Raw genomic sequence first — 56,040 nt, forward strand, 5'->3', positions numbered from 1 at the left:
TGCTGGCCAGGTTGCGCGTGAGCATCGCGGTCGGCCGCAGGTTCGACTCGCCGTTGGAGAACACCGGGAACTCCACCGGAAAGCCGCCGGCTTCCGAGATGCCGCGCTTGACGTGCTCCGCGATCTTGCGGAAGTGCGCGTTGCAGGGCGTGAGTTCGGACCAGGTGTTGCAGATGCCCACGATCGGGCGGCCGTCGAACTCGTGGTCCGGGATGCCCTGGTTCTTCATCCAGCTGCGGTACATGAAGCCGTTCTTGTCGGCCGGGCCGAACCATTGAGCGGAACGTAGTTTCTTGGAAGCATCCGGCATCGAATGGGCCTCGTTGGGAACGGACAGGAAGCGGTCTCAGCGCCGCGGCACCCGCGCGGTGAAGAAGCGCTGCAGCAGGCAGAAGAAGAACAGCAGCGCGCCCACGACGATGCGCGTCCACCAGGAGCTCAGCGAGCCGTCGAAGGCGATCAGGGTCTGGATGATCCCGAGCGTGAGCGCGCCGAACAGCGTGCCGGCCACGTAGCCCACGCCGCCGGTCAGCAGGGTGCCGCCGATCACCACCGCAGCGATGGCATCCAGCTCCAGCCCCATCGCGTGCAGGCCGTAGCCCGAGAGCATGTAGAAGGTGAAGATCACGCCGGCCAGCGCCGAGCAGAAGCCCGACAACGCATACACGCCCACCAGCGTGGAGCGCACCGGCAAGCCCATCAACATGGCCGACTGCTCGCTGCCGCCGATGGCGTAGACGGTGCGGCCGAAGGGCGTGCAGTGCGCGACGAACACCGCCGCCAGCAGCACCGCCAGCGCGATCACGGCGCTCACCGACAGCGAAGCGCCGCCGACCACCGGGATGCGCAGCTGCGACACCGCGGCATAGAACTCGTTGCCGATGCTGATCGAGTCGATGCTGATCAGGTAGCACAGCCCCCGCGCCAGGAACATGCCGGCCAGCGTGACGATGAAGGGCTGCAGCCGGAAGCGCTCGATCAGCACGCCCATCACCCCGCCGAAGGCCGTGCCCATGAGCAACACCAGCGGGAGCACGGCCGCGGGGCTCCAGCCATGCTTTTCCACCAGCGAGGCCGAGACCATGGTGGTCAGCGCGATCACCGAGCCCACCGACAGGTCGATGCCGCCCGAGAGGATGACGAAGGTCATGCCGACCGCCACCACGATGAGGAAGGCGTTGTCGATCAGCAGGTTGAGGAAGACCTGGAGCGAGAAGAAGCCGTCGTAGAGCACCGAGCCCAGCGCGCCCATCGCGACGAAGAGCGAAACGGTGGCGGCCAGCGGCAGGTACTTCGGGTTGTAGCGGGTGCGGCGGCCGGTGCCCGGTGCCGCCGCGTGCGAAGGCGCCTCGCGCTTGTCCATCACCGCGCTCATGGGGCCCCCTCGCTGGGCCGGCGCACCAGCACGCCGATGGTGGCCCGGAACTCCGGCGACTGCAGCAGCATCACCGCGAACACCACCACCGCCTTCACCACCAGGTTGATCTCGGGCGGCACGCCCATCGAGTAGATGGCGTAAGTCAGCGTCTGGATGATCAGTGCGCCGATCACGCTGCCCACCAGGCTGAAGCGCCCACCGGTCAGAGCGGTGCCGCCCAGGGTGACGGCCAGGATCGCGTCCAGCTCGAGCAGCTGGCCGGCGTTGTTGCCGTCCGCGCTCTTCACGTTGGAACTGATCAAGAGGCCCGCGACGCCGGCGCAGGCCCCGCAGAAGGCATAGGCGCCCACGATCAGCCGCCGCGCCTGCACGCCGGCCACGCGGGCCGCCGTGGGGTTGATGCCCACCGCCTGGATGAAGAGGCCCAGGGCGGTCCGCGTGATCGCCAGATACAGCAACACGAACAGCAGCCCCACCACGAACAGCGAGAACGGCAAGCCCAGCAGATAACCGCTACCGAGGAAGAAGAAGGGCTGGTAGTAGAGGGTGATGATCTGCCCGCCGGTGATCAGCTGCGCGATGCCGCGCCCGGCCACCATCAGGATCAGCGTGGCGATGATGGGCTGCATCCCGACGCGAGCCACCAGCAACCCGTTCCACAGTCCGCACACCAGCGCGATGCCGACGGCTGCCGCGATCGCCACCGGCATCGGGAAGCGGCTGACCTCGCCCGAGACCGCGCCGCCGATCATCCAGGCCGCGGTGGCCGCCGCGATGGCGACCACGGCGCCGACGGAGATGTCGATGCCGCGGGTGGCGATCACCAGCGTCATGCCCAGCGACACCAGCACCAGCGGCGCCGCGCGGTTGAGGATGTCGATCAGGCTGCCGTAGAGGTGCCCGTCGCGCCATTCGAGGTGCAGGAAGCCGGGATTGAAGGCCGCGTTGAGCACGAGCAGCAGCACCAGCGTCAGCAGCGGCCAGGCCAGCCGGTGGCGCCATGCCGCGGCGACGAAGCTGGGCGCAGGCGTGTTATTCATGTGTCGCCGCAATCAGTTCGCACACTTCGTCCTCGGAGCTGCCGGCCGGCAGCTCGCCCACCTTGGCACGGTCGCGCAACACCACGATCCGATGGGCCACGCGCACCACCTCGCTCATCTCCGAGGAAATGAAGAGCACCGCCATGCCGGCCTGCGCCAGGCGCACGATCTGCGCCATGATTTCCTGCTTGGCCGCGACGTCGATGCCGCGCGTGGGCTCGTCGAGGATCAGGAGGCGCGGCTCGGTCGCGAGCCAGCGCGCGATGATGGCCTTCTGCTGGTTGCCCCCGGAGAGCTGGCCGATGGGCGTGTCGACGCTGGCGGTCTTGATGTCCAGCGCCTGCACGTAGCGCTCGGCCAGCGCCGCCTGCTCGGCGCGCGAGAGGAAGCGGCGCACACCCCGCCGCGCCTGCAGCGCCAGCGCGATGTTCTCCCGCACCGACAGTTCGGCGACGATGCCATCGGTCTTGCGCTCCTCCGGGCACAGCGCGATGCCGTGGCGGATCGCATCGGCCGGGCTCGCGAAGCGCACCACCTCGCCGTCGATGCGCAGCTGCCCGCGGTCCGGCGCCTCCAGCCCGAAGAGCAGTCGCGCCAGCTCGGTGCGGCCCGCGCCCAGCAGACCCGCCAGGCCCACGATCTCGCCGGCCCGCACGCGCAGGTCCACCGGCTGCAACTGTCCGGCCTGCGCCAGTCCCTGCGCCTCCAGCAGCGCGGGCGCGTCGACGCCGACGGCGGGCAGCCCCGCCGTGCGCCCGGACTGCACCGCCAGTTCGCGGCCCAGCATGGCGGCGATCAGCGCCTGCGGCCCCAGCTCGGCGCAGCGCCACTCGCCCACCCAGGCGCCATTGCGCAGCACGGTGATGCGGTCCGACACCGCATAGACCTGGTTGAGGAAATGGGTCACGAAGACGATCGCCAGGCCCTCGCCGCGCAGCTTGCGCAGCACCTCGAAGAGCTTGCGCACCTCGTCCTCGTCCAGGCTGGAGGTCGGCTCGTCGAGGATCAGCACCTTCGACGAGACCCCCAGCGCCCGCGCGATCGCGACCATCTGCTGCACCGCGACGGGGTAGCTCGACAGCAGCCGCGAGACGTCGATGTCCAGCCCGATCCGTGCCAGCAGCTCGCGCGCGCGACGGTTCACCGCCCGCCAGTCGATGCGCCAGCCCTGCGCCGCGCCGTGCCGCGGATAGCGCCCGGCGAACATGTTCTCGGCCACCGAGAGATTGGGGCAGAGGTTGACCTCCTGGTAGACGGTGCTGATGCCGAGCTTCTGCGCTTCCAGCGGCGAGGCCGGCCGGATCGCCTCGCCGTCGAGCTTCATGCTGCCGCCGCCCGAGGGCAGCGCGCCGGTCAGCACCTTGATGAGGGTGGACTTGCCCGCGCCGTTCTGCCCCATCAGCGCATGGATCTCGCCGGGGTACAGGCGCAGTTGCACGTCGCGCAGCGCATCCACGCCGGCGAACTGCTTGCAAATGCCCGTTAGCTCCAGCACTGGCTGCATGGGGGTCTCCGAGGGTCTCACTTGTTCTTGTTGTACACGTCCACCAGCACCGCCGCCAGCAGCACCAGGCCCTTGATGACCTGCTGGTAGTCGATGCCGATGCCGAGAATGGACATGCCGTTGTTCATCACGCCCATGACGAAGGCGCCGATCACCGCGCCCATGACCCTGCCCACGCCGCCCGAGGCCGAGGCGCCGCCGATGAAGCAGGCGGCGATCACGTCCAGCTCGAAGCCCAGCCCCGCCTTGGGCGTGGCGGTGTTCAGGCGCGCGGCGAACACCAGCCCTGCGAGCGCGGCCAGCACACCCATGTTGACGAAGGCCAGGAAGGTCAGGCGCTGCGTCCGGATGCCGGAGAGCCGGGCTGCCTTCTCGTTGCCGCCCAGCGCATAGATGCGCCGGCCGACGGTGGTGCGGGTGGCGACGAAGTCGTAGGCCACGATCAGCACCGCCATCACGATCAGCACGTTCGGCAGGCCCTTGTACGAGGCCAGCAGCCAGCTGAAGAAGAGAATGATCGCGGCGAAGATGGCGTTCTTCGCCAGGAAGAAGGCGAAGGGCTCCGTCTCCATGCCGTGCCGCGCCAGCTGCGCCCGGCCGCGCAGCTTGAAGAACACGAGCGCCGCGGCCGCCAGCGCGCCGAGCCCGAGCGAGGTCATGCGCAGGCCGTCGGCGGCGAAGACTTCTGGAATGAAGCCCGAGCTCAGGCGCTGGAAGGTCACCGGAAAAGGCCCGACCGACTGCCCCGCCAGCAGCGCCAGCGCCAGCCCCTTGAACACGAGCATGCCGGCCAGCGTGACGATGAAGGAGGGCACGCGGAAGTAGGCGACGAACCAGCCCTGCGCCGCGCCGATCACGCCGCCGGCGACCAGGCAGGCGATGAAGGCAGGCACGAAATGCCAGTCGTACTCCACCATCAGCACCGCGGCCAGCGCACCGATGAAGCCGCAGACCGAGCCCACCGACAGGTCGATGTGGCCCGAGACGATCACCAGCAGCATGCCCAGCGCCATGATCACGATGTAGCTGTTCTGCAGCACCAGGTTGGTGAGGTTGAGCGGCTGCAGCAGCGTGCCGTCGGTCAGCACCTGGAACAGCACCATGATCGCGACCAGCGAGATCAGCATGCCGTATTCGCGCAGGTTGTCCTTCAGGAATCCCGGGTGCATGGCGGCCTGGCCTGCGGGGGCCTCCAGGCCCGGTGCAGCCTCCGCCACCTGCGATTCATTGGCCATGGCCGCCGCCCCCTGCATTCACGATCGCGCGCATGATGCGCTCCTGCGAGGCCTGCGCCGCCGGAAACTCGGCGACGAAGCGGCCTTCGTTCATCACGTAGATCCGGTCGCACATGCCCAGCAGCTCCGGCATCTCCGACGAGATCATCAGGATGCCCTTGCCCTCGCTCGCGAGGCGGTCGACGATGGTGTAGATCTCGTACTTCGCGCCGACGTCGATGCCGCGCGTCGGCTCGTCGAGAATCAGCAGCTCCGGATGGGCGAAGAGCCACTTGCTCAGCACCACCTTCTGCTGGTTGCCGCCCGAGAGGTTGACCACCTGCTGGTAGACGTCCGCGCAGCGAATCCGCAGCGCGCGGCGGTAGTCGTTCGCCACCTGGTACTCGCGGCCCTCGTCGATCACCATGGCGTCCGACACGGCCTCCAGGTTGGCCAGGCTGATGTTGGTGCGGATGTCCTCTTCCAGCACCAGCCCGGCCCCCTTGCGGTCCTCGGTGACGTAGGCGATGCCGTGGTCGATGGCCTTTCGGATGGTGCTGACATCGACTTCCCGGCCGTGCATGCGCACCGTGCCGCTGATGCGCTGGCCGTACGAGCGGCCGAACACGCTCATCGCGAACTCGGTGCGGCCGGCGCCCATCAGGCCCGCGATGCCGACGATCTCGCCGCGGCACACGTGCAGGTCCACGCCCTTGATCTGCTCGCGGTCGGCATGCTGGGCGTGGTGCACACGCCAGTTGCTCACCTCCAGCACCCGCTCGCCGATGCGCGGCGAGCGCTCGGGGTAGCGGTGCGCCATGTCGCGCCCGACCATGCCGCGGATGATGCGGTCCTCGCTGATCGGGGCGGCCCGGCAGTCCAGGGTCTCGACCGTGCCGCCGTCGCGCAGCACGGTGATCGAATCGGCCACCTTGGCGATCTCGCCCAGCTTGTGCGAGATGAGGATCGAGGCGATGCCTTGCGCCTTGAGTTCCAGCAGCAGCGCCAGCAGTGCGTCGCTGTCGCTCTCGTTGAGGCTGGCGGTGGGCTCGTCGAGGATGAGCAGGCGCACCTTCTTCGACAGCGCCTTGGCGATTTCCACCAGCTGTTGCTGGCCCACGCCCAGGTCGGTGACGAGCGTGGTCGGGCGCTGCTTGAGCCCCACCTTGGCCAGCAGCTCGCCGGTGCGGCGCCAGGCCTCGCCCCAGTCGATGATGCCCCGGCGCGCCGTCTCGTTGCCGAGGAAGATGTTCTCGGCGATCGACAGCAGCGGCACGAGTGCCAGCTCCTGGTGGATGATGATGATGCCCAGCGCCTCGCTGTCGGCGATGCCGCGGAAGCGCCGCGTCTCGCCGTCGAAGCGGATCTCGCCGGTGTAGCTGCCTGCGGGGTACACCCCGCTGAGCACCTTCATCAGCGTGGACTTGCCCGCGCCGTTCTCGCCGACCACCGCATGGATCTCGGCCGCGCGCACGGCGAGGTTGACGTCGTCCAGCGCGTTCACGCCGGGGAAGGTCTTGGTGATGGCGCGCATCTCCAGCAGAAAGGCGTTGTCGCTCAATCGGTCTCCTCGGCCGCGGCGGACAAGGCTGCTCGCGCCGCCGCCGCACACGCTCACTTGATCTGGCTTTCCTTGTAGTAGCCGCTGTCGACCAGCACCGTCTTCCAGTTCGAGGCGTCGACGCTGACCGGCTTGAGCAGGTAGGAGGGCACCACCTTCACACCGTTGTCGTAGGTCTTGGTGTCGTTCACCTCCGGCGTCTTGCCGGCCAGCAGGGCATCCACCATCGCGACCGTGACCTTGGCCAGCTCGCGCGTGTCCTTGAACACGGTGGAGGTCTGCTCCTTGCGCAGGATGGACTTCACCGACGGCACCTCCGCGTCCTGGCCCGACACCACCGGCATCGGCTGCTGCGGCGTGCCGTAGCCCACGCCCTTGAGCGAGGACAGGATGCCGATCGACAGGCCGTCGTACGGCGACAGCACGGCGTCCACGCGGTCCTTGCCGTAGTAGGCCGACAGCAGGTTGTCCATGCGTGCCTGCGCCACCGCGCCGTCCCAGCGCAGCGTGCCCACCTTGTCCATGCCCATCTGCTTGCTGCGCACCACCAGCTTGCCGCTGTCGATGTAAGGCTTGAGCACCGACAGCGCGCCGTTGTAGAAGAAGAAGGCGTTGTTGTCGTCGGGCGAGCCGCCGAAGAGTTCGATGTTGAACGGGCCCTTGCCGGACTTCAGATCCAGTGCCTTCTCGATCGACTGGGCCTGCAGCACGCCGACCTGGAAGTTGTCGAAGGTGGCGTAGTAGTCGACGTTCTTCGAGCCTCGGATCAGCCTGTCGTAGGCGATCACCTTGATGCCCTTGTCGGCCGCCTTCTGCAGCACGTCCGACAGCGTGGTGCCATCGATGGCGGCGATCACCAGGACCTTCGATCCCTTGGTCACCATGTTCTCGATCTGCGCGAGCTGGTTGGGGATGTCGTCGTCGGCGTACTGCAGATCGGTCCGGTACCCCTTCTCCTTGAAGTACTTGACCATGTTGGACCCGTCCGCGATCCAGCGCGCCGAGGACTTGGTGGGCATCGAGATGGCGATCAGGCCCTTGTCCTGGGCCTGCGCAGCCGAGGGAAGGCCGATCGCTCCGACGATGGCGAGGGCCGCGACGGCCAGCGCGGAGCGTAGGAAGTTGCGCTTCATCGACAGGACTCCTTCAGTACTTTCTCTTGGGAAATTCCCGTGCCGCGATCTCCATCGGGAAGATGGTCTCTTCCGTCACGATGCGCTTGGGCAAGGCCTTGCCCGCCTTGATGTCCTTGACCGCCGACATGAGCTGCGGTCCCAGCAACGGGCTGCACTCGACCGACACGTTCAGCTTGCCGGCGATCATGGCCTCGAAGGCGCCCTTGACCGCGTCGATCGAAATGATGGTGATGTCCTTGGCCGGCTTGAGGCCCGCCTCCTCGATCGCCTGGATGGCGCCGATCGCCATGTCGTCGTTGTGCGCGTAGAGCACGTTGATCTTCTTGCCCTCGGCCTTGAGGAAGGCCTCCATCACTTCCTTGCCCTTGGCGCGGGTGAAGTCGCCGGTCTGCGAGCGGATGATCTTGAACTTCGGGTCGGCCTTGATGATTTCCTCGAAGCCCTTCTTGCGGTCGATCGCGGGCGCCGAGCCCACCGTGCCCTGCAGCTCGACGATGTTGACCTCGCCCTTCTGGTCCTTCATCTTCTCGACCAGCCAGCGCCCGGCCTTGCGGCCTTCCTCGACGAAGTCGGAGCCCATGAAACTCACGTAGAGCGAGTCGTCCTTGGTGTTGACGGAGCGGTCGGTCAGCACCACCGGGATGTTCGCGGCCTTGGCTTCGCGCAGAACCGTCTCCCAGCCCGACTCCACCACCGGCGAGAAGGCGATCACGTCCACCTTCTGCGCGATGAAGGAGCGGATGGCCTTGATCTGGTTCTCCTGCTTCTGCTGCGCATCGGAGAACTTGAGTTCGATGCCGGCCTCCTTGGCCGCCGACTTGATGGACTCGGTGTTGGCGGTGCGCCATTCGCTCTCGGCGCCGACCTGGCTGAAACCCAGGACGATCTTCTTCTGCGCCAGCGCGGTGGACGGCAGCAGTGCGGCCAGGGTGGCGGCGGCGATGGCGGTGGTCAATGTGCGGCGGGTCAGTGTCATCTGGAGTCTCCTGTTTGATCTGCTTGCATGGGTTGCTCTTCTGGCTCGGTCGAACTCGTTCAGGCCCTCAGGTAGCCGGTCTTCAAGATGCTGTAGAACCCTGCGGCATGGCGCCCCTGCTCGCGCGGGCCATAGCTCGACGCCTTGCGTCCGCCGAAGGGCACGTGGTAGTCGATGCCCGCCGTCGGCAGGTTGACCATGGTCATGCCCACGCGCGCATGGCGGCGGAAGTGCATCGCATGGCGCAGCGAGTTGGTGCAGATGCCGGCGCACAGACCGAAGGGGGTGTCGTTGGCCAGCGCCAGCGCGTGATCGGCGTCGTCCGCGCGCAGCACGCAGGCCACCGGGCCGAAGACCTCCTCGCGGGCGATGCGGTGCGCCGGCTTCGCGAGGAAGAGCGCGGGGCTCAGGTAGTGGCCTTCGCTGGGGCGCTGCAGCTGCTCGCCGCCCCACACGTGCTCGGCGCCCTCCTCGCCGGCCGCCGCGATGGCGTCCAGGTTCTTCTGAAGCTGCCGCCCGTCCGCCACCGGCCCGATGTCCACACCGGGCTCCAGCGCATGGCCGACCTTCAGCGAGGCGATGCGCTGCTTCAGGCGCGCGACGAAGGCATCGTGCACCGGCGCTTCGACGATCAGCCGGCTCGATGCGGTGCAACGCTGACCGGTGGAGAAGTAGGCGCCTTGCACCGCGCAATCCACGGCCAGCTCCAGGTCCGCATCGGCCAGCACCACCAGCGGGTTCTTGCCGCCCATCTCCAGCTGCACCTTGGCGCGGCGCGCGGCGGTGGCGAGCAGCACGCGTTGGCCGTTGGCGGCCGAGCCGGTGAAGCTGACGGCATCCACCAGCGGATGCTCCGCCAGCGCCTGCCCCACCTCGCGTCCGCTGCCCATCACCAGGTTGAAAGTGCCGGCCGGCAGTGCAGCGCGGCTGATGATGTCGGCCAGCGCCCAGCCGCAGGCCGGCACCAGCTCGGACGGCTTGAACACCAGCGCGTTGCCGCAGGCCAGGGCGGGCGCGATCTTCCAGGCCGGGATCGCCAGCGGCAGGTTCCAGGGCGCGATCAAGGCCACCACGCCCACCGGCTCGCGCGACACGTCCACGTGCACGCCGGGGCGCAGCGAGGCGATGCTCTCGCCGCCCACGCGCAGGGCTTCGCCGGCGAAGAACTTGAAAATCTGTCCGGCGCGCGCGGCCTCGGCCACGGCCTCCGGCAGGGTCTTGCCCTCTTCGCGCGCCAGTAGCAGGCCCAGTTCGTCGCGGCGCGCAAGGATCTCGCTGCCGATCTGGTCCAGCGCATCGGCACGGCGTTGCGGGGTGGTCAGGCTCCAGGCCCGCAGCGCATCGGCAGCGGCGCGAACGGCCAGATCGGTCTGGTTGCGGTCGGCCCGTGCGTATTCGGCCACCGTCTCGCGCAAGTCCGAGGGGTTGATGCTCCGCCCGGTGGTCACGCCCGTCTCCCAGCGGCCATTGATGTACTGGCGCACGCTGTGCTGGAACTCGGGGCTGCGCTTCAACGTGGTGATTCCGAAGGATGAGAGTGCGGCGCAGTTTAGGAATCACACCGATATCTTTCCAATCAAGATTTGGATCGAATCGATGCCAGAAACAGGATTGGCAAAAACCCGATGACGAACTACACGCACTGGTTCATCCGCGCGCGGCTGAAGACACGGCAGTTGCTGCTGCTGGTCGCGCTGGCGGAGGAAGGCAACATCCACCGCGCGGCCCAGGTGCTGAACATGACGCAGCCCGCCGCCTCGAAGCTGCTGAAGGACCTGGAGGACGTGCTGGAGGTGCCGCTCTTCGAGCGCCTGCCGCGCGGCATGCGGCCCACGTGGTACGGCGAGAGCATGATCCGACACGCCCGCATGGCGCTGGCCAGCCTGAACGAGGCGCACGACGAACTGACGGCGCTGAAGGCCGGCCGCTTCGGCCAGGTGAGCGTGGGCACCATCACCGCGCCGGGCCTCACGCTGATGCCGACGGCCCTCGCGCTGGTCAAGCGCGACCAGCCGCTGCTGCGCGTGGCGCTGGAGATCGAAACCAGCGCGGTGCTGATGGAGCGCTTCGAGCAGGGCAAGCTGGACATCCTGGTGGCGCGGCTGTCCGCCGAGCACGACAAGGCCAAGCTGCGCTACGAGCCGTTGACGGAGGAACCGGTGTCGGCGCTGGTGCGGCCCGGCCACCCGCTGCTGGCGATGAGCGGCCTCACACTGCGCGACCTGGTGGGTGCGGGCTGGATCGTGCCGCCGGCCGGCAGCGTGCTGCGGCACCGCTTCGAGCTGATGTTCCGCGAGGAAGGGCTCGCGCCGCCGATCAACGTGATCGAAACCTCCGCCCTGCTCTTCATCACGCGCATGCTGCAGCAGAGCGACATGCTGGCGGTGCTGGCGACCGATGTGGCGCGCTACTACGCGGCGCACGGCATGGGCGTGGTGCTGCCGGCGTCGGTGCCCTGCCACATGGATGCCTTCGGCATCATCACCCACACCGACCGGCTGCTGTCGCCGGCGGCGAAGGTGATGCTGCGGGCGCTGAAGGAGGCGAGCCTGGAGGTGTACGGGCGGCGGCTCGAAGTCGAAGCCTGATCAGGCGTTCAGGTCCACCCCGCATCCACCGTGAACTCCTGCGCCGTGCACATGGCGGCATCGTCGGACGCCAGGAACAACACCATGCGCGCGATGTCGTGCGGCTGCAGCCGGTCGGGCAGGCACTGGTTGCGCTCCAGCGCCTTCTCGCCCTCGGCATCGAGCCAGAGGCGGATCTGCCGCTCGGTCATGACCCATCCCGGGGACACCGTGTTGATGCGGATGCGATCGCGCCCCAGCGTCTTGGCCAGGCCGCGCGTGAGTCCGTTGACCGAGGACTTGGCGATCGCGTAGCAGACGTAGCCCTCGCCCTTGCCCTGCCAGCCGGTCGAGCCCAGGTTGACGATCGAGCCTCCGCCCAGGCGCTTCATGCCCGGCACCACCGACTGGATGGCGAAGAGTGCCGGCCGCTCGTTGATCGCGATGCGCTCGTCGTAGTAGGCGGGCGTGACCGATTCGAGCGTGTGGCGGTCGTCGCTCGCGACGTTGTTGACCAGCACGTGGAAGTCGCCGCCGAGCGCGCCCGCCGCATCGGCGATGGCCGCCTGCAGCGCGGCGATGTCGCGCACGTCGCAGGCCCGCCACCACGGCGCCGCATGGCCCGCCTCGGCGATCTTCTCCGCGAGCGCGGCGCTGGCCTCCTGCGCGATGTCGATGAAAGCCACCCGTGCACCCTGTTCGGCGAATGCCGCGACGATCGCGGCCCCGATGCCGCTGCCGCCGCCGGTCACGAAGACGGCCTTGCCGCGCAGGCTCGGATAGGTGGTGAAGGCGGGCGGCGCGTCGGCGCGCGATGCGGTGGCGGTCACGGACGTCTCCTGGAAAGGGCGCGAAGCGCCATTGCAATTTGCGTATCTGTCAATACGAATCTACGCACTTTTGTTTATCAATATGCCTTGCTACGATGCGGCGCGTCAAGGGCCGGCAGCGGCCTGCCCGACTGGATCGGAGACCACCTTGAACCCCTCTTCGAGCATCGCCGTGCCGCGCCTCGCGGGCGCGCCCCGCTGCGTCCTGCCGGCGGCTGCCAGCCTGGGCGAAGGTCTCTTGTGGTCGGTGCGCGAGCAGGCGCTGTACTGGGTCGACATCCTGGAGAAGCGCCTCTACCGATTCGACCCGGCCAGCGGCGCGCAGCGCGAATGGCAGTTCGAGGAGGAGATCTCGGCGCTGGCCGAACGCGCCTCGGCGCCCGGGCTGGCGGTCACGCTGCGCCGCGGCTTCGCCCTCTTCGACCCGGCCGCACCGGACGCCCGCCCGCAGTGGCTGCACCAGCCGGAGCCGGACCAGCCCGCCAACCGCTTCAACGACGGCAAGTGCGATGCGCACGGACGCTTCTGGGCCGGCACGATGGACTTCGACTGCGTGGCCCCGACCGGCTCGCTCTACCGCCTCGACCCCGACGGCCGCTGCAGCCGGCACGACGGCGGCTTCGCGGTGACGAACGGGCCGACCTGGTCGCTCGATGGCCGCACCCTGTACTTCAACGACACGGTGAAAGGCGTGATCCTGGCCTACGACTTCGATCCCGCGCAGGGCACGCTCTCGCACCGCAGGCAATGGCTGCGCTTCGCGCGCGGCGACGGCCTGCCCGACGGCATGACCACCGACGCAGCGGGCCGCATCTGGGTGGCGCACTGGGGCGGGCGTTGCGTGAGCTGCCACGATCCGTCGAGCGGCGAAGAGCTGGCCCGCATCGAGCTGCCCGTGAGCCAGGTGACGAACTGCGCCTTCGGCGGTCCCGAACTGCGCACGCTCTACATCAGTTCGGCAAAGGTCGGCCTCGATGCGGCCCGGCTGGCGACCGAGCCGCTCGCCGGTGGGCTGTTCGCAGTGGACATCGACAGCCCCGGCCTTCCTGCTGCGCTCTTCGCCAGCTGAAATGATGCGCTCGCCAGCCCACTCCGTCGTCTGGCTGCGGCGCGGCGCGCAGCGGCTGGGCCTGGTGCCCACGCTCGGCGGCAGCGTGGCGGCATGGCAGCTGGAACGCGCCGAGGGGGCCTTCGACCTGTGGCGTCCGTGGGATGGCGGCAGCGACCTCTACCGCACGGCCTCCTTTCCCATGGTGCCGTGGTCGAACCGGATCAGCGGCGGCGGCTTCGAGGAGGCCGGCACCTTCCACCCGATGCGTCCCAACCGCGCGGGCGAGCCCTACCCGATCCACGGCGACGGATGGCTGCAGGCGTGGCAGCTGGAACGCCAGGCCGGGGATGCGGCGGCGATGACGCTCGAATCGCGGCATTTCGACGGCAGCCCCTACGCCTACCGCGCGACGCAGCACTTCCGCCTCATCGACGACGGGCTCGAGCAGACGCTCGAGGTGCAGCACCTCGGCACCGAAGCACTGCCGTATGGACTCGGCGTGCACCCCTGGTTCCCGCGCACGGCCGGCACGCGCATCGCGGCACCGGTGCGGGGCGTGTGGCTCAGCGGCAAGGACCCGCTGCCGACCGCGCATACGGAGCGCATCCCGCAGGATTGGGACCTGTCACGCGGCACGCCGGCCTTCGGCAGCTTCGTCGACAACGCCTACACCGGCTGGGGCGGACAGGCGCGCATCGAATGGCCCGGTCAGGGCATGCAGCTGCAGCTGGACATGCCGGACTTCGACGAGGACGGCGGCACAGCCGCGCACTATTGCCTGATGTACCGCCCGGCCGACGGACCGGCCTTCTGCTTCGAGCCGATCACGCAGCCCATCGACGCCTTCCATCTCGAAGGCCGGCCGGGCCTGCGCGTGCTGGCGCAGGGCCAGGCGATGCGGATGCGCATCGCCTGGCGCTTCGCGGAGCTGCCCGGCGCCGCGTGCGGCTGAAGGCGCGGGGGAGCCCACCGCACCGCGCGCCGCCTCCACCGGATGGAGGATGGCGGCCGCCCCGTTGTTGCGGCAGTCTCGCCCGGCCAACGGAGGAGAAAGGGCGACCCATGCGAACCAGGATCAGGGGCGGCGAACTCGGCGGCATCACCAACCTCGCCGTGCTCGCGCCGGTCAAGCCGGGCTTCGTCCCGGGCTTCGAGACCATAACCTATGTGGATCGGCTGCACCGACTGCTCGATGCGCTGAACGAGGCGCGCCAGAACCTGCGGGAGGCGACGCTGTATCCGCCGCCCTTTCCGGATGCCATCGGGCGCTTCGGCATCATCCGCAGCTTCCGCTACGTGGTCGTCCCGCCGGAAAAACACGCCGGCGCCACGGCCGGCCCGGGTGGCTACCGCCTCTCGCTGAACGTGACCTTCGACGGCGGATGGGAGCCCTACATGCGCGTCATCTACCGCGACCTGGGCCCGCTGCTGGACACCCTGTTCTGCCATTGCGACCACTATCCGGGTTCGCGCAGCGCGGACTTCGACACCTACTGCCGATGGGTGCGGGCGAACGAGCAGTCGGCCGGCCTGCTCTATGCCGACACCACGCTCACGCTGAGCGACCAGCAGTACCACGAGCGCATCGAGCGCATCCAGCGCGAGACCGCGAACCCGGCGGAGGCGGACCGGCGCATCGCCGCCTTCGCGGTGGCACCGCTCGAGGCGCAGGTCCGGGACGCCCTCGCGGCAGCGGCACGCGACCCGGGGCCGGCGGTGTCCACCTCGATGCGCGCGCTCAAGGGCCTGTACCGGCTGTCCTCGCTCTTCCCCGGCGACGAGCAGCGGATCCTGCGGTGCTTCACGGGCGAACTGCTGCACGATTTCGCCACGCTGCTGAAGCTGGGCCTCGAGCAGTCGCCGCGCTGGAAGGACATCGCCGACGCGGCGAAGGACGAACTGGCCTGGTTCAAGGAAGCGCTCGCGACCACCGCGGCTTCCCAGCCGGTGCCGCCGAAGAAGGCGCTCGACCCCACGGGCCTGCAGGCCGGCATCGTCGTGGGCGACGACACGATCACGCACGGCTGCCTGGTGCTGATGCAGGTGGTGAGTCCGAAGGCGGCCGGCTGGCTGCAGGCATGGCCGGTCAGCGCCCACGGCGAGGTCCCCACCGGCATCCGCCGCCACCTGGCCTTCAGCCATGCCGGCCTGCGTGCGCTGGGCATCCCGGCCGAGCGCCTCGATGCGCTGCCGCAGGCGTTCATGGACGGCATGGAAGCCCGGGCCGGCCTGCTGGGCGACGTGCGCAGCAACCACCCGGACTACTGGCCCCGTCCCGAACGCTGCAACGAGAAGCTCGAGGTCGACCCGGCCGACCGCGTCGATCTGAACACGGTGCACGTGGTGATGATGCTGCGGCTGTCGGACACGGACCCGGCGCAGGCCGGCGCCGGGCTGCATCCCTTGCTCGCAGCCGAAGTGAAGCAGTTGGACCCGACGACCTGCGGCCTGCAGGTGGTGGCCGTGCAGCCGATGCGCAGCTACCGCGAGGGCAGGATGTCGCGCGAACACTTCGGCTTCCAGGACGGCTTCAGCCAGCCCGGCATCGCGGGCATCAGCCCCGACCTGCTGCAGCGCGACGAGGTCCAGCCGGGCGACCTGTGCCTCGGCTATCCGAGCACCCAGGGCGACGGGGCCTGGGAAGAATCCGACAACCCGCTGCTCTTCAAGGGCAGCTTCCTCGTCGTGCGCAAGCTGCGCCAGCATGTGGACCGGCTGCAGGCGGCTCTGGACAGGCACTTCAGCCAGGCTGGTCTGGCCGGCGAAACGGCGGCAGCGAAGAAAGCGGAGCTGCTGGCCCGCATGATGGGCCGGCACCAGGACGGCACGCCCCTCGCGTCGTCCGGCGGCGGCCCGACACGCAACGACTTCGACTACGCGGGCGACGGCGAAGGCCTGCAGTGCCCCTTTCAATCGCATGCGCGCCGCGTCAACCCGCGCGACGGGCGGCCGGGCATGCCGCGCATCCTGCGCCGGGGCATGTCCTACGGGCCGCGCGGCAGCGATGGCGCGAGCGAGCGCGGCATCGTCTTCATGGCCTACTGCGCCAACATCGCCGAGCAGTTCGAGACGATTCAGCGCTGGATCGCCGGCGGCAACAGCAGCGGCGTGTCGTCGTCGCAGGCCGACCCCTTCCTCGCGGTGCCGCAGCCGGGCGAGAAGAGGACCTTCCGCTACATCGACGCGCACAACCGGGTGGCCCGCGTGGACCTGGGCGACGCGCCCTTCGTCACGCTCGAATGGGGCATGTACCTCTTCGTTCCCACGGTCCAGGCGCTGGGCAGGCTGAAGGACTTCTGCCAGCCGATCACCGCACCCGCGATCACGCCCGAGGCACCCGCTCCCCTGCCGACCGACCGCGAAGGCTGGCGGCGGCTGCTCGAGGACACCGACCGCGAGCGCTCGCCGGCGCGCGCGCTGTGGGCCTACGTGCGCAGCCAGCCGGGCGGCAGGCTGCCCGCGCCGGGCTATGGCGTGCTGATCGGCAAGCAGGAGGGCGCACCGGGCACGCCCGGCGTGCTGGACGTGCTGCAGAACAAGAAGGCGCTCTATTCCGTGCACGGCTACGGCCTCCGGATGCAGAAGTCGATCGGCCACAACCACCTCGGCATGGACAAGAACAGCGGCCATGCGGCCCAGTCGCCGGTGGTCAATGCGGCCATCGATGCCATCGGCGAGCGGGAGGCCTTCGAGGCCACCCTGCCGCTGGTGATGGGCGCACTGGGCAAGGTCCTGCCCTTGCAGCAGCGCCATCCGGACGGCGCCATCCGGGTGTCGGTGGACCTGATCGCGATGGCCGAACACGTGCTGGCCGGCCTCTGTACGAAGTGGGTGGGCCTGCCCGAACCCGACGACGTGCTGACCAAGTCGGGTGGAAGCGCCTTCATGGTCGCCGGCGGCCGCGTGGAAGGCTCGCCCCAGCCTCCGCGCTGCCCGGGCAACCTGCTCTCGGCCTCCCCCTTCGTCTTCACGCCGCATCCCAGGCCGCAGGTGGCCGATGCGGGCCGGACACAGGGCCCGCCCGCCCTTCGCGCTGTTCAGGACTGGCTGCACTCCGGCCGCGCCCTCGGCCCCTTGGCAACGAAGATCAAGAAGGGCCTGACGCAGGCCAAGGGCATGAAAGGCCTGCCGCCGGCCAGGCTCGACGAGATCATCGCCAACAGCATCGCCGGCGTGCTGCTGGGCTTCCCGCCGACCGTGTACGGCAACTTTATGCGCACCATGGACAGCTGGGTCGACGACAAAACGCTGTGGATCTGCCAGCGCCGCCTGGCCGACGTGCGGGTCGAGGGGAACGATTCGTACCTGCGCGCCAGGGAGGCGCTGCGCGGCCCGTTGATGGCCACGATGCGCAAGCGGCCCGTGCCCGAAATGCTCTGGCGCTGCCCGGTGGTGAACGGCAACATCGTCGGCGCCGAGGAAGGCGAAGCGGGCGACGACGAGCGCCTGATCCTCGGGATCGCCTCGGCCCTCACGGACCCCAAGACACCCGACGAGATGATGTTCGGCGGCAGCCGCGACCCGGCCAGCCCCGTCAAGACCGAACACGCCTGCCCCGGCTACGGCATGGGCGTGGGCGTGATGCTGGGCCTGATCGCCGGCCTGCTCGAGGCCGGCACGCTGCGCCCCACCGGCTCGCCGGTGCTGCTGATGCTCACCCCGCGCGCCGACTGGCTTGCTCGCGCAAGCGCACCGCCTCGCCCAGGTGCCACGCCATGAACATCGCATCGAAGGCGGCCGCGGCCTGATCGAGCAGCGCCAACGCCTGTCGCGCATGCCCGTGGTGCAACGCCATCTCGGCCTCGCACAGCTGGGTGACGGCGCGCTCGTGCGCCGAGTCGCGCGCGTCGGCCGTCGCGTAGGCCCTCTCGATGTAGCGGCGCGCGGCATCGGGCCGGGTGGCCGCGGCGTCGCGTGCCAGCGCCCGATAGGTCATGCCGACGCCGAGCAGGTCGCGCTCGCGCGCCCTCCGCAAGGCCAGCGCGGCGTGGTGGCGGCCCTCCTTCCGGCGGCCGACCGCGATCAGGCCCTCCGCCAGCCAGCCGTGATTGAGCGAACGGAACAACCCGCTTTCGCGCGGCGCGAGCCAGTCGGTGGCCTCGACGATGGCCTGCACCGCGCGCGGATCGCGCTCGAGCATCCATGCCGCGTGGGCGCCGATGGCGCGCGCGATCGACAGTTGCGACAGGCTGCGCGTGGCTTCGGCGATGCGCCCTGACTCGCGCGCCGCCTCGCTCGCCTCGGCCCAGCGGCCCTGCCACAGCAGCACGGCGCTGCGCCATCCGTGCGTGGTGGCGGCGATCTCGTGCGTCACGTCGCCGATGCAGGCCAGCGCCTCGTCGAAGCATTCGTAGGCCAGCGCGAACTCGCCGCGGTCGCCCAGCACGTAGGCGCGGCAGACGAGCGAGAAGGCCAGGCCGACGTTCGTGTTGCGGCCGCTGCGATGCCTGCGCTTGACGTCGATGGCCCGGCCCAGCAATTCGAGCGCGGGACCGTAGTTCGCGGCCGTGGCATGGCTTTCGCCCAGGGTCGCGACGATCTGGGTCGCCAGCCGCTGCTCGCCGGCAGCCTCCGCCTCGGCCAGCGCGCGCTCGCCATGGGCGATCGCAGCGCGCGCCTCGCCCAGCGAATAGCTGATGTACGCCAGCCAGTAGCGCGCCCGCGCGACGGTGGCGGGATCGCCGAACTGCTCGGCCAGGTGCAGCGCCCGGCGGGACAGGGCCAGCTCGCTGCGCAGCGGGTCGTAGACGCACACCAGGCCCAGGCGCTGGACGATCGCGACCCAGCGGCGCGCGCCCTCGGCCGAGGGTGGCAGCCGGTCGAGCGCGGCCAGCGCGGCGCGGTACTGCGCGCGGGCGCGGTCGAGCGCCGACGCCGCCAGGGCCTTGTCGCCGGCGAGCTCGGCGTAGTGCGCGGCCTGTTCGGCGTCGCCGCCGGCATCGAAGTGGTAGGCCAGCGCCTCCAGCGCCTCTTCCTGCGCCTCGGCCGCGCTGCGCTGCCGGATGGCCTCCGCGATGCGCCGGTGCAGCCGCTGCCTCGCATGCAGGCCCACGGACTCGTAAATGATGTCGCGCGTGAGGCCGTGCTTGAAACGCAGCGTGCCGGGATGCTCGCCGGGAAAGACGAAGTCCTGCGCCGCCAGGCCCCGCACCGCCGGGCTGTCCACGCCATGGCCGGTGATCGACGACAGCAGCCAGATGGGCAGCACGTTGCCGATCACCGCGGCCACGCGCACCAGCTCGATCTGCGCCGCAGGCAGGCGCTGGACGCGCGACTCGACCAATTGGTCCAGCCAGCCCGCGTCGCGACGCAGCCGATCCGGACGCAGGCCGCTGCCGCCCAGCGCCGCCGAGTGGCACAGCTCCTCGATGAACAGCGGGTTGCCGCCGGCATGGCGGGCGATCTCCGCGGCGACGAAAGGGTCCGCGCCGGGCAGTCGGGTGGCGATGGCCTGGGCCGCCTCGGCCTCGCTCAGCGGCGCGAGCACGATCGTCTGCGCCGCGACGGCGATCACCTCGCCGTGCTCGGCGGGGCGCGTGGACAGCAACAACAGTAGGCGGCGGTCTGTGAGCCGGCGGAGCGCGGCGAGGACCTGCTTCGACGCATCGTCGGCCCAGTGCCAATCGTCGACGAAGACCACCGTGGGTTGCGACTCGGCACGGCGGGCGAGCAGGCGCACGAAGTCCTCGGCCGCCTCCGGCCGCCCGTCGACACCTGCCTCCGATGACAACATCTGGCGAAAGGGCTGCAGCGGCACGGCGCCGAGGTCGCTTTCGCAATAGCCGCGCAACACCTGGCAGCCGCGCGCCATGGCCCGGCGCAAAAAGTGCTCGATCAGCCGCGTCTTGCCCATCCCCGGCGCGGCGGCGATGGCGACCGAGCGGGGCTTGCCACCCATCGCCTCGGCCAGCCGCTGCTCCAACAGCTCGATCTCGGCCGCGCGGCCGATGAAGGGCGACATCCCGCGCCCCGCATGGGCCTCGGCGCCCAGGGCGTCGTCGGCGCGCGCATCGACGGGATGGGCCAGCACGGGCGTGTCACGGCCCTTGACCTGCAGGCGGCGCGGCGCAGCGGTGCGGAAGTAGCGGCGCGCCGGGCCCAGGGCCTCTTCGCTGACAAGGATCTCGTGCGGCTGCGCCGCGTCCGACAGCCGCGCCGCGATGTGCGGCACCGCGCCGAGCAGTTCGAAGCGGCCGCGCTCGATGTCGCCGGCGCCGATCAGCACCAGCCCGGAGTGGATGCCGCTGTGCAGGCTGAGCGTGCGGCCGGCGGGCAGCGCCACGCGCAGGCCGCGCACGCTCCGGTGCAGTTCCAGCGCCGCGTCCACCGCACGGCGCCCGTCGTCTTCGCGGGTCTGCGGATAGCCGAACATCGCCAGCAGCCCATCGCCCTGGACCCGCACCACCACGCCGCCGTGCTTCGGGATCGCTTCCTGGTAGACGTGGCGCAGCGCGGACAGCAATGCCGCATAGTCCTCGGCCTCCATCGCACCGGCCAGCTCGGTGGAATGGGAAAGATCTGCGAACAGCAGGGCGACATAGCGCCGACCGGGTGCGCCCGGCCCCGCGTCAAAGTGCGAGTCGCTCATCGCTAGCTTCGCCTCCAGGCCCGCCCGCCGGCCGCAGGCATGTCAGGGTTGTTCTGACGGCGATGGTAGCGCCGACCCATGGTGGCGTGAATCCTCGTGAACGGGACCGCGCCGGGCTCGTAGAACCGGTGATCGCGCGGCTGGGCGCCGAGGCCATCCACACTCCCAGTCGTATCCACCTCGGCCCGAAGGAGGGCGGTCTAAGGGCCGTTCACGCTGGACGGACTCAGTTGAAGACCACGCGCGTGGCGATCAACACACCATTCACGACCCGCGAGCCCTCGACGCTCACCTTGACGCCGCTGCCCAGGTTCCCGGCCGTGCCGTTCTCGAACACCACGCCCGGCCCGCTGGCATCGATGGGCTGACCCCGCACGCGGAAGCTGGCCGGCGAGCTGAAGTTGCCCACGGTGCCGATGAGGGTGAAGGACACCGGCCCGCCCGTGCCGGGCACGTGGCGGATCTTCAGCTTCGAGGCCTGCAGCACGCCGTTCTGGATGATGCCGGCCACGTCCACCCTGACGCCGTTGCCCACCGATCCGGAAGGCCCGCCGGTGACCTGGGCCGAGGCCGCATTCACCTGCACGTTCAGCACGCGCAGCGAAGCCAGCCCCGCGAAGTCGGTGACGATGCCGGCGATCTGGACCGGTGTGCCGCTCGCCCTCGGCAGCGGGTACCACCATTGCACCTGCGCGGCCTGCAGCCGGCCGGCGGCCACCGCGCTCGCCCGCACGCGCACCAGGGTGCCATCGGCCAGGGGACCGCCGTCCAGGCTGCCCGACAGCACGGCCGCGCCGTAGTCCACACCGATGGCGCCGAGGGTGAAGGTGCGCCGCAGCGTGTCGAGGTTCTGGACCGTGCCCGTGAGGATCGGCGTGGCAGCCGCATGCTGCTCCACGCGGGTCGCGCGCAGCACGCCCGGCGCGCCTGGCAGGCCCCAGACCTGCACGGTGCTGCCGGGCTGGAGCGCGCTCAGGCCCGCGCTGTCACCCCACACCGTGGCCTCGTCCGTGGTGATGGTCGTGCCCAGCACCACGAAGCGGCCCTGCGCCGGGTCGACCGAGGCCAACGGACCCCGCACGTCCGCAGCCGATTCGACGCGCCGCGCGACACCGTTGTTGAAGTCCGCGTCGAGCGGCCCGGTGACCTTCGCGCTCATGCCCAGTTGCAGGGCCGGTGTGTCTTCGATGGTGACGATCGCGGAGTCGGTGTTGTAGCGAACACCGTTGACGATGATGCTGCCCGCGCCATCGACGCCGCCGACGCCGGATGCATCCGCGGTGCTGACGCCGGTGCCGCCCGAGCCCACACCACCGTCGCCCGCGGAGGCCGTGGCGCCACCGCCTGCGCCTGCGCCTGCGCTGCCACCCGCACCGGCCGATCCGCCGCTCGTGCCGCCGGGCCCGCCGCCACCACCGGACAGCAGGCCGCCGCCGTCGGAGGATGCTTCGCCACCCGCGGTGGTGCTGGTGCTGGTGCTGGTGCTGATGCTGGTGCTGGTGCTGGTGCCGCTGCCGCTCCCGATGCCGGTACCCGCCACCGTGCCGCCGGCGCCGACCACGGCGAAACTGCCGCCGCCGCCACCACCACCGCCGCACGAGAGCAGCATTGCGGCCGAAAGCACCAGGAATGCCGTGCGCAGGAATGACGTTCTCATGCTTGTTCGTCCGATCTCGCGGGAGGTGTCGTGGGGGACGCGGGCGTTGCTTGTGCCACATCTTCCGCGTCTTCGTAGTAGGTGTAGACGCCGATCCGGATACGGCCGGAAGCACCGGTATCGGCGGCCTCGTAGGCCCGCGTCAGCTCGCGCGTGAGCTCATGGTGCATCGCGCTCCAGCGCGTGCGCACGAGCTGGTGCACGCGCTCGCAGTCCGCCGCCGTGATGCCGGCGGCGAACACCGAGCGCTCCAAGAGAGGCGGCGCCGTGCCCAGCGTGTTCGCCACACCCGCGAGCAAGTGGTCGCGGGCGTTGTCGCCCAGGAAGGCGAGCATGGTCTTGAGATCCTTCGCCGGAACGAAGCCGGCTGCGTCGAGTTCCACCCGCCCGGCTTGTTCGCTGACCATCTTCAGGCGAACCAGCTCGTCGAGGATGGTGCGATGGTGCACGTTGCCGCGGCTGGCATGCCGGGCCACCGCCTCGAAGGAGGGCCGGTCCTCGTCGGCCACCAGGGGCAGGCTGCGCAGCGCAGGATCGTCGGTCGCCATCTGAAGCCACAGCGTCAGCGTCTTGGCGGCCGCGGAAGTCTCGGTGTGCGGCAGGCTTTCCTCGGCTTCGCGCACCTTGGCCGTGACCACCTTGCGGTTCAGCCCCGTGGTCACGGACAGCTGGCTGATGTTGGGCTCGGTGCCCTTGGCCTTCCACAGCCGCCGCGCCTCGTCGATGAGCAGCTCGCGCAGGATGGCTTCGAAATGCGCGTGCTTCAGGCCGAAGGCGAGCGCGAGGCGCACGACCGGACGGAGCACGCGTGCGCAGGCCTCCAGGACCCACGCCGTGCGTTCCGGCGTTCCTTGCGTGCCGCCGCTTCCCCCGTTGGGGAAGTCCGGCGTGCCTTTCGATCCAGTCAAGTCTCTCGCCATGAAGGCCTGTGTCTTCCTTGTGCCACGGCGTCGTGGCGCGTGTTGCCATTGTGAGGCGTGCCCGCCAAGCCCCCGTCGGATGGACCCTCGCGGACAGGTTCCGGTGCACGCATGCAATTGGACATGCAGACGAGCCAGCGTCTGACAAGCGCGCGCGCCGCTCTATAGGACAAAAGCGCATTAGATGTGAAATTTTCCCAATCCACGAGGAACTCATGCACAGATCTGTCACACGGCACCCCGGGAGGCCTGCAGCAAAAGCGCGCCGAAGCGCCATGGCACGGACCCGCTACGTGCGGGGGCCGTCGCCCGCCTCGCAAGACACGGAAGCTCAACAGAAGCGCAATGCCTGGATGGCAGCCGTGCGCGTGCGCAAGGCGGTACAGGCCCGCATTGTCGAGGCATTCCGCCGGCAACTCGAAGGCGCGGGCCCCGGCCCCTCGGACGAAGACCTGCTGATGTTCGCCCGGCTCGCCGTCGCGGAGCAACGACTCGTACCGCGCGCCGCCTGAGACCCACCGCATCGCTTCTCCCCCCGTTCCAGCCCTTCTCGAAAAGGACAGCCATGACAACAACAAGCATCGGGAACACGCTCTCGTCGCAAGAGCTGGCCTTCGGGAACCTGATCGACATCGCGATGCTGCGCACGGGCGCGGTCTCCGCGGAGGTGTGCGAGGCCTGCAGCACCATCAACCTCGGCGCCTCGCGCTTCTGCAAGGGCTGCAACCACAAGCTGCCGGCCTACTATGTGGCCGAGCTGGACGACAACTCGATCGCCAACCCGGGCACAGGGGTGGTTCGACACGGCTGGGCCCGGGCCTGGGATTTGGCGGCGTTCTGGGTCGTCATCAATTCGCTGGCGGGCGCGACGGTGCTCGTTCCGTGGATCTCCTAGACACGGAGCTCCACCATGCCGCCCCTCGCCAGCCCCGCCGAGAAAATACCCAACCAGCCCGATTGGAGTGATTGGAAACCGCCAGGGCCTGCCATTCCGCCGCACCAGCTGACACGGGTGTGCGGCAACTGCCAGACGCTGAACCGGGACACGGCCAAGTACTGCAGGCGTTGCGCACAGAAGCTTTCCGCGGGCAGGACCCTGCGCGCGGTCGGGGGATCCGATTGGGACGATGAGGACGAGGGCCCGCCAGGGACGGCGGCATCAAAGGCGGGGCTCTCCGCGCAACCGCCTCGCGAAGGCATGGCGGCCCGCCGGGTCCTGGGCATTCCCGTGCCGCCCGGAGTCGATGCCTCGATCGTGTGGCTCCTGCTCGTGCTGGCGGTGCTGCATCTCGCTTTCGTGCTGTGGTACCTGGGCAGGTCGGGCACGCAGGGACCGCCGTTGTCGCTGCCGAGCGCGGGCGTCTGGCAATCGACGCCGACGCCGGAGGGCCCCCCGGTGGCCACCAAGACGCCCGAGCTGCCATCGCCGCGCGCTGCAGCGCCTGCATCACCCCAGGAGCCGGCCGCGGCGCAGGCTGCCACGGCGCCGCTTCCTGCACCCGAGGCCCCCGTCGAAGCCAAGGTCGAACCCACGGAGCCAGCGAAGGTGGAGACCGCGGCAGCGCCGGTCGTGCCCGATGACCCGGCACCGCCCGTCGAATACCGTCCTGCCCCGCCCATGCGTACGCCTGCCCGTCCGATGACGACGGCAAGGGCGCAGGCGCCGGCGGCGGTGCCTGCAGTGCCAAGGCCGATCGAGACGGCCCGGGTCGTCACGCCCGCGCCGGTTGCAACGGCACCGGCACCGCGAGCAATTCACGAGCCTGCGCGCACGAGCGAGCCGCTCGGGACTGCGTCCGCACGGCCGGCCGCCCCCGTGGAGCTTCGACCTCGAGCCGTCACGCCGCCGCAGATCCAGGCTGCGTCGCCGCGACCTGCGGTGCCCACGGGTGGATGCGATCGCTACAACCCGTTCGGCGAAGCCCCTTGCATCTCGCGGCCGACCGCAGCCCAGGTCGCGCAGCCGCCCATGCCAGGCTCGCGAAACGCGAAGGGCCAGGGAGTCCCTGGTGGCAACGTCGGCAAGAACGACCGCTGGGTCTTCGCGGCAGGTGGTGGCGCCGGCGGCGGCGGCGGTAGCGGTGCGGCCGGCGCAGGTGACGGCGGCGGCGCAGGTGGGGGCGGTGCCGGTGCCGGTGCCGGTGCCGGTGCCGGTGCCGGTGCCGGTGCCGGTGGCGGTGGCGCCGGTGGCGGTGGCGCCGGTGGTGGCGGCGCCGGTGGCGGTGGCGCCGGTGGTGGTGGCGCCGGTGGCGGTGGCGCCGGTGGTGGCGGCGCCGGTGGTGGCGGTGCCGGTGGCGGTGGCGCCGGTGGTGGCGGCGCCGGTGGTGGCGGTGCCGGTGGCGGTGGCGCCGGTGGTGGCGGCGCCGGTGGTGGCGGCGCCGGTGGTGGTGGCGCCGGTGGCGGTGGCGCCGGTGGTGGCGGCGCCGGTGGCGGTGGCGCCGGTGGCGGTGGCGGTGGCGCCGGTGGCGGTGGCGCCGGTGGTGGCGGTGCCGGTGGCGGTGGCGGTCCTGGCGGCGGTGGTCCCGGTGGGGGCGGGCCCGGCGGGGGTGGCGGCGGTGGCGGCCCAGGCGGTGGCGGCCCAGGCGGTGGCGGCCCAGGCGGTGGCGGCCCAGGCGGTGGCGGCCCCGGCGGTGGTGGTCCCGGTGGGGGCGGTCCCGGCGGGGGTGGCGGCGGTGGCGGCCCTGGCGGTGGCGGCCCTGGCGGCGGTGGTCCCGGTGGGGGCGGTCCCGGGGGCGGGCCCGGCGGGGGTGGCGGCCCAGGTGGCGGCGGCGGCCCTGGTGGCGGCGGTGGACCCGGGAGGTAGTCACGATGAAATCGCGAACCCTCCGTCGCTCGGCGCACCAGGCCTTCAGCCACAAGGAAGGACTGCTCGGCACGCAGAACGAACACGCACGTTTGCTCCAAGGTCAGCCCTTGCCGGCGGCGCCCCATGGCGCTGCAATGCGCCACGCGCTCGTGAGTCACCTTCAGGCCCGACGCGCACAGCCGTCCTTGATCGACGCGTGGGAGGACGCTTCCCAGCAGGCGGAGGCCGAGGAGCAGCGCCCGCCGTGCCCCGAATGCTTCATCGCGGGCAGCGTCGTCGGCCTCGAGCCAGTCCAGTGCTTTGGCGACCTGGACCAGGTCCGCTGCCCACGCTGCCGAACCGATTTCCTGTTCGCTCGCGAATGACGGCGCGGCCGTCGACCCATGAGCGCTTTTCAAAGCATGTTTCAAGGAACCACGATGGACTCACGCGTGACGATGCTCCAACGAAATCGGCGACTGCTGTTCTGGACAGCTGTTGTCGCCACAATGCTGGCGCTGGCACTGCTCGCAGCGGACCTGGCCTTCCCTCCCGAGGCGCTGACCTACGCCACCGCATCGAACGCGGATCTTTCGGCCTTCCAGATGCGGGACTTCCAACTGTTGATGCTGGTGACCGCGCTGGTGGTCTCGGTGGCGGCGTTTGCAGGCGCCGGCATCGCAGCCTTGGGGGCATGGATGGCCCGCAGGAAGGACAAGGACATGGAGGAGCAGGTGCCCTCCCCGCCCATCCGCCGCCGCAGAAGAAAAGCCGAGCCCGCCCTCGCGCGCGAACCCGCCAACGAAAGGATTGCGGCACTCAGAGCCGTGATCGCGCCCGCGGACCAGGCGCCGGGCGCGAAGGCTTGATGCGTCTGCATCGAGCGCGGGCAAGCGCAGCCCGCTGAGGCGCCCCGTAAAAGAAACGAGAAAGCCGGACACTGCTCGCAGTGCCCGGCTTTCGGTAATTTGGTCCCGCCGCCAGGAATCGAACCTGGATCTCAGCCTTCGGAGGGCCGAATTCTATCCATTGAAATACAGCGAGGCAGGGGCTCCGGCAATTCGCCGAAGCTCGCCATTATCTCCGATCACGCGGCGGTCCTGCAGTTCACCTCGGCCGACCCGCCGCCGCACTCGAAACCCAGGCCCGCGAGGTAGACGCGGAAGACGTGCCGGCCGGCCGCCACCAGGTCGAACAGGCCGGGCTCCAGCAGCCAGTCCTGGATGAGGCCGGAGAAGGCGGCATGCAGGCCGAATGCCGCCGTTTTCACCGGCATCGGCAACGCGATGCCGGCCTGGCTGGCGGCCTGCTGCAAGGCACGGGCGAAGTCGTCCAGGAAGGCGTTGCGGGCGGCGCGATGGCGCTGCAGCACGGCATCCATGTCCTGCGTGTACTCGACTTTGAGCGTGGCGATCTCGAACACGCGGCGCACCTGCGGGTCGCTGACCATCAGGCTCAGCGCCAGCATCATCACCCGCTCGATCGCCGCCAGCGGGTCGGCGCCGTCGCTGCCGGCCTCGCGCTTGGCGGCCTCCAGCGGCAAGGTGACCCGTTCCATCATCGCGTTGAAGAGGTCGGCCTTGTCCTTGAAATGCCAATAGATCGCACCCCGCGTGGCGCCGGCCTGCTGCGCGATCTGCTGGAGCGAGGTCTTCGAAACGCCCTGCGTCTGGAACAGCAGCTCGGCAGCATCGAGCAGGCGATGCCGCGTCGCGAGCGCTTCTTCCTTGGTACGACGGACCACGCCAACCCTCCTTGAATTTCCATGCATGTCAGGGGTTGTCACTATACATGCATGAATGTATGTACACTTGGCCCCCTCCCGATGGTCAGATTCGCCGTGGTGCTACGCGCACCGCGGGCGCGCCTCCATTCCCGTTTTCGCTTCAAAGGATTCGCATGCCTCTCCTGCATGTCTCGCGCCCCACTTTGTCGTTCTTGCCGCGCCGCCCCGTCCTGGCCGCCGTCGCCGCCGCCGCGGTGCTGGCACTCGCAGGCTGCGGCAAGAGTGAAGCCCCGGCCGGCGGGGCGCCGGGCGCAGGCGCGGGCGGCGGCGCGCCGCCGCCGCCCGAAGTCGGCGTGGTGGTGGCAACGCCTCGCGACGTCGGCATGGTGACCGAGTTGCCGGGCCGGCTCGAAGCCTCCCGCGTGGCGGAAGTGCGGGCCCGGGCGGCCGGCATCCTGCAGAAGCGCCTGTTCCGCGAGGGCAGCGACGTGAAGGCCGGACAACTCCTGTTCAACATCGATCCCGCGCCCTACCTGGCCGCCGCCCAGAGCGCGCAGGCCAGCCTGGCGCGCGCCGAGGCGAACGCGGTCCAGGCCCGGGCGCTGGCAGAACGCTACAAGCCGCTGGTGGAAGCCAATGCGGTGAGCAAGCAGGAATACCTGAACGCCGTGGCCGCCGCCAAGACGGCCGAAGCGGACATCGCCGTGGGCCGCGCCTCGGTGCAGACGGCCAAGATCAACCTGGGCTACGCCAGCGTGACCGCCCCCATCGCCGGCCGCATCGGCCGCGCGCTGGTGACCGAGGGCGCGTTGGTGGGCCAGGGCGACGCGACGCCGCTGGCGGTGATCCAGCAGATCGATCCGATGTACGTGAACTTCACGCAATCGGCCAACGAGGTGCTCAAGCTGCGCCGCGCCATGGAGGGCGGCCAGTTCAAGCGTGCCAGCGGAACCGATGCGGCGAGTGTGCGCGTGGTGCTGGAAGGCGGCAGCGAATACGCGCTGCCGGGCAAGCTTCTGTTCTCGGATCTCACGGTGGACTCGACCACCGGGCAGGTCACGCTGCGTGCCGAAGTGCCCAACCCGAAGGGCGAGTTGCTGCCCGGCCTGTACGTGCGCGTGAAGGTGGAGCAGGCGCAGGCCACCAACGCGATCACGGTGCCGCAGCAGGCGGTCACGCGCACCCAGCAGGGCGACACGCTCACGGTGGTCGATGCCGAGGGCAAGATGCACAAGCGCACGGTGAAGATCAGCGCGGCGCAGGACAACCAGTGGATCGTGCTCGAAGGCCTGAAGGCCGGCGAACAAGTCATGGTCGACGGCTTCCAGAAGCTGATGATGATGCCGCCGGGCTCCCCGGTGAAGGCGGTGCCCTGGAAGCCGCCGGCACCGGCCACCGCCGTGCCCACCGCGCCCGCCCCGGCCCCCGCCGCCGCTGCCTCGGCTCCGGCCGCGAAGCCCTGAGGAGCGCGCCCGCATGGCAAAGTTCTTCATCGACCGGCCCATCTTCGCGTGGGTGATCGCGCTGTTCATCATCGTGCTGGGGGCGGTGTCCATCACCCAATTGCCGATCGCGCAGTACCCGCCGGTGGCGCCGCCGGCGATCGTGATCAACACAGCCTACCCCGGCGCTTCCGCGCAGACGCTGGAAGACAGCGTGCTGTCGGTCATCGAGCGCGAGATGAACGGCTCTCCCGGCCTCATCTACATGGAGTCGGTGGCGCAGGCGGACGGCACCGGCACCATCACCATCACCTTCGAGACCGGCACCAACCCCGACCTCGCGCAGGTGGACGTGCAGAACCGCCTGTCGCGCGCCACGCCGCGGCTGCCGGCCGCGGTGACGCAGCAGGGCGTGCGCGTGGACAAGTCGCGCAACAACTTCCTGTTGTTCACGATGCTGTCGTCCACCAACCCGGCGATCGACACCACGGCCCTGGGCGACTACGCCTCGCGCAACGTGGTGCCCGAGCTGCAGCGCGTGGCGGGCATCGGCCAGGCCCAGCTGTTCGGCACCGAGCGGGCCATGCGCGTCTGGATCGACCCGGCCAAGCTGCGGGGCTACAACCTGTCGGCAGCCGAGGTCAACGCGGCCATCCGCGCGCAGAACGCGCAAGTGTCCTCCGGCACCATCGGCGACCTGCCGAACGTGCCGGGCCAGGCCATCGCCGCCACGGTGGTGGTCAATGGCCAACTCACGAGCCCCGCACAGTTCGGCGAGATCGTGCTGCGCGCCAACACCGACGGCTCCACGGTGCGCCTCAAGGACGTCGCGCGCATCGAGCTGGGCGGCCAGAGCTACGCCACCTCGGCGCGGCTGAACGGCCAGCAGGCGGTGGGCATCGGCGTGCAGCTCGCCCCGAGCGGCAACGCGCTGCAGTCGGCCAAGGCGATCCGCGCCAAGATGAGCGAGCTGGAGCGCTTTTTCCCGCAGGGCGTGTCGTGGACCATCCCCTACGACAGCTCGCGCTTCGTGAACATCTCCATCACCGAGGTGGTGAAGACGCTGTTCGAAGCGGTGGCGCTGGTGTTCCTGGTGATGTTCCTGTTCCTGCAGAACTGGCGCTACACCCTGATCCCGACCGTCGTGGTGCCGATCGCGCTGCTGGGCACCTTCGCCACCCTGCTGGCACTGGGCTTCTCGATCAATGTGCTGACCATGTTCGGCATGGTTCTGGTGATCGGCATCGTGGTGGACGACGCCATCGTCGTGGTGGAAAACGTCGAGCGCATCATGAGCGAGGAAGGCCTGCCGCCGCTGGAGGCCACGCGCAAGGCGATGCGGCAGATTTCCGGCGCCATCGTCGGCGTGACCGTGGTGCTGATCTCGGTGTTCGTGCCGCTGGCCTTCTTTGCCGGCTCCACCGGCAACATCTACCGCCAGTTCTCGGCGGTGATGGTCGCCTCGATCGCCTTCTCGGCCTTCATGGCGCTGTCGCTCACGCCGGCGCTGTGCGCCACGCTGCTCAAGCCGGTGGAAGCCGGCCATCACCACGAAAAGCGGGGTTTCTTCGGCTGGTTCAACCGCAGCTTTTCCCGCACGGCCAAGGGCTATGAAAGCATCGTGGCGCGCATCCTCAAGCGCGCGGCGCGTTACCTGGTGATCTACGCCGCGATCATCGGCGCGGTGTTCGTCGTGTACCGCCAGTTGCCCACCTCCTTCCTGCCGCAGGAAGACCAGGGCTACATCATCGTCAACGTGCAGTTGCCCCCGGGCGCGACGCAGGAACGGATGCTGTCGGTGATGCAGGACGTGGAGGGCTACATCCTCAAGCAGCCCGAGGTGGAAAGCATGGTCGGCGTGCTGGGCTTCAGCTTCTCCGGCCAGGGACAGAACGCAGGCCTCGCCTTCGTCACGCTGAAGCCGTGGGAAGAGCGCCACGACCCGGCCCACTCGGCCGAAGCGGTCGCCGGGCGGGCCTTCGGCGCGCTGTCGCGCATCCGCGATGCCTTCATCTACCCGCTGTCGCCGCCGCCCATCCCCGAGCTGGGCAACGCCAGCGGCTTCAGCTTCCGGCTGCAGGACCGCAACGGCGCCGGCCACGAGGCGCTCACCAACGCGCGCAACCAGCTCCTGGGCATGGCCAGCAAGAGCCCGATCCTGACGCAGGTGCGCCCGGACGGGCTGGAAGACGCCCCGCAGCTGCAGATCGACATCGACCGCGACAAGGCGAACGCGCTGGGCGTGGGCTTCGACGCGATCAACGCCACGCTGTCGACCGCGCTCGGCTCCACCTACGTGAACGACTTCCCGAACCAGGGACGCCTGCAGCGCGTGGTGGTGCAGGCCGATGCCCCGGCGCGCATGCAGCCGGAGGACCTGCTGCGGCTCAACGCGCCCAACAGCAAGGGCGAGCCGGTGCCGCTCTCGGCTTTCGCGAGCACGCGCTGGGTCAACGGCGCGCAGCAGACGGTGCGCTACAACGGCTACCCGGCCGTGCGCATCTCGGGCTCGGCCGCGCCGGGCTACAGCTCGGGCGCCGCGATGGCCGAGATCGAAAAGCTCGCCGCGCAGCTGCCCCAGGGCTTCGGCTACGAGTGGACGGGCCAGTCGCGCGAGGAAAAGCTCGCCGGTGCGCAGGCCGTCATCCTCTACGCCTTCGCCATCCTGGCGGTGTTCCTGTGCCTGGCCGCGCTGTACGAGAGCTGGACCATCCCGCTGGCCGTGATCCTGGTGGTGCCGCTGGGCGTGCTCGGCGTGCTGCTCGCGACGATGCTGCGCGCTTACTCGAACGATGTGTACTTCCAGGTCGGCCTGATCACCATCATCGGCCTGTCGGCGAAAAACGCGATCCTGATCATCGAGTTCGCGAAAGACCTGCAGGCGCAGGGACGCGGCGTCGTCGAATCCGCGCTGGCCGCAGCGCACCTGCGGTTCCGGCCGATCATCATGACCTCGCTGGCCTTCGGCCTGGGCGTGATGCCGCTGGTCCTCGCCAGCGGCGCGGGCTCGGCCAGCCAGCGCGCGATCGGCACCGGCGTGATCGGCGGCATGGTCACGGGCACCGTGCTGGCGGTGTTCTTCGTGCCGGTGTTCTTCGTGGTGGTGCGCAGCCTGTTCAAGGGCAGCGAGCGCCAGCACGAGGTCGATCGGCGTCACGCAGAGGCTGCAGGCATTGAAGAAGCCCCCCATGCACCGAGCTGAAATGACACTCTCCCCCAGGCTCCCCCACTTCGTGTGGTCCGCCAACCCCCTCACCGGGGGCGCACCCAGCGGCCCGGCAAAGCCGGTTCCGCGGAGGATGTTGCTCCCCCCCAGGCTCCCCCACTTCGTGTGGTCCGCCAACCCCCTCACCGGGGGCGCACCCTGCGGCCCGGCAAAGCCGGTTCCGCGGGTGCTCCCGAACGGGCCGGCTTCGCGGCCGGCGTACTTCATGCGTCGCGGGTCACGCGATAGCGTGGTGGAGCACTGAGATGAAAGCACTCCTCCGTACATCGCTCGCCGCGGCGGCCGCCCTGGCGTTGGCCGGTTGCTCCCTGATCCCGACCTACGAGCGCCCGGCAGCGCCGGTGCCGGGCGCCTATCCTGGCGCTCAGCCCGCGGCCACCACCCGCTCGCCGGCCTCGACGCTGGCCTGGCAGGACTACTTCACCGACCCGCGCCTCGCGACGCTGATCGAGACCGCCTTGGCCAACAACCGCGACCTGCGCGTGGCGGTGGCCAACATCGAGCAGGCGCGCGCGCAGTTCCAGATCCAGCGCGCAGCGCAGTTCCCGGCGCTCGATCTCTCCGCCAGCGGCTCGCGCTCGGCGCCGAATCCGCTGGCGGCCGCGGGGCTGGGCGGCAGCGTGGCGTCGAGCTATTCCGTCGGCCTCGGCATCACGGCCTGGGAACTCGACTTCTTCGGCCGCGTCGCCAGCCTCAAGGAACAGGCGCTGGCGCAGTTCCTCGCCACCGAGGAATCGCGCAAGGCCACGCAGATCAGCCTGATCTCGGCGGTGGCGAGCGGCTGGCTCACGCTGATCGCCGACGAGGAGCTGCTCGCGATCACGCGGCAGACGCTCAAGACGCGCGAGGAGTCGCAGAAGCTGACCCGGCTGCGCTTCGACAACGGCGTGTCCTCGGAGCTCGATCTGCGGCTGGCCGATTCGCTGGCCGAGAGCGCACGCGCCACCTACGCGGAACAGCAGCGGCTGCGCATGCAGGACGAGAACGCGCTCGCGCTGCTGCTGGGCGCGCCGGTGCCGCCCGAGGCCACCGAGGGCGGCGCGCGCGGACTGGACGGGGTCGCGGCGATGCCCGAGCTGCCGGCCGGCACACCCTCCGACCTGCTGGGCGAGCGGCCCGACATCCGCGCCGCGGAGCAGCAGTTGATCGCGGCCAACGCCAACATCGGCGCGGCACGGGCGGCCTTCTTCCCGCGCATCACGCTGACCTCCTCCATCGGCACGGCCAGCAGCGAGTTCTCGAAGCTGTTCGAGCGCGGTACCAAGGCCTGGACCTTCGCGCCACAGCTCACGCTGCCGATCTTCGACGCCGGACGCAACCAGGCCGGGCTGGACGCGGCGCGGGCCGGCCGCGACATCGCGGTGGCGCAGTACGAGAAGGCGATCCAGACGGGCTTCCGCGAAGTCGCCGACGCGCTCGCGGGTCGCGCCACCCTGAGCGAGCAACGGCGCGCGCTGCGGGCGCAGACGGAGGCGGAGTCGGTGCGCCTCAAGCTCTCCGACCTGCGCTATCGCAATGGCATCGCGAGCGCCCTGGACCTGCTGGACGCCCAGCGTTCGCTCTATGGTGCCCAGCAGGCGGCCGTGCAGATCCACCTCGCGCAGCTGCAAAACCAGGTGACCTTGTTCAAGACGCTCGGCGGCGGCTGGGCGACCCGATGAGCGCGCCCGGGGCGCCTCCGGGCGCCTCTCTATAATCGCCGGTTGACCCGAAAGCCCCCGAAGAGCCCCACACTGAGGACCCAATGAGCGACGACGCGCACTACCAGGCCACAGAAGATGCCCACACAGGCCCCATCAAGAATCCCAAACAGCTGCTGCTGGCGGTCTTCTTCTCCTTCATTGCGCCGATCCTGATCATCGTCGGGCTGGTCTCCTACGTGAGCTCCGCCAACCGCCCCTCGGGGGAGGCCAAGGGCGAGAGCATGTCGCTCTACGGCGTCTCCAGCGATGCCCGCGACCGCGACCTGGCCGAGCGCCTCAAGAAGGTCGGGGCCATCGAGATCCGCGATGCCAACCGTCCGCTGGCCACCGGCGAAGCAGTGTTCAAGGCGCAGTGCGTGGCCTGCCACGGCGCCCCGGGCATCCCGGGCGCACCGCACCTCAACGACGCCGCGGCCTGGGGCCCGCGCATCGGCCAGGGCTACGCCACCCTGCTCGAGCATGCGCTCAAGGGCAAGGGCGCGATGCCGCCGCAGGGCGGCGGCGATTTCGAAGACGTCGAGATCGGCCGTGCGGTGGTCTACCTGGCCAACGCGGGTGGCGCCAAGTTCCCGGTGCCGGACCGTCCTGCGGCCGAAGGTGCGGCCGCCGCCGAAGGGGCCGCCCCAGCCGCTGCTGCCGCCCCAGCCGCTGCTGCCGCCCCGGCCGCTGCTGCCGCCCCGGCCGCTGCTGCCGCCCCAGCCGCTGCTGCCGCCCCAGCCGCTGCTGCCGCCCCGGCCGCTGCTGCCGCGGCAGCGCCGGCGTCCGAGGCCGCCAAGTAGTTCAGCTCGACTCTGCGGGCGCTGTGCCCAGCAAAAAGCCCGCAACAGCGGGCTTTTTCTGTTGTAGGTCCGAAGGCTTTGCCGGGCCGCGGGTGTTGCCATCGGCAAGGGGATTCGCGGACCATGCGAAGTGGGGGAGCCTGGGGGAAGAGCTAAGGGCCTGGAGTCATCACATGGCCGAAGCGCGCCGGCAGATCCGCTGCACGCACGGGCTCCGGCGTCCAGCGCCCCTGCTCCACGGCCTCCGCGGCCAGCCCCATGTCCTGCGTGTGCACCAGCCCCAGCCCCAGCGGCGTGACGAGGTAGAGGCGGCCTTCCTCGTCGATCAGGCAGGCCGAAGGCTCGACCGCCTGGCCCGTATGCGAGCGCACCGAGAGATCCTCGCTCACACGCCAGACCCAGGGCGCGGCCTCGAGCGCGACATACACGCGCTGCGGTCCGTTCTGGAAAAACCACTGGCCGCGCTCGTCGCTCTCGTAATTGCGCTGGATGAAGTCGATCAGCTTCTCGTGCTGCAGCAGCGAGCCCTTCGATGCCGGGAACGGTCCCGCGGCCTGCGTGCGGTCATCGCGCAAGTACCAGTTGCCGCGCGCATCCAGGCCCAGCCAGCCATAGCAGTGCGGCACATTGGGCCACTTCGCGAGCGCCTGCTTGACGATGTCATCCATGCGGGGATTCTGTTCCCGATCGGCCCGCGCCGCCATCGGACAAGGCCGATGCCGGAACACGGGCCTCAGAGATGCTGCGCCAGCCAGGCGCTCACGCCCTCCGGCATGCCGCGCACGTGCCCCGGCGGCAGCCCCAGCGGGAAGCCGACGTGGCCGCCATGGGCCGGCTGCCACAGCGTGACGTGCCGGCCGACGTCCTGCGGCCGCGGCAGGCTGGCCGCGGGCACGAAGGGATCGTTGGCCGCATTCAGCGCCAGCGTGGGGATGCGGATCGCCGCCAGGTGCGGCTTGGCCGAGGCGCGCGCCCAGTAGTCCTGCGTGTCGCGAAAGCCGTGCAGCGGCGCGGTGAACACATCGTCGAAGGCGTAGAGATCGCGGGCTGCCAGCAGTGCCTCGCGGTCGAACAGGCCCGGGTGCTGGGCCAGCTTGGCCAGGGCCTTGGGCTTCATCGTCGACAGGAACATCCGCGTGTAGACCAGCCGATTGAAGCCGCGCCCGATGGCCGCGCCGCCGGCCGCGAGGTCCAGCGGTGCGCTGACGGAGGCCACGGCGCGGGCCGTCTTGCCCGCCTCCTCGCCTGCCTCCTCGGCCCAGCGAAGCAAAGCGTTGCCTCCCAGCGAGACGCCCGCCACGAGCATCGGCCCCGCATGGCGTTCGCGCAGGCGTGCGAGGATCCAGCCGACTTCCTCGAAGTCCCCCGAGTGATAGGCCCGCGGAGCGAGGTTGATCTCGCCACTGCAGCCGCGGAAGTGCGGCACCGCGAAGGCCCAGCCGCGTGCCAGCGCCTGGGCCGCGAAGGCCTCGGCGTAGTGACTCTTCGAGGACCCTTCCAGTCCATGGAAGAGCACCAGCAGCGGCCGCCCCGCCGGCGCCTGCTCCGCCAGGAAGTCCACGTCGACGAAATCGCCGTCCGGCGTGGTCCAGCGCTCGCGGCGGTAGGGCGGCAGCGGCACCGCCGCGCGCCGTGCGAAGAGCGCGGGCCAGATGGTCTGGAAATGACCGCCCGGCAGCCAGCGGGGCGCGGCATAGGAAGGCGTCATCAGTGCAGGACCTGCGGCTTCTCGTCCGCCTCGTCGGGCGCTTGCACGGTGCCAGGGCTGGCATGGTGCGCCACCATGCGCCAGCCCTCGGCCGTCTTGTGATAGACGTTGGTCGCCAGCACGAAGGCATGGCGCGGGCCTTCCGCGGTCAGGACCTCGATGCGCTCGAGGACGTTGTGCACCGCGCTGGCGAGCGACTCCACCTTGCGCACGCGCGCCGGCGTGGCGTGGATCGCGCCCTTGGCGAACATCTGCTCGAAGGCGCCGCGGATCGCGACGGTACCCACCAGGCGCGGACCGCCGGGGTGCACGCAGAAGACTTCGTCCTCGTCGGCCCAGCAGGCCATCAGCGCGTCGACGTCGCCGAGTTGAAGCGCTTCGTAGAAGGCCGCCTCCACGTCGTCTGCGGTACCGCCGACGGTGGCGGCGCGGAGTTTGGTCTTGGTGGACATGGACAACGTCGACTGCGGCTGGGATGCCGATTTTGCCTCGCCCGGCGGCAGCACCGGCCCTCAACCCGGCACCGGCCGCAGCCAGCCGCGCGCCACCGACTCGAGCTCGCCCTGCGCCGCCTGCCAGACCAGTTCCGGCGCGGCCACGTGCACGCCCGGCGGGGCGATGCGCAGCGCCAGGTCGACCAGTTCGGCCACCTTGGCCGCACGCACCGGCTGCTCGCTGGTGGGCACCATGAAACGGGCGATGGACAGCATCCAGGCCGCCAGCCGCTCGGCCGGATGGGCCAGGCGCAGCGCCTCGGGCTTGCGCGCGGAGCGCAGGATGAGCACGCGCTCGAAGCCCTGCGCCACCACCGCCTGCTCGTCGAGGCTGGCCAGGCCGCGCTTGAGCGCTTCCGGCAGACGGCCCTGGTCGTGCGGCTGCACCACCGCCAGCGTGCGCACGCCGCAGGCCCGCAGCCAGGCCGCGAGCGCGGGCAGCTCGGACGGCGCGGGCGTCCACAACGCACGCTCGCGCTCGTAGTAGAGGCGCGGTGGTTCGAACAACACCAGCGCGGTGTCGGCGGCCACGCGCGGCCACCGGTCGATCTCGGGGCCGGGCGCGAGCAGCGTCTCGAGCCCGTGCACCGCATCGCGGATGGGTTCGCGCGCCAGCACGCGCGTGTGAGCGAAACGATGGCGGCCGGCCATCCGGCGCACCAGCTCCTGGCCCAGCGCACCGGTCGCGCCGGCGATCAGCAGCGTGCCCGCGTCGCCCGGGTGCGCAGGCGGCGCCGGCCGGCCCGCCGCCTGCAGTGCCTGAAGGGGATCGACTGCCATCGGTCTATGCTAACTTCGCGCTTCGGCCGGAACGGCAACAACGGCAACTGCGCAAGAAAGAAGAGAGGCTTCACGATGGCGATCATGAAACGCTGGCTCCTGGTTCTCCTCACCGCGCTTGGCGCACTCTCGCTCGGCGGCTGCGGCTACAACGACTTCCAGCGCCTCGACGAGGCCAGCAAATCGGCCTGGAGCGAAGTGCTCAACCAGTACCAGCGGCGCGCCGACCTCGTGCCCAACATCGTCGCCACCGTCAAGGGCGAGGCCAACTTCGAGCAGGAGACTTTGACCAAGGTGATCGAGGCGCGCGCCAAGGCCACCTCGATCCAGGTCACGCCCGAGACGCTCAACAACCCCGAGGCCTTCAACCGATTCCAGCAGGCGCAGGGCGAGCTCTCCGGCGCCCTGTCGCGCCTGATGGTGGTGGCCGAGCAGTACCCCAACCTCAAGGCCAACCAGGCCTTCCGCGACCTGCGCGTGACGCTGGAAGGCACCGAGAACCGGATCACCGTCGCCCGCAACCGCTACATCCAGACGGTGCAGGAGTACAACGTGCTGGCGCGCTCCTTCCCTACCAACATCACGGCCAAGGTCTTCAGCTACGACCCCAAGCCCACCTTCAGCGTGCAGAACGAGGCCCAGATCTCCACGCCGCCGACCGTCGATTTCGGCGCACCCAAGAAGTAGAAGGGCTTGTGAGCGTCAACAGGCCCTGATCGTGACCGCCTTCCTCCGGCGCGTGCTGGCGGCCTTCGTCCTGATGGCCGTCGCGCTCGCAGGCGCGTGGGCGCAGGAGCTGCGGCCGGTGCCCGTGCTCACCGCGCGGGTGATCGACCAGACCGGCACGCTCGACGCCGCACAGCGCGCGGCGCTGGAGGCCAAGCTCCAGGCCCTGGAGCAGCAGAAGGGCTCGCAGATCGTGATGCTCATGGTGCCCACGACCGCGCCCGAAGACATCGCGAGCTACGCCAACCGCGTCGCCAACGCCTGGCGCATCGGCCGCCGCGAGGTGGGGGACGGCATCCTCGTCGTCGTCGCCAAGAACGACCGCAGGATGCGCATCGAGGTCGCGAAGACGCTCGAGGGCGCGGTGCCCGACATCGCGGCGGCCCGCATCATCGACTTCGCGATGAAGCCGCGCTTTCGCGAGAACGACTTCGCCGGCGGGCTGGACGCGGCGGCCGATCAACTGATCGCGCGCATCAAGGGCGAGCCGCTGCCGGAGGTCGATGCGAAAAGCGGCGACTTCAGCGGCGGCCAGGGCGAGGACCGGGGCTTCGACTGGGAGGACCTCGCGATCTTCCTGTTCTTCGGGGTGATCGTCGGCGGCCCCATCGCGCGCGCCCTGCTCGGCAAGGTGCTGGGACCGCTCGCACTGGGCGGCGTGACGGGCGCCATCGTGATGGCGGTGACCGCCAGCGTCGTCGTCTCGGTGCTGGCGGGCCTGGGCGCCCTGCTCTTCACGCTGCTGTCCGGCGCCATGGGTGCGGGCGCGGGCCGCCGCGGACGTGGCGGGGGCTTCACGCCGATGCCGGGCAATTGGGGCGGCGGTGGCGGCGGCAGCTGGGGCGGCGGGTCCTCCGGCGGCGGCTTCAGCTCCGGGGGGGGCGGCGATTTCGGCGGCGGCGGCGCCTCGGGGGACTGGTAGCCATGGTCACACCCACCTCGTCGTCCTTCTTCTCCAGGCTCCGACGCCTGTGGCGCCATCGCTGGATCGACGATGCCGACGTGCGGCGCATGCTCCCCCCCGAGGCCCTGGAGCGACTGGGCGCCCGGGTGGCGGCCAGCGAGCGCCGGCACAGCGGCGAGGTCCGCATCTGCATCGAGGCCGGGCTGCCCTGGTCCTACATCCGGCGCGGTGCGCCGGCGCGCGAGCGGGCCATCACGATGTTCGGCAAGCTGCGCGTCTGGGACACCGCGCAGAACAACGGCGTGCTGATCTACCTGCTGCTGGCCGAGCACGCGATCGAGATCGTGGCCGACCGCGGCATCGACGCGCACGTGAGCGCCGAGGAATGGGCGGCAATGGCCCGGCGCATGGGCGCGGCCTTCCGCCATGGGCACTTCGAGGACGGGATCACGCAGGCGCTGGAGGAGGTCTCGGCGTTGCTGGTGGCGCACTTCCCGCGGAGCGAAGGCGAGGGCGACCGCAACGAGTTGCCCGACGCACCGGTCGTGATGTAGGGCCTGCTCACAGGCTCTGCGGGCTCAGCCGGCCGCCCACCTGCTGGTCCAGCAGCCGGCGATTGACCGAATGGACCGCATCCAGCTCCACCTGCAGGGCGCGCGAGACCTGCGAGAGCGTGCGCAGCCGGCGATTGCCCTCGCGCAGGCGGCCGGTGATGATGCGTGAGACACCGAGCAGCAGGCGCGCGCCCACCGACGGGTGTTGCTCGATCAGGCTCAACAAGGCCTGGCGCGACAGCACGCCGAGCTTGACGTCGGTCAGCGCGGTGCAACTGGCGGACCGCGGGCCGCCGTCGATCACGCCCATCTCGCCCAGCAGGCTGCCGGGCCCGACGACCGAGATCACGACCTCGCCGTCGGGAATGTTGGCGCTGCTCACCACCCGCAACTGGCCGTCCAGCACCAGCACCATGTAGTCGTTGTCGGTCGCGTCGCCTTCCTCGAACAGCAGCGTGTCGGCCAGCACGTGCAGGGGTTTCATGGCATCGACGACCGCCTCCGCTTCGGCGCGGGACATCCCGGCCAGGGACGCCGCCTGCTGCATCAGTTCGACGGCATGTTCGCGGAGATCGGAGGTGCGGGAAGACATGGCAGCGGCGAGGTTCAATGGGGAAGCGGCCACACGGCGTCGCCGCCGATGCCGAAGAAGCGCCGGCCGGCCGCGGCTTCCACCGGACATCCGCCGGTGAATTCGCCGAAGGCCGGGAGCACCATCCGATGCGCCTCCTGCACGAAGCAGGGCATCCGCAGGCTGTCGCGTCCGCGGCCTTGCAGGCGGCAGACCGGGTGAAGATGCCCGGCGAGGACGAAATGCGTCGCGTGCGCCCGGGGGTGATGGCAGGCGGCGAAGGGGCCGGTGAGATGCGGCTCGTCGACGATCTGGATGCCGAGTTCGGCGGGCGGATCGCCGGCCCGGCTGTCGTGGTTGCCCCTCACCACGACGCAGCGCAGCGCCGCGTGGCGTTCGCGCCAGTCCGACAGGCTGGCCAGCACGTGCGTCGTGCGGCCAGGTGCGTCGTGGAGGAAGTCGCCGAGCACCACGAGTTCGCGCGGACGATGCCGTGCGATCAGGGCGTCGAGGCGTTGGAGGTTCTCGCTCGTGGTGCCGTGCGGCACGGGCTGCCCGAGCGCGCGAAAGGCGGCCGCCTTGCCCAGGTGGAGGTCGGCCACGAACAGCGTGCCGCCGGCCTCCCACCACAGGGCGCGCTCGGGGAGCAGTTCGATGGACTGGCCGGCGAGTTCGAGCCGAAAGGGGGCAGAGGCATGGGGCACGCGGGAAGTTTCTCAAAAAGGGCGTGCCGCAAAAACTCGTTAATTGTCGCGAATCGGAGCCCGCGCGACACCTTTTGCACGCCCTCGCGCGGCACGCGCGGGCGCCGCTTGTTCACCTGCCGCGCCGTCTTCCACAGGCCGGTCGAAGGCCAGGGCGCGGCGCACCTGCTCGCCATCGCCGGCCGGCGCCGCGCCGCCGGCTGCCTCCTCGAGCTGGGCCACCATGCGGGCGATGCGATCGGCCACCGCCTCGTTCGACAGCTTCTCGCGGAACAGCTCCACCATCAGCGGAAAGGCGAAGGGTGTGGGCCGCGACAGGGCCTGCGTCACCAGCCGCTGCGTGGCCATGCGCTCCAGCGCTTCGCGCAGGCGCCCGATCTCCAGCTCCTGCGCGAGCAGTTCCTCCTCCGCCTGGCGCAGCAGGCGGTTGGCCGGGTCGTACTTGCGAAACACCTCGTAGAACAGCGAGGACGAGGCCTGCAACTGCCGGTTGCTGCGGCGCTCGCCCGGGTAGCCCTGGAAGATCAGCCCCGAGACGCGCGCGATCTCGCGAAAGCGCCGCCGCGCCAATTCGCCGGCGTTGAGCGAGGCCAGAACCTCGTGCAACAGCTGGGGCGCGGGCACGGGTGCCAGCACCTGCGGCAGCAGCGCAGGCCAGTCCACCTCATCGGCGCACAGCAGCTCGAAGCCGTAGTCGTTCACAGCGATCGAGAAGGTGCGCGGCCGATGCTGGGCGACGCGCCAGGCGATCAGGCTCGCCAGGCCCAGGTGCACCAACCGGCCCGCGAAGGGATAGAGGAAGAGGTGCCAGCCCTCGCGCGTCTTGAGCAGTTCGGCCAGCAGGGTCTGCGGCGTGGGCAGGGCCGACCAGCGCTGCTGGATCTCCAGCAAGGGCCGCACGCGCTGCAGCTCGGGCGCGTCGTAGCGCCCTTCTCCCGCACGCGCGAGCTGCTGCACCACCGCATCGGCCAGCGTGCTCGACAGCGGCATGCGCCCGCCATTCCAGCGCGGCACCGAGGGCTTGCGGCCGGTGGCGCGGCGCACCCAGGCGGTCATGTCGTGCACGCGCACCAGCTCCAGCAGCCGGCCGCCGAAAAGAAAGCAGTCACCCGGCTTCATGCGCGCGATGAAGCTTTCCTCCACGCTGCCGAGCTTGGCGCCGCGCAGGTACTGCACCGTCATGCTGGCATCGCTGACGATGGTGCCGATGTTCATGCGATGCCGCCGTGCCAGGCGCGTATCGGGCACGCGCCACACGCCTTCGGCATCGGGTACCGCGCGGCGGTAGTCGGGGTAGGCCGCCAGCGAGGGGCCGCCCTGCGACACGAAGTCCAGGCACCACTGCCAGCTCTCGCGCGAGAGGCCCGCATAGGCGCTCGTGTCGCGCACCTCCTCGTACAGGGCGTCGGGCACGAAACCGCCGCCCATCGCCACCGTCACCAGGTGCTGCACCAGCACGTCCAGCGGCTGCGCGGGGGAACGCCGCTCCTCGACGCGGCCCTCGGCCACCGCGGCGCGCACGGCTGCGCCCTCCACCATCTCGATGCTGTGCGTGGGCACCAGCGTGATACGCGAGGGACGGCCGGGCGCATGGCCCGAGCGGCCCGCCCGCTGCAGCAGCCGCGCCACGCCCTTGGGCGAGCCGATCTGCAGCACGCGCTCCACCGGCAGGAAGTCCACGCCCAGGTCCAGGCTGGAGGTGCAGACCACGGCCTTGAGCGTGCCGCCCTTGAGGCCCAGCTCGACCCATTCGCGCACCCCGCGGTCCAGCGAGCCGTGGTGCAGCGCGATCTGCCCGGCCCAGTCGGGCCGCGCTTCCAGCACCGCCTGGTACCAGATCTCGGACTGCGAGCGCGTGTTGGTGAAGACCAGTGTCCCGCTGCTGGCGGCGATCTCCGCGATCACCTGCGGCAGCATGGTCAGGCCCAGGTGGCCGCCCCAGGGAAAGCGCTCCACCTGCGCCGGAAGCAGCGAGTCGATCACCAATTGCTTGGGCAGCGCGCCCTGCACCAGCACGCCTTCGCGGCCGGCCAGCAGGGTGTTCAGCGCCTGCGGCAGGTTGCCGAGCGTGGCCGACATGCCCCAGGTACACAGCGCCGGGTTCCACCGCCGCAGCCGCGCCAGCGCGAGTTGCGCCTGCACGCCGCGCTTGTTGCCCATGAGTTCGTGCCATTCGTCCACCACCACCATGCGCAGCGTGCCCAGGACCTCCTTCGCATCGGCGCGCGACAGCATCAGCGACAGGCTCTCGGGCGTGGTGACCAGCACCGTGGGCAGGCGCCGGTTCTGTGCGCTGCGCTCGGCGGCGCCGGTGTCGCCGCTGCGTGCGCCGGCGCTCCACCCCGGCGCCAGGGCCGGCAGCGGCTGCTGCAGCGCGCGCAAGGTGTCGGCGGCCAGCGCGCGCATGGGCGTGAGCCACAGCAGGGTGAGCGGCGGCGCATGCCGGCCGGTGGCTGGCGTGGCGAAGGCCTGCAGCGCGCCGAGCCAGACGGCAAAGGTCTTGCCCGCGCCGGTGGTGGCGTGCAGCAGGCCGGAGCGGCCTTCGGCGATCGCCTGCCAGACCTCGCGCTGGAAGTCGAAGGCCTCCCAGCCGCGCGCAGCGAACCAGTCCTCCGGGGCGTTCATCCCGCAGCCGGCAGCAGCGCCGCCAGCGTCTCCAGCGTGTCGGCCTCTTCCACCGGCTTGTCCTCGCGCCAGCGCAGCATGCGCGGGAAGCGCACCGCGATGCCGCTCTTGTGCCGCGCGCTGCGGGCGATGCCCTCGAAGCCCAATTCGAAGACCAGCGTGGGCCTGAGGCTGCGCACGGGCCCGAAGCTTTCGACGGTGGTGCGGCGGATGACGGCGTCGACGCGCGCGATCTCGGCATCGGTGAGGCCGGAGTAGGCCTTGGCGAAGGGCACGAGCCTGCGCTCGCCCGCCTCGGGCGGCGCGTCCCAGACGGCGAAGGTGTAGTCGGTGTAGAGGCTGGCGCGCCGGCCATGGCCGCGCTGGGCATAGACCAGCACCGCGTCGACCGAGAGCGGATCGATCTTCCACTTCCACCACAGTCCGACGTCCTTGGTGCGGCCGACCCCGTACTGCGACGCGCGCTGCTTGAGCATCAGCCCCTCGACGCCCATGGCGCGCGCGGCCTCGCGCTGGCGGGCCAGGTCGCTCCAGCTGTCGCCATGCAGCAAGGGGCTGGCGATCAGCGAGGGGTGCTGCGCCTGCGCGACCCGCGCGTCGAGCAGGGCGCGCCGCTCGTGCAGCGGCAGCGCGCGCAGGTCGCGGCCTTCCCATTCGAGCAGGTCGTAGGCCAGCAGCACCACCGGGATCTCGCGCAGCAGCTTGGGCGTGAGCGTCTTGCGGCCGATGCGCTTCTGCAACTCGGCGAAGGGCTGCACCCGGTCCTCGCGCCAGACCACGATCTCGCCATCCACCACCGTGCCCTCGGGCAGGCTGCGGCCCATCTCGGCCAGTTCCGGAAAGCGGTCGGTGACCAGTTCCTCGCCGCGCGACCAGAGGCAGACATCGCCGCCGCGGCGCACCAGTTGCGCGCGGATGCCGTCCCACTTCCATTCGATGAGCCACTGCGCCGGCGGCCCGAGCACGCCATCGAAGTCGGCCAGCGGCAGCGCGAAGGGATGGGCGAGGAAGAAGGGATAGGGCTGCCCGCCGGCCTGCTGCTCCAGCTCGCTGCCGCTCTCCGGCGCGATCAGCGCGGCGAAGGCGGCGGCCGTGGGCTGGGCCGTGATGTGCGTGTAGCCCATCAGGCGCTGCGCCACGCGCTTCGGGTCCAGCCCGCCCACCGCCGCCAGCGCCTGCGTGACCTGCAGGCGTGAAACCCCGACGCGGAAGGCGCCCGTGATGAGCTTGAAATAGACCAGCCGCTCTTCCGGCGCGAGCCGGCGCCACTGGGCGCGCAAGGCATCGGCGAGCGGCTCCGGCGGCATGCCGCGCAAGGGCAGCAGGTGCTGCTCCACCCACTGCGCGAGGCCCAGGTCATGCGTGTCGCCGGGCGCGGGCAGCAGCAGCGCGATGGTCTCGGCCAGGTCGCCCACCGCCTCGTAGCTCTCGTCGAACAGCCACTCCGGCAGCCCCGCCGTCTCCTGCGCCAGCAGCCGCAGCAGCTTCGTCGGCACCAGTTGCCGCGGCTTGCCGCCGGCCAGGAAGTAGACGGCCCAGGCGGCATCGGCCGGTGATGCCTGGCGCAGGTAGCGCTGCAGCGCGGCCTGCTTGGCCAGGCTGGAGGTGCTGGCGTCGAGTTCGCGGTACAGCGCCGCGAACTGCTTCACGTCGCCGCCTTGTCTCCTTCCCCCACCGGGGGAAGGCCGGGATCGGGGCTCGCCGCCGCCACGGGCTCCAGGTCTTCATCACCGTACTCGGTATGAAAGGCCCGCGCATCCAGCCCGCTCTCCGCCAGCCAGCGCACCATCACCGCCACGCTGCCGTGCGTGACGTACACGCGCTCGGCCCCCGTGCCGGCGATGGCCTGCTGCAGGCCGGGCCAGTCCGCGTGGTCCGACATCACGAAGCCGCGGTCGACCCCGCGCCGTCGCCGTGTGCCGCGCAGTTGCATCCAACCGCTGGCGAAGGCGTCCGAGTAATGGCCGAAGCGGCGCATCCATGGTGTGCCCTGGGCCGACGGCGGCGCCAGCACCAGCGAACGCTTCAGGAGCGCAGCATCGACACCGGGGTCGGTCACGCGCAGGGTCGGCGGCAGCGCCACGCCGGCCGCGCGGTAGACCGCATTCAGCGGCTCCACCGCGCCATGCACCACGATCGGCCCGATGGCCGCGTCCACGCCGTGCAGGATGCGCTGTGCCTTGCCGAAGGCGTAGCACAGCAGCACCGAGGCGCGGCCCTGGGCGGCATTGGCGCGCCACCAGCCATCGATCTCCTCGAACAACGCCGGCTGCGAGGGCCAGCGGTAGATCGGCAGGCCGAAGGTGGACTCGGTGATGAAGGTGTCGCAGGGCACGGGCTCGAAGGGCGTGCAGGTCCCGTCCGGCTCGGTCTTGTAGTCGCCGGAGGCGACCCAGACGCGGCCCGCGTGTTCCAGCCGCACCTGCGCCGAGCCCAGCACGTGGCCGGCGGGATGCAGCGAGATCCGCACGCCATGGTGGACGATGGCTTCGCCGTAGGGCAGCGTCTGCAGCGTGATCTCGCCCAGCCGCGCGCGCAGCGTGCCGGCGCTGTGTTCATGCGCGAGGTAGTGGCCATGGCCCACGCGCGCATGGTCCGAGTGCGCGTGGGTGATGACGGCACGCGCCACCGGCCGCCAGGGGTCGATGTAGAAATCGCCCGGCGGGCAGTACAACCCTTCGGGGCGCGCGATGACGAGCTCTTCGGCAGGCATGGGCCGGCCATGCTAGCCCCGGCGCCCGCGCTTCGGCTGTAGGCCTGCGGCCCGGTCCGGCGTGATGCGCGCGCCCTGCCTGCCTGCGGCGCTTGCCCGGCATGTCGCGGTGGGCGGTGGCCGGCTGGCTGTCAGCCCTTGATGAAGGCCAGCAGGTCGGGGTTGACCACCTCGGGATGGGTGGCGCACAGCCCGTGCGGCAGGCCGGGGTACACCTTGAGCTGCGCACCCTTGACCAGCTTGGACGACAGCATGGCCGAGGCGCCGATGGGCACGATCTGGTCGTCGTCGCCGTGCATGATCAGGGTGGGCACGTCGATCTTCTTCAGGTCCTCGGTGAAGTCGGTCTCCGAGAAGGCCTTGATGCAGTCGTAGTGGGCCTTGATCCCGCCCATCATGCCCTGCAGCCACCAGTGCTGGCGGATGCCTTCGGACACCTTCGCGCCCGGCCGGTTGTAGCCATAGAAGGGCAGCGTGATCTCGCGGTAGAACTCGGCGCGGTTGTCGGCGACACCTTTGCGGATGCCGTCGAACACATCGATCGGCAGGCCGCCGGGATTGGCCTCGGTCTTCAGCATGAGCGGCGGCACGGCCCCGATCAGCACCGCCTTGGCGACGCGCTTGCTGCCATGGCGTCCCAAATAGCGGGCGACCTCGCCGCCGCCGGTGGAGTGGCCGATGTGGACGGCGTCCTCGAGGCCGAGCTTCCCGGTCAGCTCGGCCAGGTCGTCGGCGTAGGTGTCCATGTCGTTGCCGCTCCAGGTCTGGGAGGAGCGGCCGTGGCCGCGGCGATCGTGCGCGATCACGCGGTAGCCCTGCGAAAGGAAGAACAGCATCTGGCCATCCCAGTCGTCGCCGGACAAGGGCCAGCCGTGGGAGAAGACGATGGGCTGGCCCTGGCCCCAGTCCTTGTAGTAGATCTCGGTGCCGTCGCGGGTGGTGATCGTAGGCATGGCGCTTCCTCGTGTGGGTGGGATGAAGGGGGATGCAGCCCGACCCGGGCCGCAGGGGTGGCCGGCGCGCCGCTGGCTCGCGGTGGCTGGCGCCCCGCATGTTCGGGCCGAAGCGGCGGCGGCGCAAGCCGTGAACCGCCCGACGGACCGCGGGTCCAGCGGATTGGCTGATCTCCTACAGCGCCGGGGCGACAACCCTTCTACGGTGAAGCCTACGGGCGCGCGGCCCGGGCCAGGGGACGGCCCGGATGGGGCCTGCCTGCCCGGCCTACCCTCTGTCAGGAGCGAAGCCATGAAGAAACCCTCCCTCATCGCGGATGCCCCCCCGGGCGCGGCCCTCCCCGAACGCATCGACATCAGCACCGACCGCGCCCTCGACAACTGGTGCCGGCGATGGGACGTGACGCACGACCAGCTGCGCGAAGCGGTGCGCGCGGTGGGCAGCCGGGCCAGCGACATCGAGTGGCACCTGAAGGCCGGCCGCCGCACGCCGCTGGCGAGCATCCGCAAGGCGGGTGCCTCCGCATAGGCCCTGGCATGGGCACACGCGACGCCTTCCAGGAACCGCTGTTCGACGACGATCCGGCCCTCATGCTGGAGGGCTGGCGCTACGAGGGCGACTTCCTCGATCCGGAAGAAGAGCAGGAACTGCTGCAGGTGGTGCGGACACTGCCCCTGCAGCCGATGCGCTACAAGGACTACCAGGCCCGCCGGCGCGGCATCAGCTTCGGCGGCCATTACGACTTCGAGGCCAACCGGCTGCGCCCGTCGCCCGAACTGCCGCAGGCGCTGCTGCCGCTGCGCGCCAAGGTGGCGCAGCACATGGGCGTGGCGCCCGAAGCGCTGGTGCACGTGCTGGTGGCGGAGTACCAGCCCGGCACGCCGCTGGGCTGGCACCGCGACGTGCCGGAATTCGAGGACATCGCCGGCGTCTCGCTGATGGGGACCGGGCTGATGCAGTTCCGCCCCTACCCGCCGCAGCACGACGCGCTGGGGCGGCCCTTGCCCCACCTGGACCTGGTGGTCGAGCCGCGCTCGCTCTACTGCATGCGCGGGCCGGCGCGCTGGCGATGGCAGCACCGCGTGACGCCCGTGCAGGCGCTGCGCTATTCGATCACGCTGCGCACGGCGCGCAGCGTCTGAACTGCGGACGCCTCAGCCTCCCGGCACCCGCTCCAGGTCCGCCAGCCACACCGTCGCCTCCGAATCGCTGGGCGCACGCCAGTCGCCGCGCGGCGAGAGCGAGCCGCCCGACCCCACCTTGGGCGCGTTGGGCACGCAGGAGCGCTTGAACTGGCTGGTCTTGAAGAAGCGCCACAGGAAGGTGCCGAGATGCCGCTTGATGTCGGCCAGCGTGTACTCGTTGCGCTCCGTCTGAAGCTCGTCGGGCCAACTGCCGCGTGTGCGGTCGCCCCAGGCGGCCTGCGCGAGGAAGGCCACCTTGCTCGGCCGGAAGCCGTAGCGCAGCGTGTAGTAGAGGTGGAAATCCTGCAGCTCGTAGGGGCCGATGGTGTCCTCGGTGCGCTGGCCCGGCTGCGCCGCCGCGTCGCCGCCCGCCGCCGGCTCGGAGGGGGGGATGAGCTCGGGGCTCACCTCGGTGGCCAGGATGTCGTGCAGCACCTTGCTGCCTTCGTCGCCCAGGATGCGGCGCGTCTCGACCCAGTGCACCAGGTGCTTGATCAGCGTCTTGGGCACGCTGGCGTTGACGTTGTAGTGCGACATGTGGTCGCCCACGCCGTAGGTGCACCAGCCGAGCGCGAGTTCGCTGAGGTCGCCGGTGCCCACCACGATCCCGTGGTGGAAGTTGGCCAGCCGGAACAGGTGGCTGGTGCGCTCGCCGGCCTGCACGTTCTCGAAGGCGATGTCGTACTGCGGCTGGCCTTCGGCGAAGGGGTGGCCCAGGTCCTTCAGCATCTGCAGGCAGCTGGGGCGGATGTCGATCTCGCGCGCGCTGCAGCCGATGCTGGCCATGAGGCGACGCGCCTGCTGCAAAGTGCGGCCGGTGGTGGCGAAGCCGGGCATGGTGAAGCCGAGGATGTCCGAGCGCGGCTTGCCCAGCCGGTCCATGGCCTGGGCGCACACCAGCAGCGCATGGGTGGAGTCCAGTCCACCGGAGACGCCGATCACCAGCTTGTCGATGCCGGCCGCTTCGACGCGCTGCACCAGCGACTGCACCTGGATGTTGAAGACCTCCGCGCAACGGGCGTCCCGGGTCGCCGCATCGGAAGGCACATAGGGAAAGCGCGCCACGCCGCGCAGCAGGCCGTGGGGCACCTGGGCCGGCACGGGCAGCTCGAACTCGATGGTGCGCCAGCCGGCCAGCACCGCCTTGTGCTTGTGGACCGAGGTGCCGAAGCTGTTCTGCCGCATGCGCTCGCGCGACAGGCGCTCGAGGTCCACGTCGGCGGCGATGCGGTGCGAGCGGTTGCTGAAGCGCTCGCTCTCGGCGAGCATGTCGCCGGCTTCGTAGATCAGCGCCTGGCCGTCCCACGCGAGGTCGGTGGTCGACTCGCCGATGCCGGCGGAGGTGTAGAGATAGGCAGCCAGGCAGCGGGCGGATTGCAGGCTCACGAGGCGGTGCCGGTAGTCCGATTTGCCGATGGTGATGTTGGAGGCCGACAGATTGACCAGCACTGTCGCGCCCGCCAGCGCGGCATGGCTGGAGGGTGGGATCGGGACCCACACGTCCTCGCAGATCTCCACGTGCAGCTTGAACAGCGGCATCTGGCGCGACTTGAACAGCAGGTCGGTGCCGAAGGGAACGCGCTCGCCGCCGAGCACGACCTCCTGCGACAGCGCGGTGTCGGCGCCGTTGAACTGGCGCGCTTCGTAGAACTCGCCGTAGTTGGGCAGGTAGGTCTTCGGCAGGATGCCCAGCACGCGGCCATCGGCCACCACGGCGGCGCAGTTGAAGAGCCGGTGGTCCACCCGGAACGGAAGGCCCACCACGGCGACGGCGCCGATCTCGCGCGAGGTGGCGGCTATTTCCAGCAAGGCGCGCTCGCATGCATCGAGCAGAACGGCCTGGTGGAACAGATCGTCGCAGGTGTAGGCGGAGAGTCCCAGTTCCGGAAAGGCGACCAGCACCGCGCCGTCGGCCGCGGCCTCGCGGTACATGCGGATCGTCTCGGCCGTGTTGAAGGCCGGGTCGGCCACGCGGTTGCGCGGCACCGCCACGGCCAGCCGGGCGAAGCCGTGGGTGTAGGGGTTGTGGAACTCGTGTTCGGTCATGGCCGGATTGTGGTTCAGGCGGTGGCTACCGGCTTGGAGCTGCAGACGCGCCCTTGCGTCATGCTGAGAATCTGCGGGGGTCAGGGCGGGCCGGAATCATCTCATTTGATTGAGGACTTCATATATCAATTCTTTGGGAACCTGGTATTGCTGACGAAGAATCATGAACACTTCGCTTTTCGCATCCCTTGCAAGGCGTTCACCCAATATCTTGTTCTTTTCCTCTTCAAACGCCCTAAACTGCCAGGGAAGAGTCAATTTCCTCAAGTTCGGGCACGAATGCACAAGTTCACGAAGCTCAACAAATTGACCTGGATTCGAAAAAAGACTTTTCGAGCAATCCATGAGATCGAGCTCGATCTCTCTTATTGATTCGTTGTTTGAAACAAAAGCAAGCAAGGAAGCCAGATCGCCAGGATAAGCAAGCCAGCATTCCGAAATTTTTAATTTCTGCAGACCCTTGCCCGGATTTCTTCGCTCCCGACTCTGAATTGCCGACGTCAACTGCGCAAGCTCGGCCCCATCATCAAATCTATACCCGCTCAGCTCGAAGTCGACAATTGAACTCCTTTCAACAGCTACCATCAAGGCCTTGAACGCACTCGCGGATATTGGGTCGTTACGCTGCCGCTGCAGCGGTGATTTCATGAATTCCAATTTAAGTACGCGCAAGGCCGGCCAACTTGGCAATGCAACTGCCAATTGTTCCACTATCTCGGGCTTCAACGGAGTCAGGATCTTTTTCGGCAGCGAGAGTGAGGCGTTGGCCACTCCAGTCCAGTTCCGAGATTGGTGGATCCTGCTCCTCCATGGTTTGTCGCACAGCCTCGAATCCCTCGGTGTTCCGCTCATTGAGAAACTTGGCTGTCCATTGCCCCGCCGCCGCCGGCGTCAGTTGCTGGTGTTTGTATTCTCTGCGCCAGGTCTTGTAGTCATATGAAACACCGGAAATTGAGACGGCCTGCCATGGGCGATTTCTACTCCGGTCGTAAAGGTAAGAAGAGGACTGATGTTTCATGGGCGAATAAGCCGCACGGCGCTCAAGGAGTTGAAGTGTCCGTTAAGTAACCGGCCACCCCAAAAAAATCCCCTTGGCGCATTCCCCCTCAGCTCACTTCGACGCGCCCTTGCGCAGCGCGGCATCCTCGCCCTTGGCGTGCGCCTTTCCCTCCTGCTCGGCTCGGCGCATCTCGTCGGCCTCGGCTTCGCTCTGAGGACGCGCGTCGCGCGCGGCCTGATCGACCTTGCCGGACTGCACGAAGTCGGTCGTGGCCTTGTCGTAGCGGCGGGTGGCTTCGTAGTTGCCTTCGCCCTGGATGTCGGGGCTCTGGTCGGCAGGCTTGTTCATGCTCGTCTCCTAGTGGCTGTGGCTCGAATCTCTTCAATGTGCCTTCACGGTCGAAGGAACTCCACCATGCGCCTGCACGAGACTGAAGCGAGCGGCCAAGACCGACGGGCGGGATCGGACAAGCCGCAGGCCGGCGTAGGAGCAGGCCGACGAACTCGCTTACCTCACGGGCTCCCCCCTTCCGCGTGACCAGCGAATGTGCGCGGCGCCACGCGGGTGCATAGGCCCGCCAGCGCGGATCGCGCCCGCCTCAAAGTGTCAGCAGCCGCTGCAGAAAGGCCCGGTAGCGGCGCAGCGCCATGCGCAGCCGCTCAGTGCGTTCAGCTTCGTCGACCCCGTCTTCGCGAAAGCCCGCCCGGTCCGCCGAGAAGGTGCGCCCCAGGTCGTCGAGCACCTGGCGCACCAGCTCGTCCGCCTTGCGCACGGCCTGTTCCGGATCGTCGACGAAGCTGATCTGCACGGCATCCCAGCTCGCACGGAAGTCCCGCGTCATCTCGGGCGTGAAGAGCGAACTCAGCGCTTCCTGCGTCTCGCCGCGGACGTCGGACGCCACCGGCTGGGGGGCTCGCTGGACGGGGTGTTCCGGAAGTCGCTGCAGGTCGTCGGGCGCGATGTCGGCAGGTGCCTCGGGTGCCGTCGGCCGTCGGCGCGCCAGGGCTTGATCGTCGCGGCGCGCATCGAATTCGCGCGTCCGCTCGCGGGCCTCGAGCTCGCGCTCGCGTGTGTCGAAGTTCATGATCGGGCCTCCACCGGCCGCGCCGGCATGGGTTGGGGTTGGACTCTGCGCACTTCGAGCAACTCGTCGAAGAGCGCGCGGTAATGCATCACGGCCTTGCGCAGCTCTTCCGTCTCGACCTCGCCGCGCAGGTTGCGCGCGTGAATGTCCTGGGCCGCGCGGTAATTGCTCACCACCGCGGGATGGTCCACCGAGATGTCGGCTGCACGGTGCTCGAAGTCGCTCATCGGGTAGCCGCGCTTCTGCATGAGCTCGCGCACCAGTTCGTCGGCCTGCGCAACGGCGCCGGCCGGGTTGTCGACGAACGCCGCCTGCAGCTTGTTCCACGCGTTGCCGAAGCGTGCGCCATCCTCCGGCGACAAGGGGACGATGCGCAGCTTCCCGACGCGCGCCTCGCGCGCCCGCAACTCGGCCTCCGCCCTGGCGCGGCTTCCATGCGCCTTGAGCGTGCGGTGGTATTCCGGGCCGAAGCGCTCCGCGAGCTGCTGCGACTGTCGTCTTCGGTGGAAGAAATAGGCCCCCAGGGCCACCAGGACCAGGAGCACGACGCCAAGCGCCCAAGCGGCCTGCATGTTCATCGCATCCATACGGCATCTCCCTTCAAGTGATCGACATGAGGCATGGTCCACGCCAGCCGCCGTGCGACATCAGCAGCGCAGGGACGTTACTGCTGTGGGAAGGCACCTACGGCGTCGACGCGATGGACAATGCGGTCGGAAGGAATCCCAGAACGATGGAACAGAAAGCGGCCTCACCGCATCGACCACCCGGCACGCCGCCGCGCGTGTATCTCGCCGGTCCCGACATCTTCTTTCGCGACAGCGCGGCGATCTACGAACGCCTGAAAGCCGCTTGCGCGCAATACGGCCTGCAGGGCGTCGAGCCCTCGGACGGCGGCGTGCACAAAGGCTTCGAGGGCAGCGAGGCGGAGCGCGCCCGACGCATCTACGAAGGCAACATCGCATTGATCCGCTCGGCCGATGGCTTGATCGCCAACCTGGCCGCGTTCCGCGGGCTCGAGCCCGACTCCGGCACCGTGTTCGAAGTGGGCTTCGCCGTGGCGCTGGGCAAGCCGGTGGTGGTCTACGGGGTGCCGGAAGAAAGCTACGCGAGCCGCGTCTGCGCGGTGCGGGACTGCGCACCCGATGCGGATGGCGTGTTGCGCGAGCGCGGGAGCGGGGTCATGGTGGAAGGACTGGGCCAGCGCCTGAACCTGATGGTGGGCTGCTCGACGACGATCGAGGCATCGGCGCAAGCCGCGTTGGCGCGGCTCGCGCAACGGCTCGGCGCGGCCGGGTCCGCCTGCGCGCACTGAGAAGGTGTGAATGAATCCGGCTGCAAGGCCGGCACGGATGGCGGATGCGCTCTCCTTCACGGGGTTGCGCCATCAATTGCCGCAGAATCTTTCATCGCGTCGATGTCCCGACAAGCGATCGCTAGCATCCGCCGCTTCCGATCCTTGGACGAAGTGGACCATGACGCGCCATCTCATCGCATTGACCCTCGCGCTCGGCGGCCTGGTCGCGCATGCCGGTGAAGCGCAGGCACCGTCCCCGTCACCGGCGCAGGAGGCGGAAAGCATCCTCGGTGCCGAAACCATGGGCGTGGCCATCTACCGGCACGAACGCGCCATCGCAGCCGCCACGGAGGCCGTCCTCAAGCTGCCCGCCTTTCAGAGAGACCCGCGCGTCCAGGGCTGGATCACGGAAGAACTCGGCGACTCGATCGCGGTCACCTACGTCGACCGCACGCCCTCGGCGCTTTACCGCGTCACCGTCGCCATCGCGGACAACGAGATCCGCGACGTCACCACCTTCGACGTGCCGTCCCGCCTGAGCCCCTTCGAGGCCGGCGCCGCGGGCGCGCGCCAGTTGGCGATGCGCTCGGCCTTCGAGCCCTGTTCCGAACAGTACAACGCCGTCGTCCTCCCGGCCGAAGCCGTCGACACGCCGCGCCGATGGGTGGTCTACCTGCTGCCCGCCGCCACCTCGCACAAGGTGGTTCCGCTGGGCGGCACCTACCGCGTGATCACGGAAGGGCCGGCCGTGCTCGCCCAGCGCGGCTTCACGCGGACCTGCCTGGCGCTGCGGCAGGACCCGCGCGCGGCGGGCCTGTACCTGACGCACGTGATGGACGCCACGCCGACGGAGGCGCACGTGTTCTGGAGCCTGTGGGCCCGGCAGCCCATGTACGTCGGCACGCCCGACGGCAAGGTCTGGGCGGTGCACAAGGGCCGGATCAACCGGACCGGGCCCGATGCGGCCAAGGGCTGAAGCGCCCTCACGGACCTGACAGCCTTTGCAGCCCCGATGGTGGGCCGGTGAAAGTCGTCCTCACCACGCGGTCCATTTGGCATCGCTCCTGGACGACGCCACCACGCGTTCGATGAAGCGCACGCCGCGCGCACCCTCCTCGATCCGCGGGTAGTCGGCCTCCAGCGCCTCCGCAGGACGGCCCGCGAGCCGCGCGCGGATGTCGGCGAAGACACCCCCATACACATTGGCGAAGGCCTCGATGAACCCCTCCGGATGCCCGCTGGGCAGGCGGCTGGCGCGCCGCGCCGCATCGCCCAGCCAGGGCGATCCGCGCGTGAGCACGCGCCGAGGCCCGTCGTGCGGCAGGTGCCACAGCTCGCTCGGCCGCTCCTGCCGCCAGACCAGCGTACCCAGCGTGCCGGAGACGCGCAGGCGCAGGTCGTTCTCCAGCCCGGTGTTGACCTGCGAGGCGATCAGCACGCCGCGCGCACCGCCCTGGAAGCGCAGCAGCACGCTGCCGTCGTCGTCGAGCGGGCGGCCGGGCACCAGTGCGCCCAGGTCGGCGCACAGGCTCTCGATCTCGAGGCCCGTCACGGTCGCCACCAGGTTCTCGGCGTGCGAGCCGATGTCGCCGATCGCACCGGCGGCGCCGCTG

50 protein-coding genes and 1 tRNA gene (2 of these 51 running past the window's edge) are annotated in these 56,040 nt (G+C 69.9%); 20 read left to right on the forward strand and 31 right to left on the reverse strand.

Features of this window, described 5'->3' with window-relative positions:
- The 9 genes from ABEA07_RS26350 to ABEA07_RS26390 form a co-directional block, all read right to left on the reverse strand.
- Window positions 1-310, reverse strand: the start of a protein-coding gene (locus ABEA07_RS26350) for an IlvD/Edd family dehydratase (RefSeq protein ID WP_345541624.1). The gene continues 1,433 nt to the left of window position 1, outside the view; the window shows 310 of its 1,743 coding nt (coding positions 1-310); its start codon is at window positions 308-310; its stop codon lies beyond the left edge, outside the window.
- A 36-nt stretch (window positions 311-346) separates the two neighbouring features.
- The gene (gene yjfF, locus ABEA07_RS26355; RefSeq protein ID WP_345541625.1) at window positions 347-1,375 is read right to left on the reverse strand and encodes a galactofuranose ABC transporter, permease protein YjfF; all 1,029 of its coding nucleotides are present in this window, start codon (window positions 1,373-1,375) and stop codon (window positions 347-349) included.
- Window positions 1,372-2,418, reverse strand: coding sequence for an ABC transporter permease (locus ABEA07_RS26360; RefSeq protein WP_345541627.1), 1,047 nt, complete (start codon window positions 2,416-2,418; stop codon window positions 1,372-1,374). Before ABEA07_RS26360 ends, yjfF begins: the two co-directional genes overlap by 4 nt.
- Window positions 2,411-3,922, reverse strand: a complete 1,512-nt coding sequence (locus ABEA07_RS26365) for a sugar ABC transporter ATP-binding protein (protein ID WP_345541628.1) — start codon at window positions 3,920-3,922, stop codon at window positions 2,411-2,413. Before ABEA07_RS26365 ends, ABEA07_RS26360 begins: the two co-directional genes overlap by 8 nt.
- 17 nt (window positions 3,923-3,939) lie before the next feature.
- Entirely contained in the window at window positions 3,940-5,091 is a 1,152-nt protein-coding gene (mmsB, locus tag ABEA07_RS26370) for a multiple monosaccharide ABC transporter permease (RefSeq protein WP_345542197.1), read from the reverse strand.
- Between the two features lie 55 nt (window positions 5,092-5,146).
- A complete protein-coding gene (mmsA, locus tag ABEA07_RS26375) occupies window positions 5,147-6,670 on the reverse strand; it encodes a multiple monosaccharide ABC transporter ATP-binding protein (protein WP_345542199.1) in 1,524 nt (507 codons plus the stop codon).
- A gap of 80 nt (window positions 6,671-6,750) precedes the next feature.
- The gene (gene chvE, locus ABEA07_RS26380) at window positions 6,751-7,830 is read right to left on the reverse strand and encodes a multiple monosaccharide ABC transporter substrate-binding protein (RefSeq protein ID WP_345541630.1); all 1,080 of its coding nucleotides are present in this window, start codon (window positions 7,828-7,830) and stop codon (window positions 6,751-6,753) included.
- 13 nt (window positions 7,831-7,843) lie between these two features.
- Window positions 7,844-8,809: an ABC transporter substrate-binding protein gene (locus ABEA07_RS26385; protein ID WP_345541631.1), complete on the reverse strand. Its 966-nt coding sequence runs from the start codon at window positions 8,807-8,809 to the stop codon at window positions 7,844-7,846.
- A gap of 59 nt (window positions 8,810-8,868) precedes the next feature.
- Entirely contained in the window at window positions 8,869-10,323 is a 1,455-nt protein-coding gene (locus tag ABEA07_RS26390; RefSeq protein WP_345541632.1) for an aldehyde dehydrogenase family protein, read from the reverse strand.
- Between the two features lie 111 nt (window positions 10,324-10,434).
- On the opposite strand from ABEA07_RS26390, the gene ABEA07_RS26395 reads away from it, so the two are divergent.
- On the forward strand, window positions 10,435-11,397 hold the full coding sequence (locus ABEA07_RS26395; protein ID WP_345541633.1) for a LysR family transcriptional regulator: 963 nt from the start codon (window positions 10,435-10,437) through the stop codon (window positions 11,395-11,397).
- Between the two features lie 8 nt (window positions 11,398-11,405).
- Here ABEA07_RS26395 and ABEA07_RS26400 read toward each other — a convergent pair whose 3' ends face one another.
- The gene (locus tag ABEA07_RS26400) at window positions 11,406-12,206 is read right to left on the reverse strand and encodes an SDR family NAD(P)-dependent oxidoreductase (protein ID WP_345541634.1); all 801 of its coding nucleotides are present in this window, start codon (window positions 12,204-12,206) and stop codon (window positions 11,406-11,408) included.
- Window positions 12,207-12,354: 148 nt separating this feature from the next.
- Between ABEA07_RS26400 and ABEA07_RS26405 the strand changes: the two genes are divergently transcribed.
- The 3 genes from ABEA07_RS26405 to ABEA07_RS26415 all read left to right on the forward strand — a co-directional run bounded on the left by ABEA07_RS26405 (window position 12,355) and on the right by ABEA07_RS26415 (window position 17,976).
- Window positions 12,355-13,275: an SMP-30/gluconolactonase/LRE family protein gene (locus ABEA07_RS26405; protein WP_345541635.1), complete on the forward strand. Its 921-nt coding sequence runs from the start codon at window positions 12,355-12,357 to the stop codon at window positions 13,273-13,275.
- A 1-nt stretch (window position 13,276) separates the two neighbouring features.
- A complete protein-coding gene (locus ABEA07_RS26410; RefSeq protein ID WP_345541636.1) occupies window positions 13,277-14,209 on the forward strand; it encodes an aldose 1-epimerase in 933 nt (310 codons plus the stop codon).
- A gap of 110 nt (window positions 14,210-14,319) precedes the next feature.
- Entirely contained in the window at window positions 14,320-17,976 is a 3,657-nt protein-coding gene (locus tag ABEA07_RS26415; protein WP_345541638.1) for a Dyp-type peroxidase, read from the forward strand.
- Here the strand turns inward: ABEA07_RS26415 and ABEA07_RS26420 are convergent.
- The 3 genes from ABEA07_RS26420 to ABEA07_RS26430 all read right to left on the reverse strand — a co-directional run bounded on the left by ABEA07_RS26420 (window position 17,912) and on the right by ABEA07_RS26430 (window position 23,410).
- Complete coding sequence (locus ABEA07_RS26420) at window positions 17,912-20,845, reverse strand: ATP-binding protein (RefSeq protein WP_345541639.1); 2,934 nt, start codon at window positions 20,843-20,845, stop codon at window positions 17,912-17,914. The two genes, ABEA07_RS26415 and ABEA07_RS26420, sit on opposite strands and share 65 nt — an antisense overlap.
- A gap of 226 nt (window positions 20,846-21,071) precedes the next feature.
- On the reverse strand, window positions 21,072-22,502 hold the full coding sequence (locus ABEA07_RS26425; protein ID WP_345541640.1) for a DUF5666 domain-containing protein: 1,431 nt from the start codon (window positions 22,500-22,502) through the stop codon (window positions 21,072-21,074).
- Window positions 22,499-23,410: a DUF6502 family protein gene (locus ABEA07_RS26430; protein ID WP_345541641.1), complete on the reverse strand. Its 912-nt coding sequence runs from the start codon at window positions 23,408-23,410 to the stop codon at window positions 22,499-22,501. Before ABEA07_RS26430 ends, ABEA07_RS26425 begins: the two co-directional genes overlap by 4 nt.
- 287 nt (window positions 23,411-23,697) lie before the next feature.
- Between ABEA07_RS26430 and ABEA07_RS26435 the strand changes: the two genes are divergently transcribed.
- The 5 genes from ABEA07_RS26435 (at window position 23,698) to ABEA07_RS26455 (ending at window position 27,076) form a co-directional block, all read left to right on the forward strand.
- Window positions 23,698-23,934 (forward strand): hypothetical protein, encoded by a 237-nt coding sequence (locus tag ABEA07_RS26435; protein ID WP_345541642.1) that lies wholly within the window; start codon window positions 23,698-23,700, stop codon window positions 23,932-23,934.
- A 53-nt stretch (window positions 23,935-23,987) separates the two neighbouring features.
- Window positions 23,988-24,317, forward strand: a complete 330-nt coding sequence (locus ABEA07_RS26440) for a hypothetical protein (RefSeq protein WP_345541643.1) — start codon at window positions 23,988-23,990, stop codon at window positions 24,315-24,317.
- 303 nt (window positions 24,318-24,620) lie between these two features.
- Window positions 24,621-26,225 carry a hypothetical protein gene (locus ABEA07_RS26445; protein ID WP_345541644.1) on the forward strand — a complete coding sequence of 535 codons (1,605 nt, stop codon included), beginning with the start codon at window positions 24,621-24,623 and terminating at the stop codon, window positions 26,223-26,225.
- A 5-nt stretch (window positions 26,226-26,230) separates the two neighbouring features.
- Entirely contained in the window at window positions 26,231-26,593 is a 363-nt protein-coding gene (locus ABEA07_RS26450; RefSeq protein ID WP_345541645.1) for a hypothetical protein, read from the forward strand.
- A 54-nt stretch (window positions 26,594-26,647) separates the two neighbouring features.
- Window positions 26,648-27,076, forward strand: coding sequence for a hypothetical protein (locus ABEA07_RS26455; protein WP_345541647.1), 429 nt, complete (start codon window positions 26,648-26,650; stop codon window positions 27,074-27,076).
- A 100-nt stretch (window positions 27,077-27,176) separates the two neighbouring features.
- On the opposite strand, the gene ABEA07_RS26460 is transcribed toward ABEA07_RS26455, so the two are convergent.
- Window positions 27,177-27,251: transfer RNA gene (locus ABEA07_RS26460), tRNA-Arg, on the reverse strand.
- Window positions 27,252-27,294: 43 nt separating this feature from the next.
- Window positions 27,295-27,951, reverse strand: a complete 657-nt coding sequence (locus tag ABEA07_RS26465) for a TetR family transcriptional regulator (RefSeq protein ID WP_345541649.1) — start codon at window positions 27,949-27,951, stop codon at window positions 27,295-27,297.
- A gap of 155 nt (window positions 27,952-28,106) precedes the next feature.
- Between ABEA07_RS26465 and ABEA07_RS26470 the strand changes: the two genes are divergently transcribed.
- The 4 genes from ABEA07_RS26470 to ABEA07_RS26485 all read left to right on the forward strand — a co-directional run bounded on the left by ABEA07_RS26470 (window position 28,107) and on the right by ABEA07_RS26485 (window position 35,083).
- Window positions 28,107-29,396, forward strand: a complete 1,290-nt coding sequence (locus ABEA07_RS26470) for an efflux RND transporter periplasmic adaptor subunit (RefSeq protein WP_345541650.1) — start codon at window positions 28,107-28,109, stop codon at window positions 29,394-29,396.
- Window positions 29,397-29,409: 13 nt separating this feature from the next.
- Window positions 29,410-32,577 carry an efflux RND transporter permease subunit gene (locus tag ABEA07_RS26475; protein ID WP_345541652.1) on the forward strand — a complete coding sequence of 1,056 codons (3,168 nt, stop codon included), beginning with the start codon at window positions 29,410-29,412 and terminating at the stop codon, window positions 32,575-32,577.
- A 269-nt stretch (window positions 32,578-32,846) separates the two neighbouring features.
- Window positions 32,847-34,262 (forward strand): efflux transporter outer membrane subunit, encoded by a 1,416-nt coding sequence (locus ABEA07_RS26480; RefSeq protein WP_345541653.1) that lies wholly within the window; start codon window positions 32,847-32,849, stop codon window positions 34,260-34,262.
- A gap of 83 nt (window positions 34,263-34,345) precedes the next feature.
- Window positions 34,346-35,083, forward strand: coding sequence for a c-type cytochrome (locus tag ABEA07_RS26485; protein WP_345541654.1), 738 nt, complete (start codon window positions 34,346-34,348; stop codon window positions 35,081-35,083).
- A 152-nt stretch (window positions 35,084-35,235) separates the two neighbouring features.
- Here the strand turns inward: ABEA07_RS26485 and ABEA07_RS26490 are convergent, their stop codons facing one another.
- From ABEA07_RS26490 to ABEA07_RS26505, 4 genes are all read right to left on the reverse strand, one after another.
- Complete coding sequence (locus ABEA07_RS26490; protein ID WP_345541655.1) at window positions 35,236-35,751, reverse strand: DUF2946 family protein; 516 nt, start codon at window positions 35,749-35,751, stop codon at window positions 35,236-35,238.
- A gap of 65 nt (window positions 35,752-35,816) precedes the next feature.
- Window positions 35,817-36,791, reverse strand: a complete 975-nt coding sequence (locus ABEA07_RS26495; protein ID WP_345541656.1) for a YheT family hydrolase — start codon at window positions 36,789-36,791, stop codon at window positions 35,817-35,819.
- Entirely contained in the window at window positions 36,791-37,243 is a 453-nt protein-coding gene (locus ABEA07_RS26500) for a YybH family protein (RefSeq protein WP_345541658.1), read from the reverse strand. The genes ABEA07_RS26495 and ABEA07_RS26500 overlap by 1 nt, the downstream gene beginning before the upstream one ends.
- A gap of 60 nt (window positions 37,244-37,303) precedes the next feature.
- Complete coding sequence (locus ABEA07_RS26505; protein ID WP_345541659.1) at window positions 37,304-38,065, reverse strand: hypothetical protein; 762 nt, start codon at window positions 38,063-38,065, stop codon at window positions 37,304-37,306.
- Between the two features lie 84 nt (window positions 38,066-38,149).
- Here ABEA07_RS26505 and ABEA07_RS26510 point away from each other — a divergent pair, with 84 nt between their 5' ends.
- The 3 genes from ABEA07_RS26510 to ABEA07_RS26520 are packed head-to-tail and all read left to right on the forward strand — an operon-like array spanning window position 38,150 to window position 40,249.
- A complete protein-coding gene (locus tag ABEA07_RS26510; protein ID WP_345541660.1) occupies window positions 38,150-38,752 on the forward strand; it encodes a LemA family protein in 603 nt (200 codons plus the stop codon).
- 28 nt (window positions 38,753-38,780) lie between these two features.
- A complete protein-coding gene (locus ABEA07_RS26515) occupies window positions 38,781-39,713 on the forward strand; it encodes a TPM domain-containing protein (protein WP_425584182.1) in 933 nt (310 codons plus the stop codon).
- Between the two features lie 2 nt (window positions 39,714-39,715).
- Entirely contained in the window at window positions 39,716-40,249 is a 534-nt protein-coding gene (locus ABEA07_RS26520; protein WP_345541661.1) for a TPM domain-containing protein, read from the forward strand.
- A gap of 7 nt (window positions 40,250-40,256) precedes the next feature.
- Here ABEA07_RS26520 and ABEA07_RS26525 read toward each other — a convergent pair whose 3' ends face one another.
- From ABEA07_RS26525 to ABEA07_RS26550, 6 genes are all read right to left on the reverse strand, one after another.
- Window positions 40,257-40,841 carry a cyclic nucleotide-binding domain-containing protein gene (locus tag ABEA07_RS26525; RefSeq protein ID WP_345541663.1) on the reverse strand — a complete coding sequence of 195 codons (585 nt, stop codon included), beginning with the start codon at window positions 40,839-40,841 and terminating at the stop codon, window positions 40,257-40,259.
- Window positions 40,842-40,855: 14 nt separating this feature from the next.
- Window positions 40,856-41,524 (reverse strand): ligase-associated DNA damage response endonuclease PdeM, encoded by a 669-nt coding sequence (gene pdeM, locus ABEA07_RS26530; RefSeq protein ID WP_345541665.1) that lies wholly within the window; start codon window positions 41,522-41,524, stop codon window positions 40,856-40,858.
- A gap of 39 nt (window positions 41,525-41,563) precedes the next feature.
- A complete protein-coding gene (locus ABEA07_RS26535) occupies window positions 41,564-44,149 on the reverse strand; it encodes a ligase-associated DNA damage response DEXH box helicase (RefSeq protein WP_345541667.1) in 2,586 nt (861 codons plus the stop codon).
- Complete coding sequence (locus ABEA07_RS26540; protein WP_345541668.1) at window positions 44,146-45,798, reverse strand: ATP-dependent DNA ligase; 1,653 nt, start codon at window positions 45,796-45,798, stop codon at window positions 44,146-44,148. The genes ABEA07_RS26535 and ABEA07_RS26540 overlap by 4 nt, the downstream gene beginning before the upstream one ends.
- Window positions 45,795-46,862: a ligase-associated DNA damage response exonuclease gene (locus ABEA07_RS26545; protein ID WP_345541670.1), complete on the reverse strand. Its 1,068-nt coding sequence runs from the start codon at window positions 46,860-46,862 to the stop codon at window positions 45,795-45,797. The genes ABEA07_RS26540 and ABEA07_RS26545 overlap by 4 nt, the downstream gene beginning before the upstream one ends.
- 131 nt (window positions 46,863-46,993) lie before the next feature.
- The gene (locus ABEA07_RS26550) at window positions 46,994-47,815 is read right to left on the reverse strand and encodes an alpha/beta fold hydrolase (protein WP_345541671.1); all 822 of its coding nucleotides are present in this window, start codon (window positions 47,813-47,815) and stop codon (window positions 46,994-46,996) included.
- Between the two features lie 292 nt (window positions 47,816-48,107).
- Here ABEA07_RS26550 and ABEA07_RS26555 point away from each other — a divergent pair, with 292 nt between their 5' ends.
- Both ABEA07_RS26555 and ABEA07_RS26560 read left to right on the forward strand, forming a co-directional pair.
- Window positions 48,108-48,344 (forward strand): DUF3606 domain-containing protein, encoded by a 237-nt coding sequence (locus ABEA07_RS26555; protein ID WP_345541673.1) that lies wholly within the window; start codon window positions 48,108-48,110, stop codon window positions 48,342-48,344.
- A gap of 8 nt (window positions 48,345-48,352) precedes the next feature.
- Entirely contained in the window at window positions 48,353-48,958 is a 606-nt protein-coding gene (locus ABEA07_RS26560; protein WP_345541674.1) for an alpha-ketoglutarate-dependent dioxygenase AlkB, read from the forward strand.
- 12 nt (window positions 48,959-48,970) lie between these two features.
- Here the strand turns inward: ABEA07_RS26560 and ABEA07_RS26565 are convergent, their stop codons facing one another.
- The 5 genes from ABEA07_RS26565 to ABEA07_RS26585 form a co-directional block, all read right to left on the reverse strand.
- Entirely contained in the window at window positions 48,971-51,046 is a 2,076-nt protein-coding gene (locus ABEA07_RS26565; protein ID WP_345541676.1) for an NAD(+) synthase, read from the reverse strand.
- A gap of 96 nt (window positions 51,047-51,142) precedes the next feature.
- Window positions 51,143-51,817, reverse strand: coding sequence for a hypothetical protein (locus ABEA07_RS26570; RefSeq protein ID WP_345541677.1), 675 nt, complete (start codon window positions 51,815-51,817; stop codon window positions 51,143-51,145).
- A 340-nt stretch (window positions 51,818-52,157) separates the two neighbouring features.
- Entirely contained in the window at window positions 52,158-52,394 is a 237-nt protein-coding gene (locus tag ABEA07_RS26575) for a hypothetical protein (RefSeq protein ID WP_345541678.1), read from the reverse strand.
- A 250-nt stretch (window positions 52,395-52,644) separates the two neighbouring features.
- Window positions 52,645-53,130, reverse strand: coding sequence for a hypothetical protein (locus ABEA07_RS26580; RefSeq protein ID WP_345541679.1), 486 nt, complete (start codon window positions 53,128-53,130; stop codon window positions 52,645-52,647).
- Complete coding sequence (locus ABEA07_RS26585) at window positions 53,127-53,717, reverse strand: type 2 periplasmic-binding domain-containing protein (RefSeq protein WP_345541680.1); 591 nt, start codon at window positions 53,715-53,717, stop codon at window positions 53,127-53,129. Before ABEA07_RS26585 ends, ABEA07_RS26580 begins: the two co-directional genes overlap by 4 nt.
- Before the next feature lie 26 nt (window positions 53,718-53,743).
- Here ABEA07_RS26585 and ABEA07_RS26590 point away from each other — a divergent pair, with 26 nt between their 5' ends.
- Together ABEA07_RS26590 and ABEA07_RS26595 are read left to right on the forward strand one after the other, a co-directional pair.
- Window positions 53,744-54,445, forward strand: coding sequence for a nucleoside 2-deoxyribosyltransferase (locus ABEA07_RS26590; RefSeq protein WP_345542203.1), 702 nt, complete (start codon window positions 53,744-53,746; stop codon window positions 54,443-54,445).
- A 160-nt stretch (window positions 54,446-54,605) separates the two neighbouring features.
- The gene (locus ABEA07_RS26595) at window positions 54,606-55,403 is read left to right on the forward strand and encodes a hypothetical protein (protein ID WP_345541681.1); all 798 of its coding nucleotides are present in this window, start codon (window positions 54,606-54,608) and stop codon (window positions 55,401-55,403) included.
- A 60-nt stretch (window positions 55,404-55,463) separates the two neighbouring features.
- Here the strand turns inward: ABEA07_RS26595 and ABEA07_RS26600 are convergent, their stop codons facing one another.
- Window positions 55,464-56,040 carry the 3' end of a Gfo/Idh/MocA family protein gene (locus ABEA07_RS26600; RefSeq protein ID WP_345541682.1) on the reverse strand. It continues 581 nt past the right edge of the window, so the window shows 577 of its 1,158 coding nt (coding positions 582-1,158); its start codon lies beyond the right edge, outside the window; it ends in the stop codon at window positions 55,464-55,466.

The organism is Variovorax defluvii (assembly GCF_039541515.1).
GTDB lineage: Bacteria > Pseudomonadota > Gammaproteobacteria > Burkholderiales > Burkholderiaceae_C > Variovorax > Variovorax defluvii.

Bases quoted from the DNA above. Each gene is read 5' to 3' on its own strand.
- yjfF (WP_345541625.1), bottom strand. From the start codon at position 1,375: ATGAGCGCGGTGATGGACAAGCGCGAGGCGCCTTCGCACGCGGCGGCA.
- ABEA07_RS26360 (WP_345541627.1), bottom strand. From the start codon at position 2,418: ATGAATAACACGCCTGCGCCCAGCTTCGTCGCCGCGGCATGGCGCCAC.
- ABEA07_RS26365 (WP_345541628.1), bottom strand. From the start codon at position 3,922: ATGCAGCCAGTGCTGGAGCTAACGGGCATTTGCAAGCAGTTCGCCGGC.
- mmsB (WP_345542197.1), bottom strand. From the start codon at position 5,091: ATGCACCCGGGATTCCTGAAGGACAACCTGCGCGAATACGGCATGCTG.
- mmsA (WP_345542199.1), bottom strand. From the start codon at position 6,670: ATGCGCGCCATCACCAAGACCTTCCCCGGCGTGAACGCGCTGGACGAC.
- chvE (WP_345541630.1), bottom strand. From the start codon at position 7,830: ATGAAGCGCAACTTCCTACGCTCCGCGCTGGCCGTCGCGGCCCTCGCC.
- ABEA07_RS26385 (WP_345541631.1), bottom strand. From the start codon at position 8,809: ATGACACTGACCCGCCGCACATTGACCACCGCCATCGCCGCCGCCACC.
- ABEA07_RS26395 (WP_345541633.1), top strand. From the start codon at position 10,435: ATGACGAACTACACGCACTGGTTCATCCGCGCGCGGCTGAAGACACGG.
- ABEA07_RS26410 (WP_345541636.1), top strand. From the start codon at position 13,277: ATGATGCGCTCGCCAGCCCACTCCGTCGTCTGGCTGCGGCGCGGCGCG.
- ABEA07_RS26415 (WP_345541638.1), top strand. From the start codon at position 14,320: ATGCGAACCAGGATCAGGGGCGGCGAACTCGGCGGCATCACCAACCTC.
- ABEA07_RS26420 (WP_345541639.1), bottom strand. From the start codon at position 20,845: ATGAGCGACTCGCACTTTGACGCGGGGCCGGGCGCACCCGGTCGGCGC.
- ABEA07_RS26425 (WP_345541640.1), bottom strand. From the start codon at position 22,502: ATGAGAACGTCATTCCTGCGCACGGCATTCCTGGTGCTTTCGGCCGCA.
- ABEA07_RS26435 (WP_345541642.1), top strand. From the start codon at position 23,698: ATGGCACGGACCCGCTACGTGCGGGGGCCGTCGCCCGCCTCGCAAGAC.
- ABEA07_RS26440 (WP_345541643.1), top strand. From the start codon at position 23,988: ATGACAACAACAAGCATCGGGAACACGCTCTCGTCGCAAGAGCTGGCC.
- ABEA07_RS26445 (WP_345541644.1), top strand. From the start codon at position 24,621: ATGGCGGCCCGCCGGGTCCTGGGCATTCCCGTGCCGCCCGGAGTCGAT.
- ABEA07_RS26450 (WP_345541645.1), top strand. From the start codon at position 26,231: ATGAAATCGCGAACCCTCCGTCGCTCGGCGCACCAGGCCTTCAGCCAC.
- ABEA07_RS26455 (WP_345541647.1), top strand. From the start codon at position 26,648: ATGGACTCACGCGTGACGATGCTCCAACGAAATCGGCGACTGCTGTTC.
- ABEA07_RS26470 (WP_345541650.1), top strand. From the start codon at position 28,107: ATGCCTCTCCTGCATGTCTCGCGCCCCACTTTGTCGTTCTTGCCGCGC.
- ABEA07_RS26475 (WP_345541652.1), top strand. From the start codon at position 29,410: ATGGCAAAGTTCTTCATCGACCGGCCCATCTTCGCGTGGGTGATCGCG.
- ABEA07_RS26480 (WP_345541653.1), top strand. From the start codon at position 32,847: ATGAAAGCACTCCTCCGTACATCGCTCGCCGCGGCGGCCGCCCTGGCG.
- ABEA07_RS26485 (WP_345541654.1), top strand. From the start codon at position 34,346: ATGAGCGACGACGCGCACTACCAGGCCACAGAAGATGCCCACACAGGC.
- ABEA07_RS26490 (WP_345541655.1), bottom strand. From the start codon at position 35,751: ATGGATGACATCGTCAAGCAGGCGCTCGCGAAGTGGCCCAATGTGCCG.
- ABEA07_RS26495 (WP_345541656.1), bottom strand. From the start codon at position 36,791: ATGACGCCTTCCTATGCCGCGCCCCGCTGGCTGCCGGGCGGTCATTTC.
- ABEA07_RS26500 (WP_345541658.1), bottom strand. From the start codon at position 37,243: ATGTCCACCAAGACCAAACTCCGCGCCGCCACCGTCGGCGGTACCGCA.
- ABEA07_RS26505 (WP_345541659.1), bottom strand. From the start codon at position 38,065: ATGGCAGTCGATCCCCTTCAGGCACTGCAGGCGGCGGGCCGGCCGGCG.
- ABEA07_RS26510 (WP_345541660.1), top strand. From the start codon at position 38,150: ATGAAACGCTGGCTCCTGGTTCTCCTCACCGCGCTTGGCGCACTCTCG.
- ABEA07_RS26520 (WP_345541661.1), top strand. From the start codon at position 39,716: ATGGTCACACCCACCTCGTCGTCCTTCTTCTCCAGGCTCCGACGCCTG.
- ABEA07_RS26525 (WP_345541663.1), bottom strand. From the start codon at position 40,841: ATGTCTTCCCGCACCTCCGATCTCCGCGAACATGCCGTCGAACTGATG.
- ABEA07_RS26535 (WP_345541667.1), bottom strand. From the start codon at position 44,149: ATGAACGCCCCGGAGGACTGGTTCGCTGCGCGCGGCTGGGAGGCCTTC.
- ABEA07_RS26545 (WP_345541670.1), bottom strand. From the start codon at position 46,862: ATGCCTGCCGAAGAGCTCGTCATCGCGCGCCCCGAAGGGTTGTACTGC.
- ABEA07_RS26550 (WP_345541671.1), bottom strand. From the start codon at position 47,815: ATGCCTACGATCACCACCCGCGACGGCACCGAGATCTACTACAAGGAC.
- ABEA07_RS26555 (WP_345541673.1), top strand. From the start codon at position 48,108: ATGAAGAAACCCTCCCTCATCGCGGATGCCCCCCCGGGCGCGGCCCTC.
- ABEA07_RS26560 (WP_345541674.1), top strand. From the start codon at position 48,353: ATGGGCACACGCGACGCCTTCCAGGAACCGCTGTTCGACGACGATCCG.
- ABEA07_RS26565 (WP_345541676.1), bottom strand. From the start codon at position 51,046: ATGACCGAACACGAGTTCCACAACCCCTACACCCACGGCTTCGCCCGG.
- ABEA07_RS26575 (WP_345541678.1), bottom strand. From the start codon at position 52,394: ATGAACAAGCCTGCCGACCAGAGCCCCGACATCCAGGGCGAAGGCAAC.
- ABEA07_RS26580 (WP_345541679.1), bottom strand. From the start codon at position 53,130: ATGAACTTCGACACACGCGAGCGCGAGCTCGAGGCCCGCGAGCGGACG.
- ABEA07_RS26585 (WP_345541680.1), bottom strand. From the start codon at position 53,717: ATGGATGCGATGAACATGCAGGCCGCTTGGGCGCTTGGCGTCGTGCTC.
- ABEA07_RS26590 (WP_345542203.1), top strand. From the start codon at position 53,744: ATGAGGCATGGTCCACGCCAGCCGCCGTGCGACATCAGCAGCGCAGGG.
- ABEA07_RS26595 (WP_345541681.1), top strand. From the start codon at position 54,606: ATGACGCGCCATCTCATCGCATTGACCCTCGCGCTCGGCGGCCTGGTC.